At 66.6% G+C, this 56271-nt stretch carries 51 protein-coding genes and 1 tRNA gene (1 of these 52 only partly in view); 27 read left to right on the top strand and 25 right to left on the bottom strand.

Annotation, left to right across the window (positions count from 1 at the left end):
• On the bottom strand, nucleotides 1–531 hold part of the coding region annotated (locus tag VJ897_RS06440) for an AIR synthase related protein (protein ID WP_324054342.1) (this coding region is incomplete at its 3' end). 448 nt of the annotated region lie to the left of the window's left edge; 531 of 979 annotated nt are visible.
• A gap of 133 nt (nucleotides 532–664) precedes the next feature.
• On the opposite strand from VJ897_RS06440, the gene VJ897_RS06435 reads away from it, so the two are divergent.
• Genes VJ897_RS06435 through VJ897_RS06425 form a run of 3 tightly spaced genes read left to right on the top strand, consistent with a single transcriptional unit; the run spans nucleotide 665 to nucleotide 3582 of the window.
• The gene (locus VJ897_RS06435) at nucleotides 665–1705 is read left to right on the top strand and encodes a pyridoxal-phosphate dependent enzyme (RefSeq protein ID WP_324054340.1); all 1041 of its coding nucleotides are present in this window, start codon (nucleotides 665–667) and stop codon (nucleotides 1703–1705) included.
• Complete coding sequence (locus VJ897_RS06430; protein ID WP_324054338.1) at nucleotides 1702–2835, top strand: M24 family metallopeptidase; 1134 nt, start codon at nucleotides 1702–1704, stop codon at nucleotides 2833–2835. The genes VJ897_RS06435 and VJ897_RS06430 overlap by 4 nt, the downstream gene beginning before the upstream one ends.
• Nucleotides 2836–2838: 3 nt before the next feature.
• A complete protein-coding gene (locus VJ897_RS06425) occupies nucleotides 2839–3582 on the top strand; it encodes a maleate cis-trans isomerase family protein (protein ID WP_324054336.1) in 744 nt (247 codons plus the stop codon).
• A 199-nt stretch (nucleotides 3583–3781) separates the two neighbouring features.
• On the opposite strand, the gene VJ897_RS06420 is transcribed toward VJ897_RS06425, so the two are convergent.
• Nucleotides 3782–4684 carry a LysR family transcriptional regulator gene (locus VJ897_RS06420; RefSeq protein WP_324054334.1) on the bottom strand — a complete coding sequence of 301 codons (903 nt, stop codon included), beginning with the start codon at nucleotides 4682–4684 and terminating at the stop codon, nucleotides 3782–3784.
• 159 nt (nucleotides 4685–4843) lie between these two features.
• On the opposite strand from VJ897_RS06420, the gene VJ897_RS06415 reads away from it, so the two are divergent.
• The 10 genes from VJ897_RS06415 (at nucleotide 4844) to VJ897_RS06370 (ending at nucleotide 16220) form a co-directional block, all read left to right on the top strand.
• Nucleotides 4844–8263: an indolepyruvate ferredoxin oxidoreductase family protein gene (locus tag VJ897_RS06415; RefSeq protein ID WP_324054332.1), complete on the top strand. Its 3420-nt coding sequence runs from the start codon at nucleotides 4844–4846 to the stop codon at nucleotides 8261–8263.
• Nucleotides 8264–8351: 88 nt separating this feature from the next.
• On the top strand, nucleotides 8352–9284 hold the full coding sequence (locus VJ897_RS06410) for a lysophospholipid acyltransferase family protein (RefSeq protein ID WP_324054330.1): 933 nt from the start codon (nucleotides 8352–8354) through the stop codon (nucleotides 9282–9284).
• Nucleotides 9265–10077, top strand: a complete 813-nt coding sequence (locus VJ897_RS06405) for a glutamate racemase (protein WP_324054328.1) — start codon at nucleotides 9265–9267, stop codon at nucleotides 10075–10077. The genes VJ897_RS06410 and VJ897_RS06405 overlap by 20 nt, the downstream gene beginning before the upstream one ends.
• A 56-nt stretch (nucleotides 10078–10133) precedes the next feature.
• A complete protein-coding gene (gene argC / locus VJ897_RS06400) occupies nucleotides 10134–11162 on the top strand; it encodes an N-acetyl-gamma-glutamyl-phosphate reductase (RefSeq protein WP_324054326.1) in 1029 nt (342 codons plus the stop codon).
• Between the two features lie 21 nt (nucleotides 11163–11183).
• Nucleotides 11184–11642 carry a cytochrome c maturation protein CcmE gene (ccmE, locus tag VJ897_RS06395; protein ID WP_324054346.1) on the top strand — a complete coding sequence of 153 codons (459 nt, stop codon included), beginning with the start codon at nucleotides 11184–11186 and terminating at the stop codon, nucleotides 11640–11642.
• 45 nt (nucleotides 11643–11687) lie between these two features.
• On the top strand, nucleotides 11688–12299 hold the full coding sequence (locus VJ897_RS06390) for a holin-associated N-acetylmuramidase (protein WP_324054324.1): 612 nt from the start codon (nucleotides 11688–11690) through the stop codon (nucleotides 12297–12299).
• Nucleotides 12290–12856, top strand: a complete 567-nt coding sequence (locus VJ897_RS06385; protein ID WP_324054322.1) for a holin family protein — start codon at nucleotides 12290–12292, stop codon at nucleotides 12854–12856. The genes VJ897_RS06390 and VJ897_RS06385 overlap by 10 nt, the downstream gene beginning before the upstream one ends.
• A 76-nt stretch (nucleotides 12857–12932) precedes the next feature.
• Nucleotides 12933–14915 (top strand): heme lyase CcmF/NrfE family subunit, encoded by a 1983-nt coding sequence (locus VJ897_RS06380; RefSeq protein ID WP_324054320.1) that lies wholly within the window; start codon nucleotides 12933–12935, stop codon nucleotides 14913–14915.
• Nucleotides 14912–15358: a cytochrome c-type biogenesis protein gene (locus tag VJ897_RS06375; RefSeq protein ID WP_324054318.1), complete on the top strand. Its 447-nt coding sequence runs from the start codon at nucleotides 14912–14914 to the stop codon at nucleotides 15356–15358. Before VJ897_RS06380 ends, VJ897_RS06375 begins: the two co-directional genes overlap by 4 nt.
• 85 nt (nucleotides 15359–15443) lie before the next feature.
• A complete protein-coding gene (locus VJ897_RS06370) occupies nucleotides 15444–16220 on the top strand; it encodes an enoyl-CoA hydratase-related protein (protein ID WP_324054316.1) in 777 nt (258 codons plus the stop codon).
• Nucleotides 16221–16311: 91 nt separating this feature from the next.
• Here the strand turns inward: VJ897_RS06370 and gltA are convergent, their stop codons facing one another.
• Together gltA and gltX are read right to left on the bottom strand one after the other, a co-directional pair.
• Nucleotides 16312–17607 (bottom strand): citrate synthase, encoded by a 1296-nt coding sequence (gltA, locus tag VJ897_RS06365; protein WP_324054314.1) that lies wholly within the window; start codon nucleotides 17605–17607, stop codon nucleotides 16312–16314.
• 94 nt (nucleotides 17608–17701) lie between these two features.
• Nucleotides 17702–19117, bottom strand: coding sequence for a glutamate--tRNA ligase (gene gltX, locus VJ897_RS06360; RefSeq protein WP_324054313.1), 1416 nt, complete (start codon nucleotides 19115–19117; stop codon nucleotides 17702–17704).
• An 86-nt stretch (nucleotides 19118–19203) separates the two neighbouring features.
• On the opposite strand from gltX, the gene VJ897_RS06355 reads away from it, so the two are divergent.
• Complete coding sequence (locus VJ897_RS06355) at nucleotides 19204–21276, top strand: ComEC/Rec2 family competence protein (RefSeq protein ID WP_324054311.1); 2073 nt, start codon at nucleotides 19204–19206, stop codon at nucleotides 21274–21276.
• Between the two features lie 104 nt (nucleotides 21277–21380).
• Here VJ897_RS06355 and lexA read toward each other — a convergent pair whose 3' ends face one another.
• The 4 genes from lexA to trpC all read right to left on the bottom strand — a co-directional run bounded on the left by lexA (nucleotide 21381) and on the right by trpC (nucleotide 24625).
• The gene (lexA, locus tag VJ897_RS06350; RefSeq protein WP_324054309.1) at nucleotides 21381–22094 is read right to left on the bottom strand and encodes a transcriptional repressor LexA; all 714 of its coding nucleotides are present in this window, start codon (nucleotides 22092–22094) and stop codon (nucleotides 21381–21383) included.
• A 79-nt stretch (nucleotides 22095–22173) separates the two neighbouring features.
• The gene (locus VJ897_RS06345; RefSeq protein ID WP_324054308.1) at nucleotides 22174–23343 is read right to left on the bottom strand and encodes a molybdopterin molybdotransferase MoeA; all 1170 of its coding nucleotides are present in this window, start codon (nucleotides 23341–23343) and stop codon (nucleotides 22174–22176) included.
• Nucleotides 23340–23819: a cyclic pyranopterin monophosphate synthase MoaC gene (gene moaC, locus VJ897_RS06340; RefSeq protein WP_324054306.1), complete on the bottom strand. Its 480-nt coding sequence runs from the start codon at nucleotides 23817–23819 to the stop codon at nucleotides 23340–23342. Before moaC ends, VJ897_RS06345 begins: the two co-directional genes overlap by 4 nt.
• Nucleotides 23816–24625, bottom strand: a complete 810-nt coding sequence (trpC, locus tag VJ897_RS06335; protein ID WP_324054304.1) for an indole-3-glycerol phosphate synthase TrpC — start codon at nucleotides 24623–24625, stop codon at nucleotides 23816–23818. The genes moaC and trpC overlap by 4 nt, the downstream gene beginning before the upstream one ends.
• A gap of 247 nt (nucleotides 24626–24872) precedes the next feature.
• Here trpC and VJ897_RS06330 point away from each other — a divergent pair, with 247 nt between their 5' ends.
• Genes VJ897_RS06330 through VJ897_RS06315 form a run of 4 tightly spaced genes read left to right on the top strand, consistent with a single transcriptional unit; the run spans nucleotide 24873 to nucleotide 28801 of the window.
• Nucleotides 24873–26297 carry a circularly permuted type 2 ATP-grasp protein gene (locus VJ897_RS06330; RefSeq protein ID WP_324054302.1) on the top strand — a complete coding sequence of 475 codons (1425 nt, stop codon included), beginning with the start codon at nucleotides 24873–24875 and terminating at the stop codon, nucleotides 26295–26297.
• A gap of 4 nt (nucleotides 26298–26301) precedes the next feature.
• Nucleotides 26302–27243 carry an alpha-E domain-containing protein gene (locus VJ897_RS06325; protein ID WP_324054300.1) on the top strand — a complete coding sequence of 314 codons (942 nt, stop codon included), beginning with the start codon at nucleotides 26302–26304 and terminating at the stop codon, nucleotides 27241–27243.
• A gap of 3 nt (nucleotides 27244–27246) precedes the next feature.
• The gene (locus VJ897_RS06320; protein ID WP_324054299.1) at nucleotides 27247–28044 is read left to right on the top strand and encodes a transglutaminase family protein; all 798 of its coding nucleotides are present in this window, start codon (nucleotides 27247–27249) and stop codon (nucleotides 28042–28044) included.
• A 10-nt stretch (nucleotides 28045–28054) separates the two neighbouring features.
• On the top strand, nucleotides 28055–28801 hold the full coding sequence (locus VJ897_RS06315; protein WP_324054297.1) for a proteasome-type protease: 747 nt from the start codon (nucleotides 28055–28057) through the stop codon (nucleotides 28799–28801).
• Between the two features lie 15 nt (nucleotides 28802–28816).
• On the opposite strand, the gene VJ897_RS06310 is transcribed toward VJ897_RS06315, so the two are convergent.
• From VJ897_RS06310 to VJ897_RS06290, 5 genes are all read right to left on the bottom strand, one after another.
• Entirely contained in the window at nucleotides 28817–29584 is a 768-nt protein-coding gene (locus VJ897_RS06310) for an ABC transporter permease (protein ID WP_324054295.1), read from the bottom strand.
• On the bottom strand, nucleotides 29581–30375 hold the full coding sequence (locus VJ897_RS06305; RefSeq protein ID WP_324054293.1) for an ABC transporter ATP-binding protein: 795 nt from the start codon (nucleotides 30373–30375) through the stop codon (nucleotides 29581–29583). The genes VJ897_RS06310 and VJ897_RS06305 overlap by 4 nt, the downstream gene beginning before the upstream one ends.
• A 50-nt stretch (nucleotides 30376–30425) precedes the next feature.
• The gene (locus VJ897_RS06300) at nucleotides 30426–31430 is read right to left on the bottom strand and encodes an ABC transporter substrate-binding protein (protein WP_414706686.1); all 1005 of its coding nucleotides are present in this window, start codon (nucleotides 31428–31430) and stop codon (nucleotides 30426–30428) included.
• A gap of 206 nt (nucleotides 31431–31636) precedes the next feature.
• A complete protein-coding gene (gene trpD, locus VJ897_RS06295) occupies nucleotides 31637–32653 on the bottom strand; it encodes an anthranilate phosphoribosyltransferase (RefSeq protein ID WP_324054289.1) in 1017 nt (338 codons plus the stop codon).
• Nucleotides 32650–33231: an anthranilate synthase component II gene (locus VJ897_RS06290; RefSeq protein WP_324054288.1), complete on the bottom strand. Its 582-nt coding sequence runs from the start codon at nucleotides 33229–33231 to the stop codon at nucleotides 32650–32652. Before VJ897_RS06290 ends, trpD begins: the two co-directional genes overlap by 4 nt.
• 181 nt (nucleotides 33232–33412) lie before the next feature.
• On the opposite strand from VJ897_RS06290, the gene VJ897_RS06285 reads away from it, so the two are divergent.
• Nucleotides 33413–34882 (top strand): divergent polysaccharide deacteylase family protein, encoded by a 1470-nt coding sequence (locus VJ897_RS06285; protein WP_324054286.1) that lies wholly within the window; start codon nucleotides 33413–33415, stop codon nucleotides 34880–34882.
• Nucleotides 34883–34942: 60 nt separating this feature from the next.
• On the opposite strand, the gene VJ897_RS06280 is transcribed toward VJ897_RS06285, so the two are convergent.
• The 6 genes from VJ897_RS06280 to fabI form a co-directional block, all read right to left on the bottom strand.
• The gene (locus VJ897_RS06280) at nucleotides 34943–35308 is read right to left on the bottom strand and encodes a DUF983 domain-containing protein (RefSeq protein ID WP_324054284.1); all 366 of its coding nucleotides are present in this window, start codon (nucleotides 35306–35308) and stop codon (nucleotides 34943–34945) included.
• 148 nt (nucleotides 35309–35456) lie between these two features.
• On the bottom strand, nucleotides 35457–36968 hold the full coding sequence (gene trpE / locus VJ897_RS06275; protein ID WP_324054282.1) for an anthranilate synthase component I: 1512 nt from the start codon (nucleotides 36966–36968) through the stop codon (nucleotides 35457–35459).
• 2 nt (nucleotides 36969–36970) lie between these two features.
• Entirely contained in the window at nucleotides 36971–38821 is a 1851-nt protein-coding gene (locus tag VJ897_RS06270) for a peptidyl-prolyl cis-trans isomerase (RefSeq protein WP_324054281.1), read from the bottom strand.
• Nucleotides 38822–38890: 69 nt separating this feature from the next.
• Nucleotides 38891–40066 (bottom strand): aminotransferase, encoded by a 1176-nt coding sequence (locus VJ897_RS06265; RefSeq protein WP_324054279.1) that lies wholly within the window; start codon nucleotides 40064–40066, stop codon nucleotides 38891–38893.
• Nucleotides 40063–40584 (bottom strand): xanthine phosphoribosyltransferase, encoded by a 522-nt coding sequence (gpt, locus tag VJ897_RS06260; protein WP_324054277.1) that lies wholly within the window; start codon nucleotides 40582–40584, stop codon nucleotides 40063–40065. The genes VJ897_RS06265 and gpt overlap by 4 nt, the downstream gene beginning before the upstream one ends.
• A gap of 3 nt (nucleotides 40585–40587) precedes the next feature.
• Nucleotides 40588–41394 (bottom strand): enoyl-ACP reductase FabI, encoded by an 807-nt coding sequence (fabI, locus tag VJ897_RS06255; protein WP_324054275.1) that lies wholly within the window; start codon nucleotides 41392–41394, stop codon nucleotides 40588–40590.
• Between the two features lie 152 nt (nucleotides 41395–41546).
• Here fabI and pdxH point away from each other — a divergent pair, with 152 nt between their 5' ends.
• From pdxH to VJ897_RS06230, 5 genes are all read left to right on the top strand, one after another.
• Complete coding sequence (pdxH, locus tag VJ897_RS06250; protein ID WP_324054273.1) at nucleotides 41547–42149, top strand: pyridoxamine 5'-phosphate oxidase; 603 nt, start codon at nucleotides 41547–41549, stop codon at nucleotides 42147–42149.
• A 143-nt stretch (nucleotides 42150–42292) separates the two neighbouring features.
• Entirely contained in the window at nucleotides 42293–42829 is a 537-nt protein-coding gene (locus VJ897_RS06245; protein ID WP_324054271.1) for a cold-shock protein, read from the top strand.
• 47 nt (nucleotides 42830–42876) lie between these two features.
• A complete protein-coding gene (locus VJ897_RS06240) occupies nucleotides 42877–43332 on the top strand; it encodes a DUF192 domain-containing protein (protein WP_414706684.1) in 456 nt (151 codons plus the stop codon).
• Nucleotides 43333–43377: 45 nt separating this feature from the next.
• A tRNA-Pro gene (locus VJ897_RS06235) sits at nucleotides 43378–43454 on the top strand.
• A 516-nt stretch (nucleotides 43455–43970) separates the two neighbouring features.
• Entirely contained in the window at nucleotides 43971–47639 is a 3669-nt protein-coding gene (locus VJ897_RS06230) for a vitamin B12-dependent ribonucleotide reductase (RefSeq protein ID WP_324054269.1), read from the top strand.
• Between the two features lie 598 nt (nucleotides 47640–48237).
• On the opposite strand, the gene VJ897_RS06225 is transcribed toward VJ897_RS06230, so the two are convergent.
• Nucleotides 48238–48669, bottom strand: a complete 432-nt coding sequence (locus VJ897_RS06225; RefSeq protein ID WP_324054267.1) for a cupin domain-containing protein — start codon at nucleotides 48667–48669, stop codon at nucleotides 48238–48240.
• A gap of 187 nt (nucleotides 48670–48856) precedes the next feature.
• Here VJ897_RS06225 and VJ897_RS06220 point away from each other — a divergent pair, with 187 nt between their 5' ends.
• The gene (locus tag VJ897_RS06220; protein ID WP_324054265.1) at nucleotides 48857–49126 is read left to right on the top strand and encodes a glycine zipper 2TM domain-containing protein; all 270 of its coding nucleotides are present in this window, start codon (nucleotides 48857–48859) and stop codon (nucleotides 49124–49126) included.
• 44 nt (nucleotides 49127–49170) lie between these two features.
• Here VJ897_RS06220 and eno read toward each other — a convergent pair whose 3' ends face one another.
• The 5 genes from eno to tyrS form a co-directional block, all read right to left on the bottom strand.
• Nucleotides 49171–50445 carry a phosphopyruvate hydratase gene (eno, locus tag VJ897_RS06215; RefSeq protein ID WP_324054263.1) on the bottom strand — a complete coding sequence of 425 codons (1275 nt, stop codon included), beginning with the start codon at nucleotides 50443–50445 and terminating at the stop codon, nucleotides 49171–49173.
• A gap of 49 nt (nucleotides 50446–50494) precedes the next feature.
• Nucleotides 50495–51385 carry a DMT family transporter gene (locus VJ897_RS06210; RefSeq protein ID WP_324054262.1) on the bottom strand — a complete coding sequence of 297 codons (891 nt, stop codon included), beginning with the start codon at nucleotides 51383–51385 and terminating at the stop codon, nucleotides 50495–50497.
• Nucleotides 51385–52266 carry a DMT family transporter gene (locus VJ897_RS06205; protein WP_324054260.1) on the bottom strand — a complete coding sequence of 294 codons (882 nt, stop codon included), beginning with the start codon at nucleotides 52264–52266 and terminating at the stop codon, nucleotides 51385–51387. The genes VJ897_RS06210 and VJ897_RS06205 overlap by 1 nt, the downstream gene beginning before the upstream one ends.
• On the bottom strand, nucleotides 52263–52685 hold the full coding sequence (locus VJ897_RS06200) for a Fur family transcriptional regulator (protein ID WP_324054258.1): 423 nt from the start codon (nucleotides 52683–52685) through the stop codon (nucleotides 52263–52265). Before VJ897_RS06200 ends, VJ897_RS06205 begins: the two co-directional genes overlap by 4 nt.
• Nucleotides 52686–52856: 171 nt before the next feature.
• On the bottom strand, nucleotides 52857–54116 hold the full coding sequence (gene tyrS, locus VJ897_RS06195; RefSeq protein ID WP_324054257.1) for a tyrosine--tRNA ligase: 1260 nt from the start codon (nucleotides 54114–54116) through the stop codon (nucleotides 52857–52859).
• A 62-nt stretch (nucleotides 54117–54178) separates the two neighbouring features.
• Here tyrS and VJ897_RS06190 point away from each other — a divergent pair, with 62 nt between their 5' ends.
• A complete protein-coding gene (locus VJ897_RS06190; RefSeq protein WP_324054256.1) occupies nucleotides 54179–55282 on the top strand; it encodes an anhydro-N-acetylmuramic acid kinase in 1104 nt (367 codons plus the stop codon).
• 185 nt (nucleotides 55283–55467) lie between these two features.
• The coding region (gene cysS / locus VJ897_RS06185; protein WP_324054255.1) for a cysteine--tRNA ligase at nucleotides 55468–56271 on the top strand (804 nt) is incomplete at its 3' end.

Genomic DNA, 56271 nt, shown 5'->3' with positions numbered 1-56271 from the left:
GGCGGGATGAAAACGGACCTCGCCGCCCACGGTCGGCACGCCGAAGCAGTTGCCGTAGCCGCCCACGCCCTCGACCACGCCATGAACCAGCGTGCGGGTCCGGGGATGGTCGGGGTCGCCGAAGGACAGCGCATTCATCGCCGCGATGGGGCGCGCGCCCATGGTGAAGACATCGCGCAGGATGCCGCCAACGCCGGTCGCTGCACCCTGGTAGGGCTCAATGTAGCTGGGGTGGTTGTGGCTTTCCATCTTGAAGACCACGGCCAGCTTCGTCCCATCCGGCCCGTCGCCGATATCGACGATTCCGGCGTTCTCGCCGGGGCCGCAGATCACCTGCGGGCCATCGGTGGGCAGAGTACGCAGCCATTTCTTTGACGACTTGTAGGAACAGTGCTCGTTCCACATGGCCGAGAAGATGCCAAGCTCGGTGAAGGTCGGCTCGCGCCCGATGATGTCCAGGATGCGGTCGTATTCGTCAGGCTTGAGGCCATGGGCCTCGATCAACTCGGGCGTGATGGCTGGCTCTTGCATGATGCGCTTGATCCCCTCGGTCTCCGTTCGGGGCCGCTTTACGACATGGACCGGGCCGGAGCAATGCGGGCAGGGCGGTGCCGGGCAGAAACTATGGCTTGACCGGACCCGCCGGGCAGGAGTGTGATGCGGCATGGATACTTTTCCCAACCCTCACAGGGGCGGGGGTCTGCAAGGGGCGGCCGTTTTCGATGCCCCGGCTCCGGCAACCGATGCCGACCCCGTCGATGCCCTGCTCGCGCGCTGCCCCGCGGCGGCGCCTGCGCCGCTGGTGGACGCGACAGGCCTGGCCGCGTCATTGGGCGTGGACAAGCTCCACGTAAAGGATGAACGCGCCCGCATGGGGCTGGGCAGTTTCAAGGCGCTGGGGGCGGCTTACGTGATCGCACACCAGGCGGCTGAAACCGGGGCGGACGACATGGCGACGGCACTGGCCGGGCGGACCTATGTCACCGCCAGCGCCGGAAATCACGGCATGTCGGTCGCCGCCGGGGCCCGGGTCTTCGGCGCGCGCGCCGTGGTCTACCTTGCCGACACGGTGCCCGAAAGCTTTGCCCAAAGGCTGCGCGACAAGGGCGCCGAGGTGCGCCGCGAGGGCAGTGATTACGCCGCCAGCATGGCGGGTGCCGAACGCGCCGCGCGCGACGAGGGCTTCACCCTGCTGTCGGACAGTTCCTGGGCGGGCTACACGGACCTGCCCTGGCGGCTGATGGAGGGCTACCTTGCCATGGCCGCCGAAACGGTGCGCCAGGTGCCCGAGGTGCCCACGCACATCTACCTGCAGGCCGGGGTTGGCGGGCTGGCCGCGGCGGCGGCCGCGCATTTCCGGGCGGCCTGGGGGAACGCCCCGCAGATCGTCGTGGTCGAACCCGAGGCCGCGCCGGCCCTGACAAGAAGCCTGCAGGCCGGCCGGGTTATCGATACCCAGGGCCCCGACAGCCACATGGGGCGGCTGGACTGCAAGACACCCTCGGCCATCGCCCTGCGGGGCCTGTCACGGGACGCCGATCGATTCGTCACGATTTCGGAAGCCGAGGGCGCGGCGGTCCTGCCGCTTCTGGCAGCCCATGGACTGGCCACCACCAGCTCGGGCGGTGCCGGGCTGGCGGCAGTGTTGGCCGATCCGCCCGCCGGGGCGCGGGTGCTCTGCGTCCTGTCCGAGGCGCCTGCATGAGCGGCTTCACCGCCGCCGACTACCGCGGGCGGCTGGGCCGGGCCCAGGCCCTGATGGCCGAGGCGGGCCTTGGCGCACTGTTGCTGACGACCGAGCCGGACATCCGCTATTTCACGGGTTTCCTGACGCGGTTCTGGGAAAGCCCGACGCGGCCCTGGTTCCTCGTCGTGCCGGTGGCGGGCGAGCCTGTGGCGGTGATCCCCGCGATCGGGCGTGCGCTTATGGAAAGGACATGGATCGAGGATATCCGCTGCTGGCCCGCACCCGCGCCCGGGGATGACGGTGTCAGCCTGCTGGCCGAGACCATCGGGGAGGTCGCCCCGGAGGGCCTGATCGGGACGCCCTCGGGGCACGGCACCCACCTGCGGATGCCGCTGGCCGATTTCGGGCGGCTTTGCGCGCTTGTGGGGGTCGAACGCATGGCCGAGGGCGCCGGCGTCATGCGGGACCTGCGCATGGTCAAGTCCGAGGTCGAGATCGCGGCGATCCGCACCGCCTGCGCCGTTGCCGGGCGCGCCTTTGCCCGGGTGGGCGAGGTGGCCGGCGAGGGCGTGCCCCTTGCGCGGGTCTTTCGCGATTTTCAGCGGCTCTGCCTGGAAGAGGGCGCCGACTGGGTGCCCTATCTGGCGGGCGGGGCCGGGCCGCTGGGCTATGCCGACGTGATTTCCCCCGCCACGGATGCGCCGCTGGCCCGGGGCGATGTTCTTATGCTTGATACCGGGTTGGTGGTGGGCGGCTATTACTGCGACTTCGACCGAAACTACGCGGTGGGCACGCCAGCGCCGCAGGTGGAGGCCGCGTGGGACAGCCTGTTGCAGGCCACCGAGGCCGGGGTGCAGGCCGCGACACCCGGGGCGCGGGCCTGCGATGTCTTTGCCGCCATGGATCGGATCGTGGGCGGGAGCGAGACCGGGCGGCTGGGCCACGGGCTGGGGATGCAGTTGACTGAATGGCCCTCGCTCACCGCCGCGGATCGGACGGTGCTGCGGCCGGGCATGGTCCTCGCGCTGGAACCCTCGGTGGGAGTGCCGGGTGGCGGCCTGCTGGTCCACGAAGAGAACCTCGTGCTGCGTGACGACGGCGCGGAGATCCTGTCGCCCCGCGCGCAGGGGCCGCTGACAAGGATCTGACCCATGCGGGAGCCCTTTCCGTTTTCCCTGGCCGGTCCGCTGGGGCACGACGCCGCGCTAGGCCTGATTGTGCTGCAATCGGACGAAACCATCGAGGACGAGTTCCGCCGCCTGGTCCCCGATACGGGCGTCTCGCTTTATCACAGCCGGGTTGAGAGCGGGGCCGAGGTCACGCCTGAAACGCTGGCGCGGATGGCGCATGACCTGCCTGCTGCCGCCCGTCGGCTGCCGCGGCCGATCCATTTCGACGCGGTCGGTTATGCCTGCACTTCGGGGGCCTCGGTGATCGGGCCGGAGAAGGTGGCGGCCCTGGTCGCCGCGGTGTGCCAAACCCGCCACGTGACCGAGCCGCTGTCGGCGCTCGTCGCGGCCTGCGGGCATCTTGGCGTCTCGAAGCTCGCCTTCCTGTCACCCTACACCGAAACCGTTTCGGACACCCTGCGCGGCGCCCTTGCCGCGCGTGGCGTGGACAGTCCCGTTTTCGGCAGTTTCGACGAGGCCGAGGAAACCCGCGTGGCGCGCATCGATGGCGCGTCGGTCATGGCGGCGGCGCGGCATCTGGCGCGGACCGGCGGGGCCGAGGCACTCTTTCTGTCATGCACCAACCTGCGCAGCTTCGGCGTGATCGACGCGATCGAGGCAGAGATCGGCTTGCCGGTGCTGAGTTCAAACCTCGTGCTGGGCTGGCACATGTTCCGGTTGTCGGGCGTGCAGGCGCAGGGCCCCGGAACGCTTTTGCGGCGCTAAACAGAAAAAAGCCGGGCACTAAGGCCCGGCGAAGTCCAACAGGGAGGTATGAAGATGATGAGCTTTTCAGCATCACCGGCTTCGATTGGGGATTTAGGCGGCGGTTCTGACTCGTGCAAGCCTAATTGCTGCATCAAAATGACAACGCCGCCATGCGCGTGACGCATGGCTTTGCCCCGCGAAGCGGCTCCGGGTCCTGTCAGACGATTTCCTCGCGCACCCGGCGGCGATGGGCGACGATTTCCTCCTGCACGAAATCGCGGAAGGCCATGACCCGCTTGGACTGGCGCAATTCCTCGGGATAAGCAAGAAAAACAGGGACTTCACCGCTTTCCACCTCGTGCAGGACGCGGCGCAGGCGGGGCGTGAATTCCGCCACGTAGTCCGGCAGGACGCCGATCCCGAGATCCGATTGCACCGCCTGAAGGACCCCGAAATAGTTGTTCACATGCAGAAGTTTCGGCGTGTCGTAGGTCAGCAAGTGTTGCACGAGAGTCGCACCCGCGGCGACCTGGAAGGCGTTGGGACTCTGGCATATGAGCCGGTGCGCGCCGATTTGGTCGAGCCGGTCGATGGGGGCGGCGGCGTCAAGGTAGGCATCCGTCGCGTAGAGCCGCATACGCACCGACATCAGCCGCTTGCGGATCAGGTCGGCCTGGCTTGGTTCCTTCATGCGGATGGCCACGTCGGCCTCGCGCATGGGCAGGTCAAGCACACGTTCCTCGAGCATCAGGTCGATATTGAGGTCGGGATATTTCTTGTAGAGCGTGGGAAGACGCGGCGCCAGCCAGAGCGTGCCGAAGCCGGTTGTCGTGGTGACCTTCAACTCGCCGAAGACCTCTTCCTCGCTGTCCTTGATCCGGGCCGACGCGGCATCGAGCCTGCGTGTCATGGCCCGGGTGGCGTCGAACAGCAGCTCGCCCTGCTCGGTGAGAATCAACCCCCGCGCGTGGCGGTGGAACAGGGTGGTGTTCAGCGAGTCCTCAAGGGCGCGGATCTGGCGCGAGACGGCGGACTGGCTCAGGTGCAGCATGTCGCCGGCATGGGTCAGGCTGCCCGCATCGGCGACCGCGTGAAAGATTCGTAGCTTGTCCCAGTCCATCGCCGTTCCTTCCGGAAAGCCTGTGCCACCATTCCCTTTGGGTCATTACACCGCGAGTCATGGTCTTTGCAAAGAACATTGTCGCACGGTTCATCCTTTGTAGGTCAGTGTTTTTGACCTATGCTGCCGTAACGCTCGACAGAGGCGAGGAGGTGCCCGATGAGCCTGCAGGACATATCCCTTTCCGACCGGTTCGACCTGTCGAAATCGCCGGTGTTGCTGAACGGCACCCAGGCGCTGGTGCGGCTGATGCTGATGCAGCGGGCCCGGGACCGGGCGGCGGGGCTGGATACGGCCGGTTACGTGACGGGTTATCGCGGCTCGCCGCTGGGGGCGGTGGACCTGCAGATGCAGCGCGCGCAAAAGGAGCTGGCCGAGGCGCAGGTTCTGTTCCAGCCGGGTCTGAACGAGGACCTGGCCGCCACCGCGCTCTGGGGCAGTCAGCAGGCCGACCTGCGCGGCGAGGGCAAGCATGACGGTGTCTTCGGGCTCTGGTATGGCAAGGGGCCGGGGGTGGACCGGTCGGGCGACGTGATGCGTCATGCCAACATGGCCGGGACAGCGCCTCATGGCGGCGTCCTCATGGCCATGGGCGACGATCACACCGGTGAAAGCTCGACAACCCTGCACCAGTCCGACTGGGCCATGGTCGATGCCTACATGCCCATTGTCAGCCCCGCCGGGGTGCAGGAAATCCTCGACTACGGGCTCTACGGCTGGGCGCTGTCCCGCTTTGCCGGGGTCTGGGTCGGCCTGAAGACGATGAAGGACACGGTCGAGGTCACGAGCGTCGTCGAGGGCGACCCGTTCCGGCCGCATTTCGTGACCCCCGACATTTCCATGCCCGAGGGGGGGCTGAACATCCGTCTGGTGGATACGCCCGTCGCGCAAGAAGCGCGGATGATCGACCACAAGCGTTTCGCGGCCGAAGCGTTTTCCCACGTCAACGGTATGGATAAGCGGGTCTGGGGCAAGCCGGGCGCGAAAATCGGTTTCGTCGCCGCGGGCAAGAACTGGCTCGACCTGCAACATGCGCTGTCATTGCTGGGGATCGACGCCGCCGAGGCCGCGCAGTTGGGCGTCACGACCTACAAGGTCGGGCAGGTCTGGCCCATGGACATGAAGGGGTTTCTTGACTGGGCCGAGGGGCTCGACCTGATCATCTGCGTCGAGGAAAAGCGCAAGCTGATCGAGGTGCAGGTAAAAGAGGCCATTTTCGATGACCGCCGCGGACAGCGCGTCTATGGCTGGCACAAGGGGAAGTCCCATGTCGGCGACCGCCGCGAGGAATTGTTCCCGACCCGCTACGCGCTGGACCCGGTCTGGGTGGCCGAGAAGATTGGCCAGGTCCTGATCGAAGAGGGCCGACGAACCGACGCCCTAGAGGGTGCGCTGGCGAAACTGGCCGAGGCCCGCCGCGCCGACAACGCCGAAGAGATCGCGGCGCGGCTGCCCTATTTCTGTTCCGGTTGCCCGCACAACAGCTCGACCAGTGTGCCAGACGGGTCGCGCGCCTATGCCGGGATCGGCTGTCACTACATGGTGCAATGGATGGACCGCGACACGGTCGGGTTCACCCAGATGGGCGGCGAGGGCGCGAACTGGGTGGGCGAGGCTCCGTTCTCGACGCGGCCCCACGTTTTCCAGAACCTCGGAGACGGCACGTACAATCACTCGGGCGTGCAGGCGATCCGCTTCGCGTTGATGGCCGGAACCAACATCACCTACAAGATTCTTTACAACGACGCCGTCGCCATGACCGGCGGCCAGAAGAATGACGGCGACCTTGGTCCGGACCGGATCTGCCGCGAGTTGCTGGCCATGGGGGTGCGCGACGTGGCCGTGGTTCATGACCCAAGGGAAGGATTTGATGTCAAAAGCCTGCCTGCTGGTGTTCACGTGCATGAACGCGACGAGATGGAGGCGGTGCAAAAGGGGCTGTCCAAGGTACCGGGCGTCTCGGCCCTCGTCTATATCCAGACCTGTGCCGCCGAGAAACGCCGCCGCCGCAAGCGCGGCCGGTTTCCCGACCCCGACCGTCGCGTCTTCATCAACACCGATGTCTGCGAGGGCTGCGGCGATTGCGGGGTGCAGTCGAACTGTGTCTCGATCGTGCCGGTCGAGACCGAGCTGGGCCGCAAGCGCGCCATCGACCAGTCAAGCTGCAACAAGGACTTTTCCTGCCTCAAGGGGTTCTGCCCCAGCTTCGTGACCGTTGAAGGCGCACAAATGCGCCGCGACGAGGGCACCGGGCTGGATTTACCTGATTTGCCCGCGCCCGAGCTACCCGCGATCGACGGCACGCACAACGTTGTCATCACCGGGGTCGGTGGCACCGGCGTCGTGACCATCGGCGCGGTGCTGGCCATGGCCGCCCATGTCGACGGCAAGGCGGCTGGCATGATGGAGATGGCCGGTCTGGCGCAAAAGGGTGGGGCGGTTCATATCCATTGCCGCATCGCCGAGTCGGCCGAGGATATCGCGGCCATCCGCGTGGCCACCGGTGAATGCGATACGCTGATCGGCGGCGACCTGGTGGTCAGCGCCGGCGCAAGGACCCTGGGTCTGACGACGCCGGGCCGCACCCGCGCCGTGGTGAACGCGCACGAGGTCATGACCGGCGATTTCACCCGCGACACGGACTTCAAGCTGCCGACCGACCGCTTGCAACACGCGCTGCAGGCGCGCCTGCAAGACCGGCTGTCGATGTTCGATGCCAACGACCTGGCCGGTCACCTGCTGGGTGACGCGATCTATTCGAACATGATGGTTTTCGGGGCTTGCTGGCAGATGGGCGGCATTCCGGTCAGCGAGTCGGCGATCAAGCGCGCGATCGCGTTGAACGGCGCCGCGGTCGACCGCAACACCCAAGCCTTCGACTATGGCCGTTGGGCCGTGCTGGAGCCCGAGAAGGCGGCCGCGCTGCTGGAGGACAAGGTGGTCGAAAAGCCGAAAACGCTGGACGAGAGAATCGCCCATCGCGCCCAGCATCTGACCGCCTACCAGGATGCCGCCTATGCGAAACGTTACACCGATTTCGTCGCGCGTTTCGACGGGCCGCTGAAAGAGGCGGTCGCGAAAGGCTATCACAAGCTGCTGGCCTACAAGGATGAATACGAGGTCGCGCGTCTGCACCTGGACACTCGCAGGAAGGCCGAGGCCGAGTTGGGCGGCGAGATCCGGCTGACCTATCACCTCGCCCCGCCGGGGCTGAGCAGGCAAGGGCCGGGCGGCCGCCCGCTAAAGAAAGAATTCGGTGAGCGTCTGATGCACCGCCTTTTCCCGCTGCTGGCCCGCCTCAGGCGCCTGCGCGGCACCTGGGCCGATCCCTTCGCACGCACCGAAGAACGCCGGATGGAGCGGGCCCTGATCAGCCAATATGAACGGGACATGGACGAGGCGCGGCGCCTCCTGCGGCCCGAGACGCGAGAGGCCGCCGTGGCCCTGGCCGAGCTGCCGCTGTCGATCCGCGGCTTCGGGCCGGTCAAGGCGGCCAATGCCGCCAGCGCCGAGAAACGCCGCGAGGAGTTGCTGGCGGTGCTGCGTACGCCTGACGGGGACAGGCAGGCGGCCGAGTAACGGTGTGTTATCAAGGCGTCACGGAGGCTGGCTATTCTGCATCACCCTGCGTAAACCGACATGACGACAGACTAGCCCGGCAGATGCCATGAGCGACAAGCACATAGCCCGCGAGATTTCCTATGCCCATTCCGCCCGGTCGCGTACCGGGCGGGCCATGATCCGCGTGATGGAAAACGCCACCGGTCGGCTGCGCCTGATCCGCAAGGCGCGCGGCTATGCCCAGGAGGTGGCCGGGGGCCGCGATTTCTGGCAGGTCATCTGCGAGCGCTACAAGATCCGGCTGGAGGTGGTGGGCGGCAGCCTTGACGACATTCCCGCCGAGGGTCCGCTGGTCATGGTGGCCAATCACCCCTACGGCATCCTCGACGGCTTGATGCTGGGACGCATCCTGTCGGAGCGCCGCGCCGGGGATTTCCGGGTTCTGGCCCACAAGGTGTTCCGCAAGTCGCCGGATCTGGAGAGGGTCATCCTGCCCATAGATTTCGACGAGACCAGGGAGGCTGTGCGCCGCAACATGGAGACCCGCAAGGCGGCGCTGCGTTACCTCGGCGAAGGCGGGGCCATCGGGATCTTTCCCGGCGGCACGGTCAGTACCTCTCTCAAGCCCTTCGCCCGGCCCATGGACCCGGCCTGGCGCACTTTCACCGCCAAGATGATCGCGCGGTCCGACGCGCAGGTCGTGCCCATCTATTTCGAGGGCCATAACAGCCGCCTCTTCCAGCTTGCCAGCCACCTGCACTACACCCTGCGCATGGGGCTTCTGATCCGCGAATTCCGCGCCCGCGTCGGAAGCACGGTGCGCGTGGTGATCGGCCGGCCCATCCCCGTCGACAGGCTGGACCCCTTGCGTTCGGACCCCAAAGCCATGATGGATTTCCTGCGCAAGGCGACGTATGAGCTTTCGCCAAGCCCTTTGGCCGCTGATGCCATCGGGTTCGAGTATGATGACAGGCACAGGGCCCAGGCAGACGGGGCCCAGGCAGGCAGGACAGGCGACAATGGCGGTAGGCATATTTGACAGCGGCCTGGGCGGGCTGACGGTTCTGGACGCGGTAAGCAAGCGTTTGCCGGGGGTTCCCTTTGTCTACTATGCCGACAGCGCCCACACGCCCTACGGTGTTCGCGATCCGCAGGACATCTACGAGCTGACGACGCGCGGGGTTCAGCGACTGTTCGACGAAGGCTGCGACCTCGTGATCCTGGCCTGCAACACCGCCAGCGCCGCGGCCCTGCGCCGGATGCAGGACGGCTGGGTGCCGCGCGACAAGCGGGTCCTGGGGGTTTTCGTGCCGCTGATCGAGGCGCTGACCGAGCGCAAGTGGGGCGACAATTCCCCCCCGCGCGAGGTCGCGGTCAAGCATGTGGCGCTTTTCGCGACGCCCGCGACGGTGTCCAGCCGCGCCTTTCAGCGCGAACTGGCCTTTCGCGCGATCGGGGTCGATGTCGAGGCGCAGGCCTGCGGCGGCGTCGTCGATGCCATCGAGGAGGGCGACATGATCCTGGCCGAGGCGCTGGTCACCAGCCACGTGGACGCGCTCAAGCGCAAGATGCCGGACCCGGATGCCGCCATCCTGGGCTGCACGCATTACCCGATCATGCAGGAACAGTTCCAGGCGGCCCTGGGGGCCGATGTCGCGGTTTTCAGCCAGGCCAACCTGGTGGCCGACAGCCTGGCCGACTACCTGGAGCGTCATCCGGCCATGGTCGGACCGGGTGAGACGGGCGGTTTCCTGACCACGGGGGACCCCAAGAAGGTTTCGGCGGGCGCGACGCGGTTCCTGCGGCGTGAAGTCGCCTTCGACGCGGCGTGATGCCACCTTGCGCGACCCTTCGCCCGCCCCTACTTGCCTTCTGACAAAGGACTGACATGACCCACAACGTCGCAATTCTTGGCGCGTCCGGCTACACGGGTGCGGAACTGGTCCGCCTGATCGCCAGCCACCCGGCGCTGAAGGTTGGCGCGCTGTCGGGCAATTCGAAGGCCGGGCGGGCCATGGCCGATGTCTATCCACATTTGCGCCACCTCGACCTGCCGCACGTGACCACGATCCAGCAGGTCGATTTCAGCGGCATAGACCTTGCCTTCTGCGCGTTGCCGCATGCGACCTCGCAGGCGGTCGTGGCCGACCTGCCCGGCCATGTCCGGGTTGTGGACCTGTCGGCCGATTTCCGCCTGCGAGACCCGGAGGAGTACGAGAAATGGTATGGCAAGCCCCATGCGGCGCCCGAGATGCAGCGGCAGGCGGTCTATGGCCTGACCGAGTTCTACCGTGGGCACATCGCCCGCGCACGGCTGGTTGCCGGAACCGGCTGCAACGCCGCGACCGGGCAGTTCATCCTGCGCCCCCTGATCGAGGCCGGGGTGATCGACCTGGACCGGATCATCCTTGACCTGAAGGTCGGCGCCTCGGGCGCGGGCCGTGCGGCCCGCGAGCACCTGCTGACCGCCGAGATGGTCGAGAACGTCGGTGCCTACGCCGTGGGCGGCAGGCACCGCCACCTTGGCGAGTTCGACCAGGAGTTTTCCGCCGCCGCGGGCCGGAGGGTCGAGGTGCAGTTCACCCCGCACCTCGTACCGGCGAGCCGGGGCATCCTCGCCACGGCCTATGTCGAGGGCGACCCGGCCGCGGTGCACCGCGCGCTGGCCGATCGCTACGGGGGTGAACCGTTCCTGCACGTCCTGCCCATGGGGCAGGTGCCGGGCATGAAGGACGTGCGCGGATCAAACCTGTGCCATATCGGCGTCGTGGCTGACCGGCGCGCGAATCGTGCTATCATCGTCGGCGTGATCGACAATCTGACCAAGGGGTCCAGCGGGCAGGCGATCCAGAACGCCAACCTGATGCTGGGGCTTGATGAAACCGCGGGGCTGATGCTGGCCCCGGTCTTTCCGTGAAGGGGCAAGGACATGGCCGGTATGAAATCCCTCAAGAAACAGCGCCGCATCCAGGTGATCCTCGTGGCCTTCGTCGCGCTGACCCTTTCTGTCGGGCTGGTCGGTTACGGCTTCCGTGACGGGATCAACTATTTCCGCTCGCCCGCCGAGGTGGTGGCCGAACCGCCCGCCGAGACCGAGCTGTTCCGCATCGGCGGACTGGTGGCCGACGGGTCGATCGTGCGCGGCGAGGGCACGCAGGTCCGCTTCTCGGTCACCGATGGCGGCGCCACCGTGCCGGTCACATACGACGGCATCCTTCCGGACCTCTTCGAAGAGGGCCAAGGCATGGTCGGACAGGGGCATTACGTGAACGGAACCTTTGAAGCCGTTGAAATCCTTGCAAAACACGATGAGGATTACATGCCCGCAGAATTGGTCGACAGTCTCAAGGAACAGGGTGTCTACCCGCACCAGGACGGCGCGGCAGCAATCAATTAACCACGGGCATGCAGCCTTTTGCCCCAGTCAACTGGGGAAAAGGCCATGCAGAACGTGCAAGAGATCGCCGAGGAGATTGTCGCCCGCGAAGGCGGCTACGTGAACGATCCTGACGACCCCGGCGGCGCGACCAATCACGGGGTCACCATCCACACGATGCGCCGGCTGGGTCTGGACCTGGATGACGACGGCCAAGTCACGGCAGGAGACGTGCGCGCGCTGTCGCGCGAGCAGGCCATCGGGATCTTCGTGCGCCACTACTACCATGGGACGCGGATCGATCGTCTGCCCAAGGACATCCAGCCGTCCGTATTCGACATGTATGTCAATGCGGGCGCCAACGCCGTGCGCATCTTGCAGCGTCTTCTCAATGACATGCGCATCACCGTCGATGTGGACGGGGTGATCGGGCCGCAAACGGTCGCCGCCGCGCGCGCCGCCTTGGCGGCCGCCCCCGACCATTTTGCCGATGCCTATGGTATCGCGCGTCGCAACTACTACTATGCGCTGGCCGACCGCCGGCCCGCGTCGCGGAAATACGCGCGGCGGCGTGATGGCGGCAAGGGGGGCTGGATTCGCCGCGCCGAGGAGTTCATCTCGCCCCGCTTTCACCTGACCGACGCGCAGCACCGCGAGCGGGTGGCGCCATGGGGCTGATCGAACGCGTCTTTTCGCTATTCTTCGACGACGGGCGCAACATCATTCGGGAAACCGCCGAGGTCTTTCGCGAGAACACCGAAGCGGCGGCAGATCGCGAGACCCGGTTGCGCCGGGACACGCTGCGCCAGTTGGCGCAGGAATTCGAGCACCCGCGCCCGGGGCGGTTCGACAGGTTCATGAACGGGCTGAACCGGCTGCCGCGTCCGCTGCTGGCCTTCGGCACCATCGGGCTGTTCGTGGTGGCGATGGTTGATCCGCTCTGGTTTGCCAGCCGGATGCAGGGCATCGCCGTCGTGCCCGAACCACTCTGGTGGTTGATGGGGGCCATCGTGAGCTTCTATTTCGGCGCGCGCCACCAGGCCCATTCGCAGCGCTTCCAGTCCTCTATCGCGCAAACCCTGTCGCGGGTGCCCGCTGTGATCGACAACACCGCGCGGCTTGAGGCAATGCGCGCCAGGGCCCCGGCCGGTCCGGAGGACGTTGATGCCGCGTCGGTGATCGACGCCGCGCCGAACCCGGCGCTGGCCGAGTGGCAGGGCGGGCGCCCCCGGTAGGCCCATCACTCGACCGTGACGCTTTGACCGACGACTGGCTATGGCGCGGTGCGCCACAGGCATTATAGTGATCTCCATGATTACCGAGCTTGGACACTTCGCCCTGATTCTCGCCGCGCTGGTCGCGGTCTTTCAAACCGTCGTGCCACTGGTGGGTGCGCACAAGGGATGGCGCAGCTGGATGGCGCTGGGGGATCCCGCCGCGACGGTGCAGTTCATCCTCGTGGGCTTTTCCTTTGCCGCGCTGACCTATGCCTTCGTGGTCTCGGATTTCTCGCTGCGGCTGGTCTTCCTGAATTCGCATTCCGACAAGCCGATGCTCTACAAGATCACCGGCGTCTGGGGGAATCACGAAGGGTCGATGTTGCTCTGGGTGCTGACGCTCGCACTGTTCGGGGCCTGTGCCAGTTGGTTCGGATCGAACCTGCCGGCCTCTCTGCGCGCCCGGGTGCTCGGGGTTCAGGCGCTGGTCACGGTGGCCTTCTACGCCTTCATCCTGCTGACCTCCAATCCCTTCCTGCGGATGCAGGTGCCGCCCTTTGACGGGCAGGACCTCAACCCGCTGCTGCAAGACCCCGGTTTGGCCTTCCACCCGCCGTTCCTCTACCTCGGCTACGTGGGACTCTCGATGACCTTTTCCTTCGCCATCGCGGCCCTGCTGGAAGGCAAGGTGGACGCCGCCTGGGGCCGCTGGGTGCGACCCTGGACGCTGGCGGCCTGGTTGTTTCTGACCGTGGGTATCGCGCTGGGGTCCTGGTGGGCTTATTACGAACTGGGCTGGGGTGGCTTCTGGTTCTGGGACCCGGTGGAGAATGCCAGCTTCATGCCCTGGCTGCTGGCCGCGGCCCTGCTGCATTCGGCCATCGTGGTGGAAAAACGCGAGGCGCTGAAAGCCTGGACCATCCTGCTGGCGATCCTTGCCTTCGGTTTCTCGCTGCTGGGCACCTTCATCGTGCGGTCGGGCGTGCTGACCTCGGTGCATGCCTTTGCCAACGACCCCGAACGCGGGGTCTTCATCCTGATGATCTTCGGTGGTTTCGTGGGTGGAGCGCTCACGCTCTTTGCCGTGCGCGCGTCGGCGATGGAGGCCAAGGGCGTATTTTCCATGGTCAGCCGCGAAAGCGCGCTGGTGGCCAACAATGTGCTTCTGGCCGTCTCGGCCTTCGTGGTCTTCATCGGTACACTTTGGCCCGTCTTCGCGGAAATGGTTCTGGGGAGGGTGTTGTCGGTTGGCGCACCCTTCTTCAACGCCGCCTTCTCGCCCTTCTTCGTGGCGCTGTCGCTGATCCTTCCGGTGGGCGCGATGCTGGCCTGGAAACGCGGCAGCGTGAAGAAGGCGTTTACCCCGCTCTGGCCAGTGGCCGTTCTGGCCGTGGCCCTGGGCGCGTTGGCCTTTGCCATGCAGACCGGGCGCAGCGCGCTTGGCCCGGTTGGCGTCGCGCTCGGTGTCTGGGTCGTGGGTGGCGCTGCAACGGACCTGTGGCAGCGCACCGGACGGCAGGGGCTGACGACGCGGCTGGGCCGGTTGACGCGCCTGCCGCGGGCCGACTGGGGCAAGTTCGTGGCCCATAGCGGGATGGGTATCACCGTCTTCGCCGTGGCGGGCCTCATGGCTTGGGAGGATGAGGACATCCGCGTTGCCAATATCGGCGACCGTTGGCAGGTCGGAATCCACGAGGTCGAGCTGCTGGACGTCTACCGCGAGCAGGGTCCGAACTACGTGGCCACCAAGGCCGACATGGCCATCTATCGCAACGGGCGCGAGGTCGGCGTCGTCCACCCCGAAAAGCGCATCTACCCGGTGGCCGATATGCCCACGACCGAGGCGGGCATTCGAAACGGCGTGCTGCGCGACGTCTACCTGGTGATCGGCGATCCGCAGAACGCCGGGGGCTGGGCCGTGCGGACCTATATCAAGCCTTTCGCCAACTGGATATGGGGCGGTTCCATCCTCATGGCCATCGGGGGGCTGTTCAGCCTGTCTGACCGTCGCCTGCGCGTGGCCGCCGGTGCCACCAAGCGCAAGCCTTCCCCGACGGGCGGGGTCCCCGCGGAATGAGGCGCCTGGTCCTGATCCTGGTCCTGCTGGCGGCGCCCGCCTGGGCCGTTCAGCCCGACGAGGTGCTGGACGATCCGGCGCTGGAAGAGCGTGCGCGCGACCTGTCGGGCGGCCTGCGCTGCCCGGTCTGCCAGAACGAGAGCATCGACGAAAGCAACGCGGGAATCAGCAGCGACCTGCGCGTCCTGCTGCGCGACCGCCTGAAAGCTGGCGACAGCGACGAGGCGGCGGTGCAGTTCCTGGTGGATCGCTACGGCGAATACATCCTGCTCAGCCCCCCCAAGGAAGGGGCGAACCTTGTCCTGTGGCTGGCCGGGCCGATCCTGTTGCTGCTGGCTGCCGGTGTGGGGTATGCCAGCGTGCGGGCGCGTGCCGCGGCCAAGGCGCCCGAGGCACTGTCGGATGACGAACAGGCCCGGCTGGATGAAATCATGCGGTCCTGACGCAGGGTTTCGGGTTTTCGGACCCGCTCGGATCATTAGAGTGCCACCAGATCACGCGAAAGAGCACCGGGAAAGGGCACTTGGCATGGACTACCAGACGATCCGGCTGGAGATCGCGGACGGGGCAGCAACCCTGACGTTGAACCGGCCGCAGGTGATGAACGCGCTGAACACACAGATGCGGGCCGAGATCACCCACGCGGTCAAGGCCGCGGCGACCGAGGCGCGCGTTCTGGTGATGCGCGGGGCGGGCGAGGCCTTCTGTTCGGGGCAGGATCTGGGCGATGGGGGCAGCGCGGCCAACCTCGACCTGGAGCGTACCCTGCGCGACGAATACGTTCCCATGTTGCGCACCATTTTCGACTGTCCCGTTCCGACCATTGCCGCAGTTCACGGTGCCGCCGCCGGGGCCGGTGCCAACCTTGCGCTGGCCGCCGACGTTGTAATCGCCGCCGAAGAGGCGAGCTTCATCCAGGCCTTTACCCGCATCGGTCTGATCCCGGACGCGGGCGGGACCTATTGGCTGCCAAGGCAGATGGGTGCGGCCAAGGCCATGGGCGCAGCGCTCTTCGCCGACAAGATCAGCGGGCGCCAGGCCGCTGACTGGGGCATGATCTACGAAGCGGTCCCGGTGGCGCAGTTCGAGGATCACCTGGCCGGCCGCGTGGCGCACCTGGCAAAGGGTCCGACGCAGGCCTATCGTCACCTCAAGACCGCTATCCGCGAAAGCTCGGCGAACACGCTGGACGAACAGTTGCTTCTGGAGGCCCGGCTACAGGGTGAATGCGGCAAGACCCGCGACTTCAAGGAAGGCGTGCTGGCCTTCCTTGAAAAGCGCCCGGCGAATTACGAGGGGCGTTAGGGCCGCGCCAGGCCAGGGCGCGCCCCGAGGGTGGCAACGAAAAAAGGGCCGCCATCGCGGGCGGCCCTTTCGCATCGCCTGTCCCGAAGGATCAGCGGTTTTCGATATCCACGTAGTCGCGCAGGTCGGCGCCCTGGTAGAGTTGCCGCGGCCGGCCGATCTTCATCTGTGGATCGGACAGCTGTTCCTTCCACTGGCTGACCCAGCCGACGGTGCGCGACAGCGCGAAGATGGGCGTGAACATGGCGGTGGGAAAGCCCATGGCCTCGAGGATGATCCCGGAATAGAAATCCACGTTCGGGAAGAGCTTCTTCTCGGTGAAATAAGGATCGTCCAACGCGGCCTTTTCCAGTTCCTTGGCGACCTGAAGCGTCGGGTTGTCCTCGATGCCCAAGAGGTCGAGCACCTCGTCCGCAGACTGCTTCATGACCTTCGCGCGCGGGTCGAAGTTCTTGTAGACCCGGTGCCCGAAGCCCATCAGGCGGAAGGGGTCGTTCTTGTCCTTGGCCCGGGCGATATACTCGGGGATCTGGTCAGGCGTTCCGATTTCCTTGAGCATCTCCAGGCAGGCCTGGTTGGCCCCGCCATGGGCCGGCCCCCAAAGGCAGGCGATGCCGGCGGCGACACAGGCAAAGGGATTGGCGCCGGAACTGGACGCCAGCCGCACGGTCGAGGTCGAGGCGTTCTGCTCGTGGTCGGCATGCAGCGTGAATATCCGGTCCATGGCCCGCGCGAGGATCGGGTCGACGTGATATTCCTCGGCCGGGACCGAGAAGCACATGTGCAGGAAATTGGCCGCGTAATCGAGATCGTTGCGCGGATAGACGAAGGGCTGGCCCACGGAATACTTGTAGGCCATGGCCGCGATCGTCGGCATCTTGGCGATCAGCCGGAACGAGGCGATCTCGCGCTGGCGTTCGTCGGAAATGTCGGTGCTGTCGTGATAGAAGGCCGACATGGCGCCCACGACCCCGACCATCGTCGCCATCGGATGTGCATCGCGGCGGAAACCACGGAAGAAGTTGTGCATCTGCTCGTGGATCATGGTGTGGCGGGTGACCGTGGTCTCGAAATCCTCCAGTTCCTCGGCCTTGGGCAGATAGCCGTAAAGCAGCAGGAAACAGACCTCTAGGAAATGCGACTTGCCGGCCAGCTGGTCGATGGGATAGCCGCGGTGGGTCAGGACACCCGCGTCCCCGTCGATGTAGGTGATGGTGCTGTCGCACGAGGCGGTCGAGGTGAAACCCGGGTCATAGGTGAAGACCCCGGCCTGGCCATAGAGCTTGCGGATGTCCACGACATCCGGTCCGGCGGTGGGCGAGTGCACGGGCAGCTCGTAGTCTTTGCCGTCGATCGTCAGGGTCGCGGTCTTGGTGGTGTCGGCCATGGCGGTTTCCTTTGTTGCAAGGGCACGCCCGCAGGTCGGGCGTCGCGTTTTCACCGGACCGGCCTCGATATCCGTCGATCATGACGAAAAGGGTTCAGCCGGTCGCGTCCTCGAGGCGGGCGATGGTCTCCGCACGGCCCAGGACAAGCATCATGTCGAATACGCTGGGGGACACCGTCCGCCCGGCCAGTGCCGCCCTGAGCGGTCCGGCCAGCTTGCCGAGCTTGGTCTCGTGTGCCTGTGCCACTTCGCCCACGAGCGCCTCCAGCGCATCTCGCGTCCAGCTAGCAGTTTGCAGCTGCGGCGTCAATTCCAACAGTATACCACGGGATACATCATCAAGGGCCGCCGCGGCCTTTTCGTCGGGAACGATGGGGCGCGATGTGAGGCAAAAATGCGCTTTTTCAAGAAGTTCAGGGTAGGTCTTGGCCCGTTCCTTTAGGCTTGGCATGGCTTGCGACATCGCGTTCCGTTGCGGGCAGGTCAACTGTCCGGCCCCCGTTGCGGCAAGAAAGGCATCGAGGTCTTGCAGCAGCGCAGCATCCGACATCGCGGCGATGTGCTGGCCGCAGATATTGGCCAGCTTCTTGAAATCGAACCGGGCCGGGGCCTTGTTGATCCCATCCAGATCGAACCACGCCTGGGCCTGGTCATCGGTGAAGAATTCATCGTCGCCATGGGCCCAGCCAAGCCGCGCGAGATAGTTGCGCATGCCGGCAGCCGGGTAGCCCATGTCGCGGTATTCGGCCACGCCGGTCGCCCCGTGGCGTTTCGAGAGTTTCTTGCCGTCGGGCCCGAAGATCAGCGGGATATGCGCGTAGACGGGCAGGGGCCAGCCCATGGCCGCGTAGATCGTCATCTGGCGCGCGGCATTGTTCAGGTGGTCGTCGCCCCGGATCACGTGGGTCACGCCCATGTCGTGGTCGTCGACCACAACCGCCAGCATGTAGGTCGGGCTGCCGTCCGAGCGCAGGATCACCATGTCGTCCAGCTGGTCGTTGCGGATGGTGACCCGGCCCTGGACCTGGTCGTCGATCACCGTTTCGCCACTTTGCGGTGCCTTGACGCGGATCACGTAGGGACCGTCAGGATGAGTGGCCGGGTCCGCGTCGCGCCAGGGCGAGCGGTAGAGGGTGGAGTTTCCGGCCGCGCGCGCCGCGTCGCGAAAGGCCTGGATCTCCTCTTGCGTGGCAAAGCACTTGTAGGCCTGGCCCTTGGCCAGCATCTCGCGGGCGACCTCGGCATGGCGCGCGGCGCGGGCGTGCTGGCTGTAGGGCGCCTCGTCGTGGTCGAGGCCCAGCCAATCCAGGCCCCGCAGGATCGCCTCGGTCGCTTCGGGGGTGGAGCGCGCGCGGTCCGTGTCCTCGATGCGCAGCAGGAACTTGCCGCCCCGGCCACGGGCGTAAAGCCAGTTGAACAGCGCCGTGCGCGCGGTCCCGATGTGCATCTCGCCGGTGGGCGAAGGGGCAATGCGTGTGACAACCTGTCCGGTGGCGCTGTGCTCTGCCATTCCTGTCAACCTTTCCCGTTAACCTTTCGCTAACCATGGGGTCGTAGCGTCAGCGGGGGCATACTCGGGCTGAAGGGCGGGGACAAGTGCGCCTTCTGACTTGGCTGGATCGCGGGCTGCTGGGGCAGCAGGGGCATCTTTTCGGATGGGTTCCGGTGTTCTTCGGCGCGGGGATCGCGCTCTATTTCGGGTTGCGGGTCGAGCCGGCCGTGGCGGTTTACGGGGGAGTTGCGCTTGCCACCCTGGTCTGCGTGCTGGTGCGGCGCTGGTTGCCCGACGGTCTGCGGGTGCTGCCCATGGCCGCGGCGCTGGTTCTGGCCGGCCTGGTCGTCGCCGGGGTCCGAGCCCACGCCGTGGCCGAACCCGTGCTGGACTTTCGCTATTACGGCCCCATCGAGGGCCGCGTGGTCGAGATCGACCGATCGGCCAGCGATGCGCGACGCCTGATGCTGGATAGCGTGGTGCTGCGCAACATGTCGCCCGCCCGGACACCCGCCCGCGTCCGCGTCTCTCTGCACGGACGGCAGGGTTTCCTGGACCCGGCCCCGGGGCAGACAGTGATCCTGACCGGGCATCTTTCGCCGCCCGCCGGCCCGGTGGAACCGGGTGGTTTCGACTTCCGCCGCATGGCCTGGTTCGAGAAGCTCGGCGCGGTGGGCTATACCCGAACACCGGTGCTGCTGGCCCGCGCCGCCGACGCGGAATCGGCGGGGCTGGCGATCTACCGCCTGCGGGTCGCGATCTCGGCCTGGGTTCAAGAGGCCTTGCCCGACGAGCGCGGCGCCTTTGCCGCGGCCATCATGACCGGCGACCGGTCGGCCATCGGGCAGGACGTGATCGAGGATTTGCGCGCGGCAAACCTGGCGCACCTGCTGGCCATATCCGGTTTGCACATGGGCCTGCTCACAGGCTTCGTCTTCTCGGTGATCCGCCACGCGCTGCTGCTCTGGCCCGGGTTCACCCTGCGCCGCCCGGCCAAGAAATACGCCGCAATGGGCGCGCTGCTGGTGGCGGCCGGCTACTACGCGATGTCGGGCGGTAACGTGGCAACGGAACGGGCCTTCATCATGGTTGGCGTGATGCTGGTCGCCGTCATGCTGGACCGGCGTGCGCTGACCCTGCGTGCTGTCGCCATCGCGGCCATGATCGTGCTGGTGCTGCGGCCCGAAGCATTGTCCGGACCGGGGTTCCAGATGTCCTTTGCCGCCACCGCGGCGCTTGTCGCCGTCTTCGGGTGGCTGCGCCGCGTCGACATGGACCGGCTCCCGAGGCGACTGCGCCCGGTGCTGGGGGTCGTGCTGTCCTCGCTGGTGGCGGGTCTGGCGACGGCGCCCTTCGCTGCGGCACATTTCAACCAGGTGTCGCACTATGGGCTCCTGGCCAACGTGCTGGCGGTGCCGGTGATGGGCACGGTGGTGATGCCGGCGGCGGTCCTGGCCGTGGTCCTGGCACCGATTGGACTGTCCGTGGTTGGGCTCTGGGTGATGGGGCTGGGCATCCGCTGGATCCTCGTGGTGGCCGATCGGGTTGCCGGGCTGGAGGGGGCGGTCGGTCATGTTCACAGCCCCGCGCCGCCGGTGCTGGGGCTGATGGCGGTTGGGGCGCTTGTGGTGATCCTCTGGCAGGGGCACGGGCGACTGGCCGGGCTGGCTCCGATGGTGCTTGCCGGACTGGTTTGGGCCGGAACCGAGCGTCCCGCGCTGCTGGTGGCCGACAGCGGGACGTTGGTGGGGGTCATGGGTCCTGAGGGGCGGGCCCTGTCCAAGCCACGCGGCGACGGTTTCGCGGCGCGCGCCTGGCTGGAAAACGACGGCGCGCCAGTCGCGCAGGCGCAGGCCCATGAACGGCCGGGAATGCGGATCGCCAGCCGCCGCCAGGAGATGCAGATCGGCGCAACCAGTGTTGTCGCGGTGCGCGGCAAGATGGCGCTGGCCGAAGTCGCGGACTGCGACGGGGCCGCGATCCTGGTGTCGAACCAGCGGGTCGGGCCGGGCCGGGACTGCACCGTGCTGGACATTGCGCGCCTTCGCGATGTTGGCGCGGTGGCCGGCTATTTGCGCAACGAGGCGCTGGAGCTGGTCAGCGTGCGGGACCGCAGCGGCGACCGGCTCTGGACAAGCGCAAGGGCCCGGAATGCTACCCTTCCGGCTTGGCGATAACGCGGACAAGGGGGGCAAACGGTCGGGATGGGCGGGGCAGTGCCACGTCCCGCCCCATCATCGCGGACGGGTTGCCGCCTGGGGCAGCGCGATCCCCCGCCGGCTCAGTAGGTGCGGATCAGGCCCACCAGCCGCCCCTGGACCTTGACCTGGTCATCACGGAACAGCCGGGTTTCATAGGCCGGGTTCGCGGCTTCGAGAGCGATGGTGCTGCCGGAGCGGCGAAAGCGTTTCAGCGTCGCCTCGGCATCCTCCACCAGCGCGACAACGATATCGCCGGTATCGGCGGTGGCGGTCTCACGGATGATCACGACGTCCCCGTCATTGATGCCGGCGTCGATCATCGAGTCGCCCTTGACCTCGAGCGCGTAATGCTCGCCCGCGCCGATCATGCTGTGCGGGACAGCCACATTGTGCGACACCTCGGAAATGGCCGCGATCGGCACACCGGCGGCGATCCGGCCCATGACGGGCAGATCGATCGCGCCCGCGGCCTCGACCGTCATGGCATTGGCAGGGATGTCCTTGCGCGCTTGTCCGGGGCCGCTGTCAGGCTGGTCGCCCTCGATCACGCGCGGCGAAAATCCCGTCTTCTGTTCCAGCGACTCGGGCAGCTTGATGATTTCCAGCGCCCGGGCGCGATGCGCTAGCCGGCGAACGAAGCCACGCTCTTCCAGGGCCGTGATCAGGCGGTGGATCCCGGATTTGGAGCGCAGGTCGAGCGCCTCTTTCATCTCGTCAAAGGAAGGTGGAACCCCGTCACGCTGCACGCGCGCATGGATGAAGGCCAAGAGATCAAGCTGCTTTCTGGTGAGCATGGGGTCCTCCGTGCCGGGCCGGATGTGACCCGTTTCGGGATGTTCTACTGGTGTTCCCCTTTTGTGTCAAGCTGTTCCCTTACAGTGCAAGCACCGGTACGGTTGCGCCCGATGGCCGCCCCGGGTCGTTCGGAGGCTGGATGATCAGGCAGTCAGCCTCGCTGAGCACCGACAGAAGCGAGCTGTCCTGGGTATCGAAGGGCGTAACGCCCGCCTGCGTGGTGCGCGCGCGGAGGTAATGCTGGCGGGGGCCGTTGGCGGGCAGGGGCGCGGCGAGCGTGCGCGGTTCCGGCGTTGTGACGACGGTGCGCTGCCCGAGCATCGCGCGGACCACCGGCGCCACGAAGACATGCCCGCAGACCATGGCCGAGACCGGGTTGCCGGGCAGACCCACCAGGGCGGCCGATCCCAGCCTACCCGCCATCAGCGGCTTGCCCGGCCGCATGGCCACCTTGTAGAAGGCGCGTTCCATTCCGCGGTCGGCCAGCGCCGGACCGACAAGGTCGTGATCCCCGACCGAGGCTCCGCCGATGGTCAGGATCAGATCCGCCCCCTCGGCCAGGTCGAAAATCGCCTGAAGCGAGGCCAGCGTGTCACGCGCGATGGGCAACAGGCGGGCCTCGGCCCCGAGCGCCTCGACAAGCGCGGCCAATCCGTAGCTGTTGGAGGCGATGATCTGGTCCGGCCCCGGGTCCTCGCCGGGCTGAACCAACTCGTCGCCGGTGGCGATGATCGCCACCTCGGGCCGGCGTGTGACCGGGGCAGCCGCGATGTTCATCGCCGCCATCAGCGCCACGTCCGACGGGGTCAGAACGCGGGGCGCGTCCAGGGTATCTCCGGCCCGGAAATCGGCCCCCATGGCGCGCACGTGCGGGCCGTGGCCAAGCGTCTCGGACAGGGTTATCGTGGTGCCGTCGCGCACCGTGTCCTCCTGGATGACCACGCGGGTTGCACCCTCGGGCATGGGGGCACCGGTGAAGATGCGCAACGCCTCGCCTGGGCCGACCGCACCGGCATAGCCATGCCCTGCCGCCGCCTCGCCGATCACCCGGTACTGATCGCCCGGCGCGCCTTCGCCGGCGATGGCATAGCCGTCCATGGCCGAGGCGGAAAAGGGCGGCTGGTCGCGCCGGGCTGTCACCGGCCGCGCCAGCGTGCGGCCGGAAGCGGCGCGCAGCGGCACGTCTTCGACCTCCAGAGGCGCGGCCAGCGCCAGCAGCTTTTCAAGGGCCTCATCGACGGTGATCATGCCTCGAACCGACCCGATTTGCCGCCATCCTTGAGCGTGACGCGGATACCACCGATTTCCATGTTCTTCTGCACGGCCTTGAGCATGTCATAGACCGTCAGCGCGGCGGTCGAGACCGCTGTCAGCGCTTCCATTTCCACCCCGGTCTGGCCGGTGGTCTTGACGATGGCGGTGATGCGCACGCCGGGCAGGTCCGCGTCTGCGGCAAGCTCCAGCGCCACCTTGGTGACGGGCAGGGGGTGACACAGCGGGATCAGGTCGGCGGTCCTCTTGGCGCCCTGTATGCCGGCGATCCGGGCGATGCCCAGAACATCGCCCTTCTTTGCCGTTCCGGCGGTCACGTGGGAGAGGGTGTCGGCGGACATGCGCACATGCCCCTCGGCGGTGGCGACGCGGGCGGTTTCGGGCTTGTCGGAGACATCGACCATGTGCGCCTGGCCGTCGGCGTCGAAATGGCTCAGCTTGCCGCTCCTCATGCCATGCTCCCGGGAACCAGCGGATCGGCCAGGATCGCGCGGGTGGCGGCGGCAACGTCGTGCTGCCGCATCAGGCTTTCGCCGATCAGGAAGCTGCGCGCCCCGAAGCGGGCCATCTCGGCCAGGTCGGCGGGGCGTGTCAGCCCGCTTTCGCAGACGATCATGCGGTCGGGCGGCACGAATTTCGACAGCGAGCGGGTGGTGTCCAGCGTGACCTCGAAGGTCTTGAGGTTGCGGTTGTTGATGCCCATCAAGGGGGAATTCAGGGCACAGGCACGGTCCAGTTCGGCGCGGTCGTGCACCTCGAGCAGGACGTCCATGTTCAGGTCGAAAGCCGCCGACTCCAGCTCTGCCGCCTGAGCGTCCGAGACCGAGGCGAGGATGACAAGGATGCAATCGGCGCCAAGTGCGCGCGCCTCGGTGACCTGGTAGGGATCGTACATGAAGTCCTTGCGCAGGGCGGGCAGGTTGGTGGCCGCGCGCGCCTGGGTCAGGAAATCATCCGCGCCCTGGAAGCTTGGCGTATCCGTCAGCACCGAAAGGCAGGCCGCGCCGCCGTCTTCGTAGGCCCGGGCCAGCGCGGGCGGGTCGAAATCCGCGCGGATCAGACCCTTGGAGGGGCTGGCCTTCTTGATTTCTGCAATCAGCCCGTAGCCGGTCTTGCCCGCCTGCACGAGGGCCTCGGCGAATCCGCGCGTCGGCCCGGCCTCCTTGGCGGCGGCCTCGAGCGTGGAGAGCGGTGTTTCGGCCTTGCGCGCGGCGATCTCGTCGAGCTTGTAGGCCTTGATCCTGTCGAGAATATCCATGGAGACTGGTTAGCGTGGGCGGGACGCGATGACAATTGTGCGGTTGCCGCAAGCCGGAATGGGCACCGCCCCCGGGATGCATCCGGCCCGGTGACGCGCCCGGCAGTCGCCCGTTTGCAGAGGCGGAACCGTGCAGAACGCCCAAAAAACGCGCAAAGTTGCGGTGCCCCTGCCGAATGCGGACCTCCAGGCTGGCCATTGTGCCGTTATGCGATCCTAATCAACCGGTACGTCCGAAAGGTTGGGGATGGAGAAAACACCGAACTTCGATGAGATGTGGGGCAGCGACGCGCGGTTGAGAGCGCCCTATCAGCAGTTTCACGACTGGCTGACCGGAGAGGAACCGAGGCGATTGCGCGCCAAGCAGCGCGAGGCGGAAGAGCTTTTCCGGCTGACCGGTATCACCTTCAACGTCTATGGACGGTCCGAGGCCGAGGAACGGCTTATCCCTTTCGACATCATCCCGCGGATCATTTCCGATCGGGAGTGGGCCCGCGTTACCCGGGGCATCGAGCAGCGCGTGCGCGCGATCAACGCCTTTCTCCACGACATCTACCACGGGCAGGAGATCCTCAAGGCCGGGCGTATCCCGAAAGAGATGATCAGCCGCAACCCGGCCTTCGAGCCGCGCATGATCGGTGTTTCGCCCCCGGGCGGAATATACACCCATATCGTCGGCACCGACCTGGTGCGGACCGGCCCGGATGACTTCTTCGTGCTGGAAGACAATGCCCGCACGCCCAGCGGTGTCAGCTACATGCTTGAGAACCGTGAAACCATGATGCAGATGTTTCCCGAGCTGTTCTCTCACAACCGGGTACGGGACGTGCAGAGCTATCCGGCCGATCTGCGTCGGTCGCTGTCCGCCTGCGCCCCCGATGCGACCGACGGAAAACCCGTCGTCGCCGTGCTGACACCCGGCATCTACAATTCGGCATTCTACGAGCACGCCTTCCTGGCCGACCAGATGAGCGTGGACCTGGTCGAAGGCCATGACCTGCGGGTCGTGGACGGTCGCGTTGCGATGCGCACGATCCATGGCTACAAGCCGATCGACGTCCTGTATCGCCGGGTGGACGACGATTTCCTCGATCCGTTGAACTTCAACCCCGACAGCCAGCTGGGCGTTCCGGGGATCATGGATGTCTACCGCGCGGGCGGGATCACCATTGCCAACGCGCCCGGCACCGGGATCGCCGACGACAAGGCGATCTACAGCTACATGCCCGAGATCGTGGAATTCTATACCGGCGAGCGTCCGATCCTGAAGGACGTGCCGACCTGGCGATGTTCCGAGACCGAGCATCTGGCCTACGTGCTGGACAACCTTGAAGACCTGGTCGTCAAGGAGGTGCACGGCTCGGGCGGTTACGGCATGCTGATCGGGCCCACCGCCACCAGGAAGGATCTCGCCGCCTTCCGCCGCAAGCTCAAGGCACGGCCCGCCAACTACATCGCCCAGCCGACGCTGAGCCTGTCCACGGTCCCCATCCTCGCCCGGCAGGGCATGGCGCCGCGGCACGTGGACCTGCGCCCCTTCGTCCTGGTCAGCCCGGGCGGGATCAAGGTCACATCCGGCGGCCTGACGCGGGTCGCGCTCAAGAATGGGTCGATGGTGGTGAATTCCAGCCAGGGCGGCGGCACCAAGGACACCTGGGTGCTGGAGGACTGACGCGATGCTCGGAAAGACCGCCAATGGCCTTTACTGGATGTACCGGTCGTTCGAGCGCGCCGAGAACACGGCGCGCCTGATCGAAACCGGCCAGCGTATCGCCCTGACCCGCCTGGAGTCGGGCGAGGAGGAATGGCGATCCGTGCTGCAATCGGCGGGCAGCCTGGTGCAGTTCGAGACGGCCCGGGGCGCGCTGAACAAGGAGGCCGCGATCGACTGGTTGCTGCGCGACCGCGCCAACCCGTCATCGGTTCTGTCCTCGATCGAGGCGGCCCGGCAGAATGCCAGGCTTGTCCGCACGGCGCTGACGCACGAGGTCTGGGAAGCCACCAATGCGGCCTACATGAGCGCCCGCGAGGTCCTGGCGCGCAAGGTGGCCGAGCGTGATCTTCCGGGTGTTCTGGGCACCATGCGCCAGCGCGCCGCCTTGGTGCGCGGCATGACCCACGGCACGATGCTGCGCAACGACATCTACAACTTCGCCCGGCTGGGGACCTTCCTTGAACGGGCCGACAACACTGCGCGCATCCTCGACGTCAAGTACTACGTGCTGCTGCCCTCGGCCAGCGCGGTGGGGACCTCGCTCGACAACGTGCAGTGGGAAACGATCCTGCGCTCGGTCTCCGCGCGCGGCGGATTTCGCATGGAATACGGCGCTGGCGCTGGCCCGCGCGAGATCGCGCAATTCCTGATCCTCGACAAGCGGATGCCCAGGTCTCTGGCCTTTTGCGTGGGCAAGCTGAGCGACAACCTGCGCTACCTGCAAAGACGGTCGATGCGCCCCGGCCCGGCCCAGACGAAGGCCCTGCACATCGAGCGGACCTACCTGAGCCATGACATCGACGCGGTGTTCGAGTTCGGACTGCACGAGTATATCCAGAAGGTTCTTTGGCTGCTGACCGAGCTGTCGGGCCAGATCGAAACCGATTTCCGGTTCCACGAGTAGACCATGCGCCTGACCATTCGCCACCAGACCAGCTACCACTTCGAGACCCCGGTGAAATACGGGCTGCAACAGGTCCGCAAGACGCCCAAATCCTCGCACCAGCAATCGGTGCTGTTCTGGCGGACCCATGTCACCGGCGGCCGGCGCGAGCTGGGCTTCGAGGACGAGCACATGAATACCGTCGAGTTGATAAGCTATGCCCGAGAGGCGCGGAACCTGGTCCTTGTCAGCGAGGGCGAGGTCGAATTGACCGCCAATGACGGCATTCTCGGGCGCCATCGCGGCGTCGCTCCGCTCTGGCTCTATCAGCAGGTCACGGCGCGGACGAGGGCGGGCGAGGGGGTGCGGGGCATCCTGCGCGACACGCCCGAGGCCGACCCGCTGGACCGGCTTCATGTGCTGGCCGGTATCATCCGGGACAGGGTCGCCTTCCGCGTCGGCGCCTCGGAGCCCGATTGGGGCGCGGAAGAGGCAATCGCCAAGGGCCAGGGGGTTTGCCAGGATCACACGCACATCTTCCTGAGCTGCGCGCGCGAACTGGGCTATCCCGCGCGGTACGTTTCGGGTTACCTCATGCTGAACGACCGCACCGCGCAAGAGGCCATGCACGCCTGGGCCGAGGCCCATGTCGCGGGGCTGGGCTGGGTCGGATTCGACGTGTCCAACGGCATTTCCCCTGATACACGCTACGTGCGCGTGGCCACGGGGCGGGACTATGCCGAGGCGGCCCCGGTCTCGGGCACACGCATCGGCGGCACGGGTGAAACCCTGTCGGTCGCGATAGACGTGGTGCAGCAGTAGGAATAGCTCGATGACGTATTGCGTGGGCATGATGCTCGACCGTGGTCTGGTCTTCATGTCCGATACCCGGACGAATGCAGGGCTCGACAACATCTCGACCTTTCGGAAGATGTCGATCTGGCAAACCCCCGGCGACCGGTCGATCACGCTGATGTCCGCTGGCAACCTCGCGACCACGCAGGCCGTCGTGAGCCTGCTGGACGAGCGCAGCAAGAGGCGCCGGGACCGCGCGCCGTCGCTGCTGGGGGTCGACTCCATGTTCCAGGCAGCGCGCATGGTGGCCGACACCCTGCGCGAGGTGATCGCGAACCATGCCGACAGCGGCCAGCGCGCCGACAGCACCTTCGATGCGACCCTGGTCCTTGGCGGCCAGGTCAAGGGCGGCCCGCACCGGCTTTTCCTGATCTACCCCGAGGGCAATTTCATCGAGGCCGACGAGGACACCCCCTTCTTCCAGGTCGGGGAAACGAAATACGGTCGGCCGATCCTGTTGCGGGCCTACGACCCGGCCATGAGCTTCGAGGCGGCGATGAAACTGCTGCTGGTCAGTTTCGATTCAACGCTCAAGGCCAACCTGACCGTCGGCGCGCCGTTCGATTTTCATTGCTACGAAAAAGACAGCCTTGAAACCGGCCCGACCGGGCGCGTCGCGGGCGACGATCCCTATTTCCAACTGGTGTCCCACGGATGGGGGCAAGCCCTGCGCGAGGCATTGGACATGCTGCCGGATTTCACCCTTCATCCCGCCCCGAAGTAGAGGGGCGGGGCCGGGCTAATGCGGCTGACGCTCCGCCCAGCCGGCAAATATCTTCTCAAGTGCCACCACGACGTAATAGAGCACGATGCCCAGCAGGGCGAGCGCGATGAGCACCGCGAACATCAGCGGGTAATCGGAATTCGTCTTGCCGCTGTCGAACAGCGCGCCCAGCCCCCGGCCATGCGGGCTGACGATTTCCATCAGGTTGGTCCCGATGAAGGCCAGCGTGACCGATACCTTGAGCGCGCCGAAGAACTCGGGAAGGGTCTTGGGCAAAGCGATCTTGCGGAAGATCATCGTCTGGGAGGCCCCCAGCGCGCGCAGGATGTCGCGGTATTCGGGCTCCAGCGTGGACAGGCCGATCGAGACCGAGACCGCGATCGGGAAAAACGAGATCATGAAGGCGATCAGGACCGTGTTGAAGTCGTGCGCGCCGACGAACATCAGCGCGACGATGGGCACGACGGTCGCCTTGGGAATGGCATTGAACCCCACCAGCAACGGGTAGAGCGCATCGCGCATGGTGCGCGAGAAGCCCATGATCATGCCAAGCAGGGTGCCGACCACGATGGCCAGCAACAGGCCCAGCACGGTCCGCCAGAGCGTCTGCCAGCCCATGACGAGGAACAGGTCCCAGTATTGCTGGAAGGCGGGTATCAGGTCGCTGGGCGAGGCCATCTTGTAGTTGGGCCAGCCCATCACCCAGACCAGCGCCTCCCACAGGAGGAGGAACACGACGATGGCCAGGGTCGGAACAACCACCTTTCGCAGGGTCGGATTCATGATGCCTCCTCCGGGGTGGCCCGGCCCTGTGCAATCTCGATCTGGTGTCTGAGGATCGTCAGCCGCTCTGCGGCCTCGGCGGTATAGAGGTCGTCCAGGGTCGGTTTCGCGATCTGCGGGATCTCCATCACGTATTGCGTTCGTGCGGGCCGGCCAGACAGAACGACCACCTGGTCGCCAAGGAAGATCGCCTCGCGCAGGTCATGCGTGATGAGAACGGCGGTGAAGGGCTCTCTCTCCTTCACCTCGTGCATGGTTTGCCACAGGTCCTCGCGGGTGAAGGCATCGAGCGCCCCGAAGGGTTCGTCCAGGATCAGGACTTCCGGTTGATGGACCAGCGCCCGGCACAGCGAGGCGCGCTGGCGCATCCCGCCGGAGAGTTCCGAGGGCCGCTTGTCCTCGAAGCCATCGAGCCCCACCAGGGACAGCAGATAGCGCGCGCGGTCCTTCGCGGCCGCGCCCTTGAGGCCATCCGGCACGATCTCCAGTGGCAGCATGACGTTCTGCAGGATCGTTCGCCATTCCAGAAGCACGGGGTTCTGAAAGGCCATGCCGACGGTCGACCGGGGGGCCTTGACCAGCTCGCCATGCAGCCAGACCTCGCCCTCGTCGGGGTGCATCAGGCCGGCAATCAGGCGGGTGAGGGTCGATTTCCCGCACCCGGACGGGCCGACGACGGCGCAGAAGCCGCCCTCGTTCACGGTCACTTCGAGACCATCCAGAACAGGCAGGGGGCCCGAGGCCGTTTCATAGGCGTGCCGGACGCCCTTGATCTTGATAAGCGGGGACATGGAAGACTTTTCAAAGGCGCGGGGGCAGGACACCCCCGCGCGTGTTTGCGTTATTCGAGCGCGAACCCGCCCTCGGGCAGGTAGGCATCCGTGAAATACAGGGCCGCGTCAGGCTCACCCTCGAAGTCGTAGACCATCTTGACCTGTTCGATCGCGGCGGCCATGCGGTCGTCGTCGATCATGCCCATGCCATTGGCCGTGGTGTAATCGGTGACGACATTGGCGTCGATCGACAGTTCCAGGCGGCGCTGTTCGAGATCGGCATCTGCGGCCGGGTTGCGCGCGATCAGGGCCGGCATCACCGAGGCGGGATCCGCGATCGCGTCTTTCCAGCCCATGGCCACGGCCTCCAGGAAACCGCTGATGATCTCGGGGTTTGCCTCGGCGAAATCCGTGTTGACGATGATCGCGTTGCCGTAAAGCTCGAGCCCGTAGTCGGCCATCAGCAGGGTCGTGATGTCCTCTTCGGGCACCCCGAGACGCACGAGATTGAGGTAGGAGCTGAACGAAAAGCCCGTGATCGCCGCCACGTTGCCGTCGGCGAGCATGGGCTCGCGCGTCGGAAAGCCCACCGGCTCGACCGTGATCGCGTCCATGTCCAGGTCGTTCTGCGTAGCGAATATCGGGAATTGCGCCCAGGCGCCGTCCGGCGGCGGTGCCCCGAGGACCTTTCCTTCCAGATCGGAGGGCTCCGAGATGCCCAGGGATTCGCGGCCGATCACCGCGAAGGGGGGCTTGTCGTAGATCATCATCACCGCGGTGACCGGTGCGCCGGGGTTCTGGTCGAGGAAGCGGATCAGGCTGTTGATGTCCGCGAACCCCACCGGAAAGGCACCCGTGGCGACCTTCGGAATGGCGTCCAGCGACCCGGTGCCCGCCGCGATCTCGACGCTCAACCCGTTCTCGGCGAAGTGGCCATTGTCGATGGCCGCGAAATAGGGTGCTGCGGGACCTTCGAATTTCCAGTCCAACGCGAATGGCACGTCGGTCATGTGCCCTTCTGCATGGGCCGCTGTGACCGATAGCGCCGCGGCCGCGGCAAGCTGAGCAATCATCTTCATGAGATATCCCCTGTGAGTTGCAGTTGTTTTGATGTGCAGAGAAACCCATGGAACAGGCGAAATGTCGCCCCCGGTTGGCCCGATGCACCCATGCTTTCCCGGCATTTTCACCGATGATGCACAAAAAACGGGCGTCACGCCACCGTTTTGAGAATTTTCTGACCGGGCCGGGCCGCTGCACCGCCGCGAAAGGCCGCGAGTCAGCCGGATTGGCTGATGCGGGCCAGGGTTTCGACGGCGCGCCGGGCGGCGCCGCTGTCGATGCTCTCGCGGGCCTGCTCGGCTCCGTCGCGCAGGCTGTCGGCCTTGCCCGCCACCAGCAGCGCCGCGGCCGCATTCAGAAGGACGGAATCGCGATAAGCACCCGTTTCGCCCGCCAGCAGGGCGCGGAAGGCCGTGGCGTTTTCCTCGGGCGTGCCGCCGAGGATCGACTCGAAGGGATGCACCGGCAGGCCCGCGTCCTCGGGGTGGACCTCGCGTAGCGTGATCATGTCGCCCGACTGCGCGGCGACCCAGGACAGGCCCGTTATGGTCAACTCGTCGGTCCCGTCCGAGCCGTGAACCAACCAGCTTGCCTCGGAGCCGAGCACCTGCAGGGTCTGCGCCATGGGCTGGATCAAGTCGCGGCTGAAGGCCCCGGTCAACTGCCGCTTGACCCCCGCGGGGTTGGTCAGCGGGCCGAGGATGTTGAAGATCGTCCGCGTGCCCAGCTCCATCCGGGTGGGCATGACATGCTTGATCGCCGGGTGGTGCATGGGCGCCATCATGAAGCCGATCCCGGCCTCGGCGATGGCCCTTTCGACCAGGTCTGCCCCGATCATGACCTCGATGCCCAGTTGCCCGAGCGCGTCGGCGGCGCCGGACTTCGACGACAGGTTGCGGTTGCCGTGCTTGGCCACGGGCACGCCCGCGCCGGCCACCACGAAGGCCGTGGCGGTGGAAATGTTGAGCGTGCCCTTGCCGTCGCCCCCTGTTCCGACGATGTCCATGGCCCCATCGGGGGCCCTGACCGGAACGCACCTGGCGCGCATGACGCTGGCAGCGGCGGCGTATTCGTCAATCACTTCGCCCCGGGTGCGCAGCGCCATGAGCAACCCGCCCATCTGGCTGGGGGTGGCGTCGCCCTCGAACAGGATGTCGAAGGCCGATTCAGCCTGGGCCCGGGTCAACGGACCCTCGGCGGCCGCGGCGATAAGGGGCTTTAGGGCGTCGCTCATGCCGGGGCTTTCATGGTATCGAGGAAGGCCTGCAACAGGGCGTGGCCGTGTTCGGAGGCGATGCTCTCGGGGTGGAACTGGACGCCGTGGATGGGCAGGCTTCGATGCTGCAGGCCCATGATCGTGCCGTCTTCCAGTTCGGCGGTGATCTCAAGGCCGTCGGGCAGGCTGTCGCGCGCGACCACCAGCGAATGGTAGCGCGTCGCCTCGAAGGGCGAGGGCAGGCCCGCAAAGAGGCCCTTTCCGGCGTGATGCACCCGGCCCATCTTGCCGTGGACGATCTCGTGACACCGCACGACCTTGCCGCCGAACGCCTCGCCTATGGTCTGGTGGCCCAGGCAGACCCCCAACAGCGGTGTCCCGGTCTCGGCGGCGGCCCTGGTCAGGGACAGGCAGATACCGGCCTGTGCCGGATCGCAGGGGCCCGGCGACAGCAGGATACCGGCGGGGTTCAGCGCCATGGCCTGCCGCACGTCCAGTGCATCGTTGCGATACACCTGCACATCCGCGCCCAGTTCGCCCAGGTAATGCACCAGGTTGTAGGTGAAACTGTCGTAGTTATCGATCAACAGAAGCATGTTTTCGCCACTCGTCAGGTGCGGCCCTTGGGGGCGGGTGAAATTCGGGGCTACCATCGCCCCGGCGAGGCACGGTAGAGTCCCGCCTAGATGGGCCGAAGCGACGGGCTGCGTCAAGGCCGTCGGCCGGTCCGTGGCCAGGGGAACAGGGGCCAAGGCAACACAAGGCAGGGGGCACAACGTGGCAAGGGGATTTCTATCGGGGATACTGGTGGGCGGTGTCGTATCGGTTCTGGGGCTGGGCACGGCGTCGCTGCTCGGTGAACAGCCCGCGGGCAACACCCCGCCAGAAGCCCCGCAGGTGGACGCGCCGGAAACGGCCATGACCGAGGCCCCCGAGGGCGCGGCGCCCTCGGTCTCGGGACCGGGCGAGGGGGATGGGCCGAGCCTTGGTCCCGCGCCCGAGGCCGAGGCGCCCCGGAGCATCCCCGCCACGGGGGCCGATACCCCGGCTGCCGATACGGCCCCCCCGGCCGTGCCGCGGGCCAGTGGCGTGGAGGGCGCGATGGGCTCGCCCAAGGTCGAGGGCGGCACCGCGCCGCAGGTCAGCGGCGACGACCCGGTCCTGCCGAACCCCCAGGCGCCGGCGCCGCAAACACCCGACGCCGAAAGCGACATCCGGCTGTCGACCGACCCCGGCCAGCCGCCCGCGCCGGTCGTCGTCGAAGACCCTGAAAACACGGAGGAAACCGCGACCGCGCCCCGGGTCGTGGAAGAGCCCGGGGACGCACCGATCCCGGTCGAGATCGTGGATCCCGATCAGAACGGGACATCACCGCCGGCCGACACCGTGCAGGATGAGCCCGTGCAGGGGGAAGATCCGCAACTGGCCCGGACCGGCACGCAGCCCGACCCGGACGAGAGCCCGCAATTCGAGATGCAGGGTGAGACCAACAGCCTGTTGGAGGACCGGGAGACCGGCGTGGCCGTCAACCGGCCCACCGGGGACGATCCCGCGCCCGAGGCCGAAGCGCGCCCCTTGCCGGCGTTGCAGGCCCATGCCGCCACCGCTCCCAATCCCGACGGCCTTCCGACCTTGGCGATCGTCCTGGTCGATGACGGCAGCATGGGGGCGGGCCCGGCGCTGGTCTCGGGGGTGCCCTTCCCGGTGACCGTGGCCATCGACCCGGCCGCCGAAGGCGCGCCGGAGCTGTTGGCGGCCTATCGCGCGAACGGGGTCGAGGCCGTGCTCCTCGCGCGGCTGCCCGAGGGCGCCACGCCCCAGGATGTCGAAGTCGCGCTGGAAGGGACCTTCGCGGAACTGCCCGAGACCGTCGCCCTGCTCGATCTCGACGGCGCATCGGGCGGCAACCGCGCCGCCACCGAACAGATGATGCAGATCCTGGCCGAGGACGGGCGCGGCTACCTGTCGATCAGCCAGGGGCTGAACACCGGGGCAAGGTTGGCCGAACGCGCCGGTGTCCCTGCCGCCACGATCTACCGCGATCTCGACGGCGAGGGGCAGGACGCCCAGGTGATCCGCCGCTTCGTCGACCAGGCCGCCTTTCGCGCGCGCCAGGACAGCGGCGTGGTGCTGTTGGGCCGGATGCGGCCCGACACGGTCACGGCGCTGATCAACTGGGGTAACGACAAGCGCGCGGCCCAGGTCGCGCAGGTGCCATTGTCGGCGGTGCTGACGGCAAAGGAGTGAGGGGCGCCGCGGGCCTTTCCGCACGCGCGGAACAGTCCGTCGCCGGAATGTCCGGGGGGCTCAAAATCCGTGAAGTCTGTTCGCCCACTGAAGGCCGATGAACAGGCCCTTGACGCGGGGGAGGAGGACCATCGCCAAACCCGTTGCAAGCACCATCATCGCCAGGGCGACCCACAGGGGGTCGGGCGCGAAATTGGAATAGATCACGGCGAACAGGGGAAAGACGAACGCGACGACCACCATGAGGGTAAAATAAGCAGGCCCATCATCGACACGCGCGTGATAAAGGTCCTGCCCGCAACAGTCGCATTTGTCCCTGACCTTGAGATAGCCGGCAAGGATCTTGCCTTTCCCGCAGTAAGGGCACGCCAGCCGGAACCCTCTGAGCATTGCTTTTCGGGTGTCGCGTTCCTCGTCTGGCTGCATGGTATTATCCGTTTTGCTCGTGTTCGTTCGGGGGCTGAAAGCGCGCGTTGTCGTGCGATTGCTGGTTTGTACGCCCCGTTGACGCCATCCGTCCAAGGGCCCGGATATCACGGGGTCGCGTGAATGCCGACCGGGCAAGGTCCGCCCGTCAGTTTCCGCCGCCTGACGTGAACCGGTGCGCCTCGGCCGCGGCGCGGCGGATGGCGCCCGACTTGTGGACCGTCTCCTGGTATTCGGCCTCCGGGTCGCTGTCGTGGACGACACCACCCCCGGCCTGGATGTAGAGGTTCTGGCCTTTCAACACGGCTGTCCGAAGGGCGATGCACATGTCCATGTCGCCGCCCGCGCTGAAGTATCCCACGCCGCCGCCGTAGATGCCGCGCTTTTCCGGCTCCAGTTCGTCGATGATCTCCATGGCGCGGACCTTGGGCGCACCGGACACGGTGCCCGCGGGCATCCCCGCGAAAAAGGCGGAAAGCGCGTCCTGCCCCTCGGCCAGGTCGCCCACCACGTTGGAGACGATGTGCATGACGTGGGAATAGCGTTCCACGATGAATTCCTCGGTCGGCCGGACCGTGCCCACCCTGGCCACGCGGCCCACGTCGTTGCGTCCGAGATCCAGCAGCATGAGATGTTCGGCAAGTTCCTTCTCGTCGGCGATCAGGTCGGCCTCGTTGGCCTTGTCCTGGGCGGGCGTTGCGCCGCGTGGCCTCGTGCCCGCGATGGGGCGGATCGTGACCTCGCCGTGCATGACGCGCACCAGGATCTCGGGGCTGGCCCCGATCACCTGGTAGCCGCCGAAATTGAAGAAGAACATGAAGGGCGATGGGTTCGTGCGCCGCAGCGAGCGGTAGAGCGAGAAAGGCGGTTCGCGGAAACTCTGGGTCCAGCGTTGGGCAGGCACGACCTGGAAGATGTCGCCGGCCTTGATGTAGTCCTTGGCCTTTTCCACGGCGGCCTTGTAGCCCTCGTGGGTGAAATTGCTGACCGCATCGCCCTCGGCCTCGGCATCGCCCAGGGTACGGACCTGTTCGGGCATGGGCCGGTCCAGAGCCCGTCGGGCATCCATGACCCGTTCGGCGGCCTGCGCATGGGCGGCCATGGCCGAAAGCCCCGAGTTTGCCCAGGCCGGAGCGACGAGGATGACGTCGCCCTTGACCCCGTCCAGAACGGCCACCACCGAGGGGCGCAGCATCACCGCGTCCGGCAGGCCCAGCGGATCGGGGTTCACGTCCGGCAGGTGCTCCACCAGTCGGATCATGTCGTAGCCCAGAAAGCCGAACAGGCCGGCACTGGCCGGGGGCAGGTCGGCGGGCAGGTCGATATGGCTTTCGGCCAACAGTGCGCGCAGGCTGTCGAGAGGCGCGTCCTCCAGCGCCTCGAAGGCAGTGTCGTCGAGGCGGGCCTGGCGGTTGATCCGGGCGGTCTCGCCGTGGCATTCCCAGATCAGGTCGGGGTTCATGCCGATGATCGAGTAGCGCCCGCGCACCTCGCCCCCCGTCACGCTTTCCAGCAGGAAGGCGTGTTTCCCGGCAGCGTTTAACCGCAGCATCAGCGAAACGGGGGTATCAAGGTCGGCAGCCAGCCGGGTGTAGACCAGTTGGTTCCTTCCGGCCTCGTAGCCGTCGCGGAAGACCTCGAATTCCGGGATCAGCGCCATGATTACTGGAAATTCGCATGAACCGCGTTGATCGCGGCCTGGTCGATGACGACCTCTGTTTCGGCCTGCACCGCCTGGCTGAAGACGGTGAAAATATCCAGCGCCATGCCCTGGCCCGCGCGGTCGGCGACGGCCTCGGCCTGGGCCGTGACCGCAGGGTCGTCCTGGCCGGGCTGCGTTATGGCGTCGAGCCGGGCCACGATGACACCCTGCTGCGCGTCAACCACCAGGGTTTCTCCGGGCGCGTCCAGTTCGAACAGGCGCGTCATGAAGCCCGGCGGCGTGCCGTTGAGGAAACTGCGCCGGGTCAGGCCGCGTTCCGCGATGGCTCCGTCCAGGCCCACCTGCGTGAATTCGGTCTCCGTGTCGATGTCCTCGGCGATCTCCTCGGCCCGGGCGCGGAGCTGGCGACGCGTTTCGGCGGCGCGCCAGTCCTCGGCCACCTCGGCGCGGACAGCATCGAAGGGTTGCAGCTCGGGCGGGCGCACCTCGTTGACCCGAACGGCGAACAACCCGCCGCCTTCCAGTTCGTGCAACTCGGGAAAAGTGCCAAGGTCCAGCCCCGCGACAACCTCCCGGAAGCCGGCGTAAGCGGCAACGCCGTCGCGGACTTGCGGGGTCCAGGCCATGTCGCCCAGTTGCATGTCGGTCTGCTCGGCCAGATCCGCCAGCCGGGCGCCGCCGGCCAGCAGGTCAGTGATGGGTTCGATCTGGTCCTCGATCACACGGCGGGCGCGGGCGGCGGCCCGGTCCTCGCGCAGGCGCGGGCGGGCCTCGTCGAAAGTGGTTTCCTGCGCGGCCAGCACGGCATTGACGCGGAACAGCGCGGGGCCCAGCGGGCTGGGTTGCGGCCCGACGACATCGCCGGTCTCGGCGTCGAAGACCGCCCTGCCGGCCTGGCTCAACGAGTCCCGGGACACGTCGCCCAAGTCCACGTCTGCCAGGTCCAGCCCGCGTTCGGCCACCAGCGCCTCGAAATCGGTATCACCCGCCTCTATCCGGTCCAGCGCCTCCTGGGCCGCCTCGCGGGTGCCGAAACTCAGCCGCTCGACAAGGCGCCGCTCGGGCTGGACGAACTCGTCGAGGCGGTCTTCGTAGGCCTGGCGCAACTCGGCCTCGTCCACCGTGATCTGCTCCTGGATCATGTCGGGCGTGAGCCAGGCATAGGTCAGCATCCGGGTCTCGGGGGCGGTGTAGGCTTCGGGGTTGGCCTCGTAATGGGCGCGCAAGTCCGCGTCGGTCGGGTCGGGCAGGGAGGCTTGCAGGTCCTGCGGCGTCAGGGTGTCCCAGGTGAAATCGCGTTCTTCGCCGATGTAGGCGGCGACGGTCTTGGCATAGACCTCGGGGCTGGGAAGCCCGCTGATCACGGCGCCCTGCAACAGGGCGCGGGCGCTGTCGTCGCGGATGCGGGATTCGTATTGTTCCTCGGTCAGCCCGTTGTCGCGCAGCACGGCGCGGTATTGCTCGCGGTCGAAATTGCCGTCCGGCCCCGCGAAGGCGAGGGTGTCGAGGACCTCGCGCCGCACGCTCTCGTCCCCGACGGAGACACCCAACTGGCGCATCTCGTTGTCCAGAACCCGCGACCGGATCACCTGTTGCAGCGCCTGGTCGGGCACGCCGCGTTCGCGTGCCTGGGCAAAGGACAAGGGCTCGTCCGCCTGCGCCGAGAGCGACTGGATACGGCCCTGCAATTCCTGGCTGTAGGCACTGACCGGCACCTCTAGCGCGCCCACGGTGCCGATGGAACTGACCCGGCCGGTCAGCCCCGTGGCCCCGAAACCGACCATGCCGAACATCAGCAAGCCGATCACGATCCAGACGAAGGGGCGGTTCTTCTTGCTGCCGTCAGCCATGGTGCCGTCTGCCTGTTGTTGTGGCGTGTCCCGCCTCAATAGGGCCGGGCGCAGAGCGGTGCAAGCGGATCAGGCGGGGCTGTAGGCGGCAAGCCTATCAAGGAGCGTCGAAATGCCCACCTTGTCGATATTGGCGAAGGCCACGCGCAACTCCCGCGCTCCTGCCGGATCATCGGCGGGCCGGAACATGGTCCCGGGCAGCAGCAGGATGCCCGCCGCCTCGACAAGTCTTGGTGCCAGAATGTCCGACGGGATGTCGAAGGGATGCTCGAGATAGGCGAAATAGGCGCCGCAGCCCAGCAGCCGCCAGCCCTGCGCCCCGAGCCGCGGAAAGGTATCGGAGATGGCGCCGCGGCGGGCAAGGATCTCGGCCCGTTCCCCGGCCAGCCAGTCGCCCAGATGCCGCATTCCCCACAACGCGGCGCGCTGGCCAAGCTGGTTGGGGCAGATGGTGACCGTATCGAGGAATTTCTCGGCCTGCGCCAGCCGCGCCGGCGCTGCCACCATGGCCCCGACCCTGTGACCGGTCAGACGATAGGCCTTGGAAAAGGAATAGAGCTGGATCAGCGTATCCTCCCAGTTACGGGAGAAAAGGTCATGGGGGGCGCCCGCGCGGCTGTCGAAGTCTCGGTAGGTCTCGTCCACGATCAGCGCCAGGCCACGATCGCGGGCCAGCTCGAAAAAGGCGCGCAGTGTCTCGGCGGGGTATTCCACGCCGCCGGGGTTGTTGGGGCTGACCAGAACGATGGCGCGGGTGCGCGGGGTGATCCGGGCCGCCGCCGCGCCTGCGTCGGGGATCAACCCGTCGCCCGTGGGCAGCGGCACCATGCGCACCCCGGCCATGTCCAGCCACATGACGTGGTTGAAATAGAAGGGCACCGGGACGATCACTTCGTCGCCCTCACCGCAAAGCGTGGCAATGGCGGCGGTAAAGGCCTGGTTGCAACCGCTGGTGATGGCCACGTTGTCGGGCGCAACCGGGCCGCCGTACGCGCGGGTCCAGTGGCGGGCGACCTCCTCGCGCAGGGCGGGCAGGCCCAGCACGGGGCCATAAAGATGGCTGCCCGGGTCCTCGACCACGAGGCGGGCCATTTCGCGGCGCAGCTCGGGTGGGGGCGGCGCCACCGGGGCGGCCTGGCTGACATTTATCAGGGGGCGGTCATCGGGAAAGGCGACGCCCTCGATCCAGCGCCGCGCCGCCATCACCGGCGGGGAAAAGGTGGCGTCGGTGCGCGCCGCGCTCAATCGCGGCCCCGGTAGGGCTCGACGTATTGCAGCGCCATGTCCCAGGGAAAGAAGATCCAGGTGTCCTGGCTGACCCCGGTGATGAAGGTCTCGACCTGCGGCTCGCCCTGGGGCTTGGCATAGACGGTGGCGAAATGCGCCTTTGGATACATTTCGCGGACCAGCTCCAGCGTCTTGCCGGTATCGACCAGGTCATCGACGATCAGCACGCCCTCGCCGTCGCCCATCATCGCGGCATCGGGGCTTTTCAGAACCTGCGCCTCGCGGCGCTGGTCGGCCTTGCCGCCGCCCGAAAGGTAGGATTTGACCGAGATCGTGTCGACGGTGCGGATGTCCAGTTCGCGGGCCACGATCATCGCCGGGGCCATGCCGCCGCGGGTGATCGCCACCACCGCCCGCCAGGCGCCGTTGTCGGGGCCGTATCCGTCGAGCCGCCAGGCCAGCGCCCGGCTGTCGCGGTGCAACTGGTCCCAGCTGACGTGAAATCCCTTCTCGTGGGGCAGGCGGTTGTCGACCATGGCTCAGCCCTTCTCGATGTCGGGGGCGTCGACCGCCTTCATGCCGACCACGTGGTAGCCCGCGTCCACATGGTGCACCTCGCCGGTCACGCCCGCACCAAGGTCGCTGAGCAGGTAGAGCGCGGACCCGCCGACCTCGTCGATGGTGACATTCTTGCGCAGGGGCGAGTTCAACTCGTTCCACTTGAGGATATAGCGGAAATCGCCGATGCCGCTCGCCGCGAGCGTCTTGATCGGTCCGGCGGAAATGGCATTCACGCGGATGCCGTCCTTGCCAAGGTCCTCGGCCATGTAGCGCACGCTGGCCTCGAGCGCGGCCTTGGCCACGCCCATCACGTTGTAATGCGGCATCACCTGTTCGGCGCCATAGTAGGTCATGGTCAGGGCGCTGCCGCCGTCGGTCATCATCTTCTCGGCACGCTGCATGACGGCGGTAAAGGAGTAGACCGAGATATCCATGGACATGGCGAAATTCCGGCGGCTCGTATCGACGTAGCGGCCACGCAACTCGCCCTTGTCGGAAAAGCCGATCGCATGAACAACGAAATCCAGGCTGTCCCAGTGCTCTCGCAGGCCGTCAAAGAGCGCGTCGATGGACTCCTCGTCGCCAACATCGCAAGGCAGCACGATGTCCGAACCCAGCTCGGCGGCAAGCGGGCCGACACGCTTTTTCAGGGCCTCGCCCTGGTAGGAAAACGCCAGGTCCGCCCCGGCGCCGGCCAGCGCCTTCGCTATGCCCCAGGCGATGGACTTGTCATTGGCCAGCCCCATGACAAGTCCGCGCTTTCCTTGCATCAAATTCGACGTCATCCTTTACTCCCGCCGCATCGGCCTTTGGTTGGCTTGGTGTAAGCCAAGCGTCACACCGCATCAAGCCGCCTTTGCCGCTGCCCGCGCCGTGCTATGTTGCGCGCAAGGCAGACCAACACCCGGCAGGCCGGGCAAACCAGCAGGAGACCAAGATGAGCGACCGCACAGGCATATTTGCGGGCGACGATCCCTTCGAGATCGCCCGGCGCTGGCTGGCCGAGGCCGAGCAGACCGAGGTCAACGACCCCAACGCCATGGCCCTGGCCACGACAGACGCGGAGGGGATGCCGAACGCGCGCATGGTCCTGCTCAAGGAGATCGAGGCCGACGCCTTCGTCTTTTACACCAATTACGGGTCGGCAAAGGCTTCCGAGATCGAGGCGACGGGCACGGCGGCCTTCGTCATCCACTGGAAAAGCCTGCGCCGCCAGATCCGCGTGCGTGGCACGGTCATCCGCGAGGCGGGCGAGAAGGCCGATGCCTATTACCGCAGCCGCAGCCTCAAGAGCCGACTCGGGGCCTGGGCCTCGCGCCAGTCCGCGCCGCTGTCCTCGCGCAGCCGGCTGATGGCCGACGTGGCGCGGATCACCGCCGAGAAGGGCACAGACCCGGAAAGGCCGCCGTTCTGGGGTGGCTACCGCATCGCTCCTGTGCAAATCGAGTTTTGGGCAGATGGGGCTTTTCGCCTTCACGATCGGTTTCAATGGACCCGCGACACAGAGAAAAAGTGGTTTGTTCAAAGGCTTAATCCTTGACGTTAAATGGTATTCGCGCGTTACAATACTTTTGTCGCACAAATTAGACAAAAGATCAGGCTTGAAACTCCATGGATTAGGATGCAATTGATCCCTTGTAATCCCGTCGAGAATGGGGTCCGGCGGGCCGGGAACCGAGATTTATGACTGATGAAAACACCGAGGGGCGCCTGTGTCGGGGCCATGTAAAGTGGTTCGATCCGGGCAAGGGGTTCGGCTTCGTCGTATGCGACGACGGCGGGCCCGACATCCTTCTTCATGCCAACGTGCTGCGCAATTTCGGACAGAGTTCGGTCGCCGACGGGGCCGAGATCGAACTCGTCGTGCTCGAGACGGAGCGCGGCCTGCAGGCGTCTGAAGTGCGCGACATCACGGTACCAGATGCCATTATCGGCGGCGGGCTGACAGATTTCGCCGAGATGAGCGCCGAGGAACTGGCCGCCGCGCCCATGCATCCGGCCCGGGTCAAGTGGTTCGACAAGGTCAAGGGCTTCGGTTTTGCCAACATTTTCGGGGTCGAGGAAGACGTCTTTGTCCATATCGAGATCTTGCGCCGCTCGGGGCTTGCTGATCTGATCCCCGGCGAAGCCATCGGGGTCCGCACTGTCGAAGGCGCGCGCGGTCTCATGGCGACGGAGGTTCTGCCATGGGAAGCTGGTCTGCGCGAAGACACCGACTGAAGGGTGGCCCGGGACATCGAGCGCCCGGATACCGAAGACTGACGGCAGTGCTGACGCTCTGCCTGTCGCTGGTGGCGACGATGACGGCAGCGCAGTGCGCGCGGGACGCGGTCACCCTGCGGGGCGACTGGGGACAGGCGCGCTTCTCCGTCGAGGTCGCGGATACCGCCGCGACCCGTGCGCGCGGTTTGATGTACGTCGAAGAGATGCCGGCCTTGTCAGGGATGCTGTTCGTCTATCCAGATCCACGGCCAGTCAGCTTCTGGATGCGCAACACGCTGATCCCGCTGGACATGCTCTTCTTCGATGCGACCGGCCGCCTGACCCGGCTGCATCCGATGGCGCGCCCGCGTGACGAAACCGCGATTCCGGGCGGGCAGGCTGTGCAGTTCGTGCTCGAGATCAACGGCGGCATGGCCGCGCGGTTGGGAATCGCCGAGGGCGACGTGATGCGCCACCCTGCCATCGGATCCGACGCCGCCTGGTCCTGTCCCGCCGATTAGGGCTTTTCAAGCGCGCGCGGGGCAAGTAGATCGGTCGCCGTGGTCCGGGGCGTGGCGCAGTCTGGTAGCGCACCTGTTTTGGGTACAGGGGGTCGTGAGTTCGAATCTCGCCGCCCCGACCACTTTCCGCACCGCCCGCCGGACCGGTCGCGTGGCGCTTCGGTGACACTCCTCTCCGTCGGTGGGAACAGTGACCGTCCTGCGCGGTGCTTAGCGCGGTTTGTGAGCTTCCCGTGACAGGGTGCTGAGGGCGCGGCGGAATTTTTCCGGCCCGGGCGTTAACCCTTTTGTGCACAAGCCGGTGGAGGAATCGCACCCATCCTCATGGCGCGCGCCGGTCAAGCTGAAAATCCTGCATTTTGTGCTAAAATGAAGTTGACCCCCCAGGTATAGATTTGCCATCTTGTGCGAGCCGGACGAAAGCCCACAACATGTAGTGTCATGACGGGGCAGGACGGCAGGGACAGACACCCAAGGCACAGGCGGGGCGCCGGCAGGCGGCCCATAATCGCGGCCACCACCCTGGTGGGCAGCGGCAGCGGTGTTTCGGCCTGCGTCCGGCACGAAGCGAGCCATTCCGGCTCAGGGCATCACGGGCGGTCGCAACGACGACCGCGAACAAGAGGCACGAGGGAAAAATGAAGATCGAACGCAGCTTTACGAAGGCCGGGCAGGACGCTTACGCGGATATCGAATTCAAGACCACCACGTCGGAAATCCGCAATCCCGACGGCACCACCGTCTTCAAACTCGAGAACTGCGAGATCCCCGCCAGCTGGAGCCAGGTCGCCAGCGACGTGATCGCCCAGAAGTATTTCCGCAAGGCTGGCGTGCCGGACAAGTTGAAGCGGGTCCGGGAAAAGGGCGTGCCGGACTTCCTGTGGCGCGCCGAAGCGGCCCAGGGCGCCGCGCGCACCGGCGAGACCAGCGCCAAGCAGGTCTTCGACCGCATGGCCGGCGCCTGGACCTACTGGGGCTGGAAGGGCGGCTATTTTTCCAGCGAAGAGGATGCCCGGGCCTATTTCGACGAGATGCGCTACATGTTGGCCACCCAGCGGGCCGCCCCGAACTCGCCCCAGTGGTTCAACACCGGGCTGCACTGGGCCTATGGCATCGACGGCCCGGGCCAGGGGCACCACTACGTGGATTACCGCACCGGCGAGCTGACCGCCTCGCAGAGCGCCTATGAACACCCGCAGCCGCATGCCTGCTTCATCCAGGGGTGTTCCGACGACCTCGTGAACGATGGCGGCATCATGGATCTGTGGGTGCGCGAGGCGCGGCTGTTCAAGTACGGCTCGGGCACCGGGACCAACTTCAGCCACCTGCGCGCCGAGGGCGAGTCGCTTTCTGGCGGCGGCAAATCCAGCGGTTTGATGGGCTTTCTCAAGATCGGCGACCGTGCCGCGGGCGCCATCAAGTCCGGCGGGACCACGCGCCGGGCCGCCAAGATGGTGATCGTGGACGCCGACCATCCGGATATTGAGGAGTTCATCGACTGGAAGGTGCTGGAGGAGCAGAAGGTCGCCAGCATCGTTGCCGGCTCCAAGATGCACGAGGCCCGGCTCAACGAGATCTTCGCCGCCATCAAGGCCTGGGACGGCACGGCCGAGGACGCCTGTGACCCGAAGACCAACGCCGGGCTCAAGGCCGCCATCCGCGAGGCCAAGAAGGTCGCCATTCCCGAAACCTACGTCAAGCGCGTGCTGGACTATGCCAAGCAGGGCTATGACAGCATCGAGTTCCCGACCTACGACACCGACTGGGACAGCGAGGCCTACAACTCGGTTTCGGGCCAGAATTCCAACAACTCGATCCGTGTGACGGATGACTTCCTCAAGGCCGTGCGCGAAGATGCCGACTGGGAGCTGATCAACCGCACCGACGGCGAGGTCGCCCGCACCGTCAAGGCCCGTGACCTGTGGGAAAAGGTCGGTCACGCCGCCTGGGCCTGTGCCGATCCGGGCATCCAGTATCACGACACGGTCAATGCCTGGCACACCTGCCCCGAGGACGGGGCGATCCGCGGCTCGAACCCCTGTTCGGAATACATGTTCCTGGACGACACGGCCTGCAACCTGGCCTCGATGAACCTGCTGACCTTCTACCAGGACGGGCAGTTCCAGGCCGAGGACTACATGCACGCCACGCGCCTCTGGACCCTGACGCTGGAAATCTCGGTGATGATGGCGCAGTTCCCGTCCAAGGAAATCGCGCAGCTGTCCTATGACTTCCGCACCCTTGGCCTGGGCTATGCCAACATCGGCGGCCTGCTGATGAACATGGGGCTGGGCTATGACAGCGACGAGGGCCGCGCGCTGGCCGGCGCCCTTACCGCGATCATGACCGGTGTGTCCTATGCCACCAGCGCCGAGATCGCCGGCGAACTGGGCGCCTTCACCCGGTTCGACAAGAACCGCGACCACATGTTGCGCGTGATCCGCAACCACCGCAACGCCGCCTATGGCGCGGCCGAAGGCTATGAAGGCCTGGAGGTCAAGCCGGTCGCGCTGGATCACGCAAACTGTCCCGACAGCCGCCTCGTCGACCTGGCCATGACGGCCTGGGACGAAGCGCTGACCCTGGGTGAGAAGAACGGCTATCGCAATGCGCAGGCCACGGTGATCGCGCCGACGGGCACGATCGGGCTGGTCATGGACTGCGACACCACCGGGATCGAACCCGACTTCGCGCTGGTCAAGTTCAAGAAGCTGGCCGGTGGCGGCTACTTCAAGATCATCAACCAGTCGGTTCCGGCGGCGCTGGAAAAGCTGGGCTACGGCGCCACCGAGATCGAGGAGATCGTCGCCTACGCCGTGGGCCACGGCACCCTTGGCAATGCGCCGGGCATCAACCACACCGCGCTGATCGGCCACGGTTTCGGCGAGGCCGAGATCGCCAAGATCGAGGCGGCCCTGCCGAGTGCCTTCGACATCCGCTTCGTCTTCAACCAGTGGACGCTGGGCGAGGAGTTCTGCAAGAAGACCCTGGGCATCCCGGCCGAGCGGCTCAATGATCCGACCTTCGACCTGCTGGGGCACCTGGGCTTCAACAAGGCCGATATCGAGGCCGCCAACGACCACGTCTGCGGGACCATGACGCTGGAAGGCGCGCCCTTCCTGCGCGAAGAGCACTACCACGTCTTCGACTGCGCCAACCCCTGCGGCAAGAAGGGCAGCCGGTTCCTTGGCGTCAACAGCCATATCGACATGATGGCAGCGGCCCAGAGCTTCATCTCGGGGGCGATTTCCAAGACGATCAACATGCCCAATGATGCCACCATCGAGGACTGCCAGGCGGCCTATGAGCGCAGCTGGTCCATGGGGGTGAAGGCCAACGCGCTCTACCGCGACGGCTCCAAGCTCAGCCAGCCGCTGGCCGCCGCCCTGGTCGAGGATGACGAAGAGGCGCAGGAAACCCTCGAAAGCGGCTCGGCCCGGGAAAAGGCCACGGTGCTGGCCGAAAAGGTGATCGAGAAGGTCGTCGTCAAGGAAATCGTCCGCAACCACCGCGAGAAGATGCCCGAACGACGCAAGGGTTACACCCAGAAGGCCATCGTCGGCGGGCACAAGGTCTACCTGCGCACGGGCGAATACGAGGACGGCAACCTGGGCGAGATCTTCATCGACATGCACAAGGAAGGTGCCGGGTTCCGCGCGATGATGAACAACTTCGCCATCGCCGTGTCCGTGGGCCTGCAATACGGCGTGCCGCTGGAGGAGTTCGTCGATGCCTTCACCTTCACCAAGTTCGAACCGGCGGGCATGGTGCAGGGCAACGACAGCATCAAGAACGCGACCTCGATCCTCGACTACATCTTCCGCGAGCTCGCGGTCAGCTATCTCGATCGCACCGACCTGGCCCATGTGAAGCCCGAAGGCGCGTCCTTCGACAGCCTCGGCCGGGGCGAGGAAGAGGGCGTCTCCAACATCAAGGAGATGTCGGAGAGCGCCAGTTCGCGCAGCCTGGAGGTGCTCAAGCAGATCAGTTCGACCGGCTACCTGCGCAAGCGCGTCCCGCAGGACCTGGTGGTCCTGCAGGGCGGGGCAGGCTCCGTGGCGCTGAACGGCGGCGATGGGATGCAATCCGCGCTGGACACCGTGATGCCCGTCGTCGCCAGTGGGGGCGGCATGGCCCAGGCCACGGGCGGCGGCTCGGCCTCGGTCTCGGGACTGACGGCCCGCGACAAGGCCAAGATGCAGGGCTACGAGGGCGAGGCTTGCGGTGATTGCGGCAACTACACGCTGGTGCGCAACGGCACCTGCATGAAATGCAACACCTGCGGCGGAACCAGCGGGTGTAGCTGATAAGACGGGCGGGACGGGTCCGAGCGGCCCGCCCCGCCCGGGGGCGCCGCAAGGCGCACCAAGGAGCACGGCGCGGGTGCGCTCGCGCTGCCGACGTCCAGGCCGCAGGCAGAAACCGGGCGGTACAAACAGTGAGCCTGGACGGCGAAACTCAGACGGGGGCTTCGGTCCCCGTTTTTCTGTCTCAATCGGGCTGCACCTGCGGACTCCGCAGATTGGCGCGGCCAATCCGCTCTGTCCTTGGACGGTGAATGCGGGGCATTCCCCGGGGACGGCGAAACTTGAGCGGGGGCTTCGGCCCCCGTTTCTTCGTCTCGGGCACCGCCCGAGCCGACCGAGAAGGGGCGCTGCCCCTCTTGGCCTGACGGCCAATTCACCCCGGGATATTTCCGGTCCAAAGAAGGCGCGTAACGCTTTCTTGAATGGAATCGGAACTCTTGTATGAGCGGTACAGGCGGGGACGCCGATGGCCGTGTCCGGAGAAAGCTCCGGGCCCCGGCAAGGCACCTGGTGACCTTTGCCGGGGCCTTTCCTTGGATCCCGAATATCCCGGGGGGAGTCCCGCCTGGCGGGACGGGCGCAGCGCCCCCTTCTTGGTCTAGAGGATGTCGAATCCGGGCGGCGCCAGATCGAACCCTTCGAACCGGAACCCCGGGCTGACGGTGCAACTGACCAGCGTCCAGGCGCCGGTGCTGCGCGCGGCCTGCCACCAGTGCGGCGGCACGATCAACTGGGGCGCCTCTTGTGCGGCCAGGTCGGGGCCGAGGCGATGGTCGGTCCTCGGGCCTGCATCGGTTTCCGCCATGGACAGCACCAGCGGCGCCCCGGCGTGGAAATGCCAGATCTCGGTGGCGTCCACCCTGTGCCAGTGGCTGGTCTCCCCGTCTTGCAGCAGGAAGTGGATGCAGGTTCCCGCCGGGCGGTCGGGCTGGTCCGCGACACGTTCGGCCGCCACCCAGGTTTCACGGTAATGCCCGCCTTCTGGGTGCGGGGCGAGGCCCAGGCGGGTGATGATCTCGTCAGCGGTCATTGCAGGGCTCCGGTCAGGACTGGCGGACACAACCTGGCATGATCCTGCCGATGGTGCAGCCCCCGGTCGGCAGGATTCTGCGGGGCCAAGGGCAAGCTGCCGCTACCTGTCGCCGCACCCCGGGTCGCGCTGAGATGGTCAATGCGAGGCGCCGTGATCCGGCGTGTCAAAAACCAAGGAGATTGCAATGAGATCGCTGATCCTCGCCCTGTTCGGGCTGTCCGTCCTGACCGCTTGCGAGAGCCTGACCGCCGAACAGCGCACCGTGGCCGGGCTTGCCGGGGGCGCCGCCGCCGGGTTGATCGCGGCGGACGTGCTGCAGGCCGACGACGACTGGCGCCTGATCGCGGCGCTTGGCGGGGCCGCCGCCGGGACCGTCGTGGCGCAGAACCAGAATGGCCAATCCTGCGCCTATGCCCGCGGCGACGGAACCTATTACACCGCGCCCTGCCCGTAAGGGCCCACCGCTTCCGGTGTCCCCTCCGGGACACCGGGCAGATCCTACTTCAGGATCGACCGGCCCGCATAGGTGGCGGCCTCGCCCAGGTATTCCTCGATACGGATCAGCTGGTTGTACTTGGCCAGCCGGTCCGAGCGGGCCAGAGAGCCGGTCTTGATCTGGCCGCAGTTGGTCGCCACGGCCAGGTCGGCGATGGTCGCATCCTCGGTCTCGCCCGAGCGGTGCGACATCACGTTGGTCATCCCCGCGCGGTGGGCCATCTCGACCGCCTGAAGCGTCTCGGTCAGGCTGCCGATCTGGTTGACCTTGACCAGCATGGAGTTGCCCGCGCCTTTCTCGATGCCGGTGGCCAGCCGGTCGGGATTGGTCACGAACAGGTCATCGCCCACAAGTTGCACCTTGTCGCCGATCGCCCGGGTCAGGGCGACCCAGCCCTCCCAGTCATCCTCGGACATGCCATCCTCGATCGAGATGATGGGATAGTCCCTGACCAGCGCCTCCAGGTAGGCGACGTTTTCCTCGGATGTCAGGGTTTGTCCTTCCCCCGCAAAGACATACTTGCCGTCCTTGAAGTATTCCGTGGCGGCGCAATCCAGCGCCAGTACGATATCCTCGCCCGGTGTGTAGCCGGCCTTCGCGATGGATTTCAGGATGAAATCGAGCGCCTCTCGGGTGCTGCCGAGCTCCGGGGCAAAGCCCCCCTCGTCGCCAAGCCCGGTGGACATGCCCGCGGCCACCAGTTCCTTCTTGAGGGTGTGGAACACCTCCGAGCCCATGCGCACGGCGTCGCGGATATTGTCCGCGCTGACCGGCATGATCATGAATTCCTGGATGTCGATCGGGTTGTCGGCGTGTTCGCCGCCGTTGATGATGTTCATCATCGGCACCGGCAGGACGCGGGCCGAGGTGCCGCCGACATAGCGGAACAGCGGCTGCATGGAAAAGTCGGCAGCGGCCTTGGCCACCGCGAGGGACACGCCGAGGATGGCATTGGCCCCGAGCCGGCCCTTGTTGTCGGTGCCGTCCAGTTCGATCATGGCACTGTCGATGGCCACCTGCTCGGTGGCGTCGAAACCAAGAAGGGTCTCGGCGATCTCGCCGTTGACGGCCTCGACCGCTTCCAGCACGCCCTTGCCCATGTAGCGGGCCTTGTCGTTGTCGCGGCGCTCGACGGCCTCGTAGGCCCCGGTGGAGGCGCCCGAGGGCACGGCGGCGCGGCCCATGGTGCCGTCCTCGAGGGTCACGTCGACCTCGACGGTGGGATTGCCCCGGCTGTCGAGGATTTCGCGGGCGTGGATGTCGATGATGGTGCTCATGGGGTATCCTTTGGCGTTGTTAGCGCAAACAGGGCGTCTCTCGCCGCTGCTATAACGGCTTGGCGGCCCCGAGGGAAGCCCGGCGCAACCGGCGTTCCCGGATCAGGGTATAAAGCCCCGCGGCAATAACCACGGCCACCCCGATCAGGGTCAGGGCGTCGGGCTGTTCTCTGAACACCAGCCAACCGATGGCCAGGGCAAAGACCATGCGCGCATAGCGGAAGGAAGAGATCACGGCGGCATCCCCCGCACGGGTCGCCGCGATGATCGCCAGGTAGGCCACCATGCCGATGACGACACAGACGCTCAGCAGCGCCGCCTCGCGCAGCGTCGGCAGCAACACGCTCTGCCCCTGCACCGTGACCAGCAACAGTCCGGTGGGCACGAGGCCGAGGAAGGCCATGATCGACAGGTGCGGACCGGTTATGGTCGAGTTCATCGCCCTGGTCAGCAGGTCGCGCCCCGCAAGCCCCAGCATCCCGGCCACGGCCAGAAGGACCAGCGGGTCGAAATCCGCGCTGCCGGGCCGCAGGATCAACAGGATCCCGGCGAATCCGACCCCGATGGCCGTCCAGCGGCGCCAGCCCACTGGCTGGCCCAGGAAAAGCGCCGCGCCCAGGGCCACCATCAGCGGCGTCGCCTGGATCACCGCCGAGGCCAGGGTCAGCGGGATCAGCGTCAGGGAGGTGACGAAGAAGGCGGTGCCAAGTGCCTCGCAGCCCGTGCGCATCAGCACCCGGGGTTCCAGTTGCGCGCGCACAAAGAGCCTCTGGCCACGCAGGGCCAGCCAGGCGAGAAACAGCACCGCGCCCGCCAGCCCCAGCAGGGCGATGATCTGCCCGGCCGGCAGGCGCGCGGCCACGGTCTTGATAAGGGCGTCCTCGATGGCGAAGCCCAGCATCGACAGTGTCATGAAGGCGGCGCCGCGCAGGTTCTCCATCAGCCGGTCGCGCCCGTTGCGGGGCGCTTGCGGGTCTCGCGCCACAAGGAATAAAGCCCCGTGCCCACGATCAGCGCCGCGCCGGTCAGGGTGTAGGCATCGAGCGTCTCGCCGAAGATCACGACGCCAAGGCCCAGCCCGAAGAGGATGCGACTGTAGCGGAAGGGCGCGACGAAGCCGATCTCGCCTACCCGCATCGCGGCCACCATGGCATAGATCGCCGGCATGAACAGGCCCGCGGCCCCGAAAAGATAGAGCCATGCCATGCCTTCGGGTCGTATGGGCGGTGTGTTCTGGACGATTCCGATGACGAAACCGGCGGCGATCAGCGCCAGGAAGGACCCGCAGGAGAGTTGCAGGGTATGAATGCCTTTGGCAACGCGCCGGGTGGCCAGGTCGCGGATCGACTGCGACAGCACGCCGAGAAAGACCAGCAGCGCGAAGGCGTTGAAATCCCCGCCGGTGGGGCGCAGGACGATCAGCACGCCCACCATGCCGAGGAGGATGGCCAGCCAGCGACGCCAGCCCACGGGTTCGCCCAGAAACAGTGCCGCCCCCAGGACCACCAGTAGCGGGTTGGCCTGCACGATGGTGGTAAAGAGCGACAGGTCCACCTCGGAAAGAGAAAAGACGAAACACGTGGACGCGCCGGCCTCTCCGGCCGCGCGCAGCAGGGAGGGGCCGCGGAATATCTCGGGCGGCATCGGCTTGAGGCCGCGGGCGCGCGCGGCGAGGGCAAACGCCAGCAGCCCCACGGCCCCCATCACCACGACCACCTGCGCGCGCGGCACGCTGACAGTGGCCAGCTTGATGCAGGTATCGACCAGGGCGAAACAGGCCATGGCCATGATCATCCAGAAAGCGCCGATCAGATTGTTCACTTGGCCCCGCCACGCTTGATCGGCACGCCGTAGAGTTCCAGCCTGTGTCCCTTGAGCCGGTACCCCAGCCGCCGGGCGATCCGCTCCTGCAACGCCTCGATCTCGTCGTCCACGAACTCGATAACCGCGCCGGTCTCCAGGTCGATCAGGTGGTCGTGGTGGCCCTGGTCAGCGGTCTCGTAGCGGGCGCGGCCGTCGCCGAAATCCAGTCTGTCCAGGATGCCTTCCTCCTCGAAGAGCTTGACCGTGCGATAGACCGTCGCCAGCGAGATTCGCGGGTCGGCCCGCATTGCGCGAGCGTGCAGTTCCTCGACATTTGGATGATCCTCGGCCGCGTCCAGCACGCCCGCGATGGTGCGGCGCTGGTCGGTCAGGCGCAGGCCCCGGGCCGCGCATCTTTCGAGGATGGTCTTGGACATGGACCCGATCCTTAGAAGATCGCGCCGCGCATCGCCAGCCCCGATTCCGCCCCCGTGGTTCGCGGTCTCGGGCCGGTGTTATGCCTGTGTCGCCCCCGCCAGGCTGTCGGACCGTGTGCCTCGCGACGCGCCTCGGGGCAGGGGGCGGTCCGTGCTGGACGGGGCCGTCTTCTAGCCCAGTTCGACCATGGCGTGGCGTTTCTTGCCCGCCGAAAGCTTGATTGGACTGGCAAGGTCGGTGGTGGTAATCATCCTGCCGGCATCCGTCAGCGGCGCATCGTCAAGCCGCGCGCCGTTGTCGGCGATCAGGCGCTTGGCCTCCTTGCCACTGCCCGCCAGCCCGGAGCGCACGATAAGCTGGGCCACGGAAATCCCTTCTCCGATGTCCTGCGCGGTCAGCGTCAGGGTCGGCAACTCGCTGCCGGCACCACCCTTTTCGAAGACCTCGCGCGCGGTGGCCTCGGCCGCCTCGGCCGCCTCGGGCCCGTGCAACAGGCCCGTCACTTCGTTGGCCAGGATGATCTTGGCCGCGTTGATCTCGGAGCCGCCCAGCGCGCCCAGCCGGTCGCATTCCTCCACGGGCAACTCGGTATAGAGTTTCAGGAACCTGCCCGTGTCCGCGTCGGTGGTGTTGCGCCAGAACTGCCAGAACTCATAAGGGCTCAGCATCTCGGAATTCAGCCAGATCGCGCCGCCGGCGGATTTGCCCATCTTGCGCCCGTCCGATGTCGTCAGAAGCGGCGTTGTCAGCCCGTAAATCTCGCGGTCCAGCACCCGGCGGGTCAGGTCGATGCCATTGACGATGTTGCCCCATTGATCCGAGCCACCCATCTGCAACAGGCAACCATATCGGCGGTTCAGCTCCAGAAAATCATAGGCTTGCAGGATCATGTAGTTGAATTCGAGGAACGACAGGCTTTGTTCCCGGTCCAGCCGCGATTTCACCGACTCGAAGGACAGCATCCGGTTGACCGAGAAATGCCGCCCGATGTCGCGCAGGAAGTCGAGGTAGTTCAGACCGTCCAGCCACTCGGCGTTGTTCAGCATCAATGCCGTGGTCCCCCGCGCGGCATCCGCGCCGTAGTCCAGGTACTGCGCGAAGACTGCCTGCATCCCGGCGATGTTGGCGTCGATCCGGTCGGGGGTCAGCAGCGGACGCTCGTCGGCGCGGAACGACGGATCGCCCACCTTGGTGGTGCCGCCGCCCATCAGGGTGACGGGCCTGTGCCCGGTTTTCTGGAACCAGCGCAGCAGCATGATGTTCAGCAAGTGCCCCACGTGCAGCGACTGCGCCGTCGCGTCATAGCCGATGTAGGCGGTCACCATCCCCTTGCTCAGCGCCTCGTCCAGGCCCTGGTAATCCGTGCAGTCGGCCAGGAACCCACGCTCCATGATCGTGGCCATGAAATCGGACTTGGGATGATAGGTCATGTCTTGTCCCCGCAGTGGCTTCGGCGCACTCTATAGATGGCTGTCGGACAGAGGAAAAGCGGATGTTGAAGGCGGACGTGCTTCGAGTCGCGGGGGCCATGTCCGGGACCTCGCTCGACGGGGTGGACGTGGCCGTGATCGAGACTGACGGCGAGCGGTTGATCGGGCTCGGTGAAAGCCGGTTCCGGCCCTATGGCCCGGCCCAGCAAGCGGTACTGCGCGCCGCCCTGGGCAAGTGGCCCGGCGCGGATGTCGCCCAGGCCTGCGAGATCGTCGAGACGGTCCATGCCCAGGCGCTGTCCGGGCTTGAGGGGGTCGCCCTGGTGGGGTTTCACGGCCAGACCCTTGCCCATGATCCCCGGGGGCGCGGCACGCACCAGGTCGGCGACGGCGCGGTGCTGGCCGAGGTCCTTGGCCTGCCGGTGGTCTGGGATTTCCGGTCGGCGGACGTGCGCATGGGGGGCGAGGGGGCGCCGCTGGCCCCGTTTTACCATTTCGCGCTGGCCCGCTGGCTGGGGGCCGAGGCGCCGCTGGCCATCCTGAACCTGGGCGGGGTCGGCAACCTGACATGGATCGACCCGCGCCAGCCCGGTCCCGACGCGCCGGGCGCCCTTCTGGCCTTCGACACCGGCCCGGCCAATGCCCCGATCAACGACCTGGTGCAGGCGCGGCGCGGTCTGGTCCACGACGCGGGCGGCGCGCTGGCGGCGCGCGGTACGGTTGATGACGCCACCGTCACCGCCTTCCTGTCGTCCCCCCATTTCTTCAAAATACCGCCGAAGTCCCTGGACCGGAATGACTTTCCCCACTTGTCTGAAGCCGTCGCCGGGCTGGACGATGCCGATGCCGCGGCCACGCTGACCGCCTGCGCCGCCGCGGCGGTGATCCGGGGGCTGGCCCAGTGTCCCGCACCGCCCGCCCGGGTGCTGGTCGCGGGCGGGGGGCGGCACAACGGGACGCTGATGGCGATGGTTGCCGCTGGTTGCGATTGTTCCGTCGCCCCGATCGAGGACGCGGGCCTGGACGGTGACATGATCGAGGCGCAGGCCTTCGCCTATCTTGCGGTGCGCGTGGCACGCGGCCTGTCCACCAGTTGCCCCGGCACGACGGGGGTGGCCGCGCCGGTGGGCGGCGGCACCCTGAGCCATCCGCGCGGCGGATCGTGACAGCGCCGCCACGCGGGGGCTTGCCAGACCGGGGCCGTCGCGGTTATCTCGGCGTCATGAAGAGCATTTGCATCATCTGCTGCAACATTCCCTGCTGACACCAGTCGCGCGGGCCGCTCTTTCACGTTTCCCTTGATCCAGAAAGTCGCTAAGCCCGCGGGCGAAAACCGCTGCGAGGCCGTGCCGTGACGATCGAACTCTACAACACCCGGACGAAGACCAAGGAGGTTTTCGAGCCGCTCGATCCGCAGAACGTGCGCATGTATGTCTGCGGTCCGACGGTCTATGACCGCGCGCACCTGGGCAATGCGCGGCCCGCGATCGTCTTTGACGTGCTTTTCCGGCTGTTGCGCCACGAATACGGGGCCGATCACGTGACCTACGTGCGCAATTTCACGGACGTTGATGACAAGATCAACGCGCGGGCGGCCGAGACCGGGCGCGAGATTTCCGATATCACCGCCGAGACGAGCCAGTGGTATCTCGACGACATGGCCGAGATCGGCGTGCTGGAGCCCAGCCGGATGCCCCGCGCCACGGCCTATATCGCGCAGATGGTGGCGATGATCGAGGACCTGGTCGCCAAGGGCCACGCTTATGCGGCCGAGGGGCATGTCCTGTTCGCCGTGGACAGCTGGAAGGCCGATTACGGCCGGCTGTCCGGGCGCACGGTCGACGACATGATCGCCGGCGCCCGGGTCGAGGTGGCGCCCTACAAGCGCAACCCGATGGATTTCGTGCTGTGGAAGCCCTCGCAGGCGGGCGAGCCGGGCTGGGACAGCCCCTGGGGCGTGGGGCGGCCCGGGTGGCACATCGAGTGTTCCGCCATGGCCAAGGCCCTGCTGGGCGAGGTCTTCGACATCCACGGCGGGGGCAACGACCTGATGTTCCCCCACCACGAGAACGAGATCGCCCAAAGCTGCTGCGCGAACGACACCGAGGAAATGGCCCGCGTCTGGATGCACAACGAGATGCTGCAGGTCGAGGGC

The organism is Salibaculum sp. (assembly GCF_035270045.1).
In the GTDB taxonomy this organism is placed as follows: Bacteria; Pseudomonadota; Alphaproteobacteria; order Rhodobacterales; family Rhodobacteraceae; genus Salibaculum.
This window is presented reverse-complemented; position numbering and strand designations above follow the sequence as displayed.

What these genes read in the sequence shown, in the direction of transcription:
- VJ897_RS06435 (WP_324054340.1), top strand. Translation starts at nt 665, where the DNA reads ATGGATACTTTTCCCAACCCTCACAGGGGCGGGGGTCTGCAAGGGGCG.
- VJ897_RS06430 (WP_324054338.1), top strand. Translation starts at nt 1,702, where the DNA reads ATGAGCGGCTTCACCGCCGCCGACTACCGCGGGCGGCTGGGCCGGGCC.
- VJ897_RS06425 (WP_324054336.1), top strand. Translation starts at nt 2,839, where the DNA reads ATGCGGGAGCCCTTTCCGTTTTCCCTGGCCGGTCCGCTGGGGCACGAC.
- VJ897_RS06420 (WP_324054334.1), bottom strand. Translation starts at nt 4,684, where the DNA reads ATGGACTGGGACAAGCTACGAATCTTTCACGCGGTCGCCGATGCGGGC.
- VJ897_RS06415 (WP_324054332.1), top strand. Translation starts at nt 4,844, where the DNA reads ATGAGCCTGCAGGACATATCCCTTTCCGACCGGTTCGACCTGTCGAAA.
- VJ897_RS06410 (WP_324054330.1), top strand. Translation starts at nt 8,352, where the DNA reads ATGAGCGACAAGCACATAGCCCGCGAGATTTCCTATGCCCATTCCGCC.
- VJ897_RS06405 (WP_324054328.1), top strand. Translation starts at nt 9,265, where the DNA reads ATGGCGGTAGGCATATTTGACAGCGGCCTGGGCGGGCTGACGGTTCTG.
- argC (WP_324054326.1), top strand. Translation starts at nt 10,134, where the DNA reads ATGACCCACAACGTCGCAATTCTTGGCGCGTCCGGCTACACGGGTGCG.
- ccmE (WP_324054346.1), top strand. Translation starts at nt 11,184, where the DNA reads ATGAAATCCCTCAAGAAACAGCGCCGCATCCAGGTGATCCTCGTGGCC.
- VJ897_RS06390 (WP_324054324.1), top strand. Translation starts at nt 11,688, where the DNA reads ATGCAGAACGTGCAAGAGATCGCCGAGGAGATTGTCGCCCGCGAAGGC.
- VJ897_RS06385 (WP_324054322.1), top strand. Translation starts at nt 12,290, where the DNA reads ATGGGGCTGATCGAACGCGTCTTTTCGCTATTCTTCGACGACGGGCGC.
- VJ897_RS06380 (WP_324054320.1), top strand. Translation starts at nt 12,933, where the DNA reads ATGATTACCGAGCTTGGACACTTCGCCCTGATTCTCGCCGCGCTGGTC.
- VJ897_RS06375 (WP_324054318.1), top strand. Translation starts at nt 14,912, where the DNA reads ATGAGGCGCCTGGTCCTGATCCTGGTCCTGCTGGCGGCGCCCGCCTGG.
- VJ897_RS06370 (WP_324054316.1), top strand. Translation starts at nt 15,444, where the DNA reads ATGGACTACCAGACGATCCGGCTGGAGATCGCGGACGGGGCAGCAACC.
- gltA (WP_324054314.1), bottom strand. Translation starts at nt 17,607, where the DNA reads ATGGCCGACACCACCAAGACCGCGACCCTGACGATCGACGGCAAAGAC.
- gltX (WP_324054313.1), bottom strand. Translation starts at nt 19,117, where the DNA reads ATGGCAGAGCACAGCGCCACCGGACAGGTTGTCACACGCATTGCCCCT.
- lexA (WP_324054309.1), bottom strand. Translation starts at nt 22,094, where the DNA reads ATGCTCACCAGAAAGCAGCTTGATCTCTTGGCCTTCATCCATGCGCGC.
- VJ897_RS06345 (WP_324054308.1), bottom strand. Translation starts at nt 23,343, where the DNA reads ATGATCACCGTCGATGAGGCCCTTGAAAAGCTGCTGGCGCTGGCCGCG.
- moaC (WP_324054306.1), bottom strand. Translation starts at nt 23,819, where the DNA reads ATGAGGAGCGGCAAGCTGAGCCATTTCGACGCCGACGGCCAGGCGCAC.
- trpC (WP_324054304.1), bottom strand. Translation starts at nt 24,625, where the DNA reads ATGGATATTCTCGACAGGATCAAGGCCTACAAGCTCGACGAGATCGCC.
- VJ897_RS06330 (WP_324054302.1), top strand. Translation starts at nt 24,873, where the DNA reads ATGGAGAAAACACCGAACTTCGATGAGATGTGGGGCAGCGACGCGCGG.
- VJ897_RS06325 (WP_324054300.1), top strand. Translation starts at nt 26,302, where the DNA reads ATGCTCGGAAAGACCGCCAATGGCCTTTACTGGATGTACCGGTCGTTC.
- VJ897_RS06320 (WP_324054299.1), top strand. Translation starts at nt 27,247, where the DNA reads ATGCGCCTGACCATTCGCCACCAGACCAGCTACCACTTCGAGACCCCG.
- VJ897_RS06315 (WP_324054297.1), top strand. Translation starts at nt 28,055, where the DNA reads ATGACGTATTGCGTGGGCATGATGCTCGACCGTGGTCTGGTCTTCATG.
- VJ897_RS06310 (WP_324054295.1), bottom strand. Translation starts at nt 29,584, where the DNA reads ATGAATCCGACCCTGCGAAAGGTGGTTGTTCCGACCCTGGCCATCGTC.
- VJ897_RS06305 (WP_324054293.1), bottom strand. Translation starts at nt 30,375, where the DNA reads ATGTCCCCGCTTATCAAGATCAAGGGCGTCCGGCACGCCTATGAAACG.
- VJ897_RS06300 (WP_414706686.1), bottom strand. Translation starts at nt 31,430, where the DNA reads ATGATTGCTCAGCTTGCCGCGGCCGCGGCGCTATCGGTCACAGCGGCC.
- trpD (WP_324054289.1), bottom strand. Translation starts at nt 32,653, where the DNA reads ATGAGCGACGCCCTAAAGCCCCTTATCGCCGCGGCCGCCGAGGGTCCG.
- VJ897_RS06290 (WP_324054288.1), bottom strand. Translation starts at nt 33,231, where the DNA reads ATGCTTCTGTTGATCGATAACTACGACAGTTTCACCTACAACCTGGTG.
- VJ897_RS06280 (WP_324054284.1), bottom strand. Translation starts at nt 35,308, where the DNA reads ATGCAGCCAGACGAGGAACGCGACACCCGAAAAGCAATGCTCAGAGGG.
- trpE (WP_324054282.1), bottom strand. Translation starts at nt 36,968, where the DNA reads ATGGCGCTGATCCCGGAATTCGAGGTCTTCCGCGACGGCTACGAGGCC.
- VJ897_RS06270 (WP_324054281.1), bottom strand. Translation starts at nt 38,821, where the DNA reads ATGGCTGACGGCAGCAAGAAGAACCGCCCCTTCGTCTGGATCGTGATC.
- gpt (WP_324054277.1), bottom strand. Translation starts at nt 40,584, where the DNA reads ATGGTCGACAACCGCCTGCCCCACGAGAAGGGATTTCACGTCAGCTGG.
- fabI (WP_324054275.1), bottom strand. Translation starts at nt 41,394, where the DNA reads ATGACGTCGAATTTGATGCAAGGAAAGCGCGGACTTGTCATGGGGCTG.
- pdxH (WP_324054273.1), top strand. Translation starts at nt 41,547, where the DNA reads ATGAGCGACCGCACAGGCATATTTGCGGGCGACGATCCCTTCGAGATC.
- VJ897_RS06245 (WP_324054271.1), top strand. Translation starts at nt 42,293, where the DNA reads ATGACTGATGAAAACACCGAGGGGCGCCTGTGTCGGGGCCATGTAAAG.
- VJ897_RS06230 (WP_324054269.1), top strand. Translation starts at nt 43,971, where the DNA reads ATGAAGATCGAACGCAGCTTTACGAAGGCCGGGCAGGACGCTTACGCG.
- VJ897_RS06225 (WP_324054267.1), bottom strand. Translation starts at nt 48,669, where the DNA reads ATGACCGCTGACGAGATCATCACCCGCCTGGGCCTCGCCCCGCACCCA.
- VJ897_RS06220 (WP_324054265.1), top strand. Translation starts at nt 48,857, where the DNA reads ATGAGATCGCTGATCCTCGCCCTGTTCGGGCTGTCCGTCCTGACCGCT.
- eno (WP_324054263.1), bottom strand. Translation starts at nt 50,445, where the DNA reads ATGAGCACCATCATCGACATCCACGCCCGCGAAATCCTCGACAGCCGG.
- VJ897_RS06210 (WP_324054262.1), bottom strand. Translation starts at nt 51,385, where the DNA reads ATGGAGAACCTGCGCGGCGCCGCCTTCATGACACTGTCGATGCTGGGC.
- VJ897_RS06200 (WP_324054258.1), bottom strand. Translation starts at nt 52,685, where the DNA reads ATGTCCAAGACCATCCTCGAAAGATGCGCGGCCCGGGGCCTGCGCCTG.
- tyrS (WP_324054257.1), bottom strand. Translation starts at nt 54,116, where the DNA reads ATGACCTATCATCCCAAGTCCGATTTCATGGCCACGATCATGGAGCGT.
- VJ897_RS06190 (WP_324054256.1), top strand. Translation starts at nt 54,179, where the DNA reads ATGTTGAAGGCGGACGTGCTTCGAGTCGCGGGGGCCATGTCCGGGACC.